This window comes from Streptomyces virginiae, assembly GCF_000720455.1.
Lineage (GTDB): Bacteria > Actinomycetota > Actinomycetes > Streptomycetales > Streptomycetaceae > Streptomyces > Streptomyces virginiae.
Window position 1 is genome coordinate 56,317 of record NZ_JOAK01000013.1, and the last position, 57,109, is coordinate 113,425.

The 57,109-nt window shown below is 72.0% G+C and carries 53 protein-coding genes and 2 tRNA genes (2 of these 55 running past the window's edge); 42 read left to right on the forward strand and 13 right to left on the reverse strand.

The genetic code is table 11. The features are described 5' to 3' along the window. From IG86_RS0120740 to IG86_RS0120750, 3 genes are all read left to right on the forward strand, one after another. On the forward strand, positions 1-1,061 hold the 3' portion of the coding sequence (locus tag IG86_RS0120740) for a chorismate-binding protein (protein ID WP_030898631.1). 22 nt of this gene lie to the left of the window's left edge; the window shows 1,061 of its 1,083 coding nt (coding positions 23-1,083); its start codon lies off the left edge, out of view; it ends in the stop codon at positions 1,059-1,061. Continuing rightward, the gene (locus IG86_RS0120745; RefSeq protein ID WP_030830074.1) at positions 1,058-1,885 is read left to right on the forward strand and encodes an aminotransferase class IV; all 828 of its coding nucleotides are present in this window, start codon (positions 1,058-1,060) and stop codon (positions 1,883-1,885) included. The genes IG86_RS0120740 and IG86_RS0120745 overlap by 4 nt, the downstream gene beginning before the upstream one ends. A gap of 72 nt (positions 1,886-1,957) precedes the next feature. Then, on the forward strand, positions 1,958-2,800 hold the full coding sequence (locus IG86_RS0120750; RefSeq protein WP_030898634.1) for a GNAT family N-acetyltransferase: 843 nt from the start codon (positions 1,958-1,960) through the stop codon (positions 2,798-2,800). 104 nt (positions 2,801-2,904) lie between these two features. Here IG86_RS0120750 and IG86_RS0120755 read toward each other — a convergent pair whose 3' ends face one another. Next, positions 2,905-3,402: a DsbA family protein gene (locus tag IG86_RS0120755; RefSeq protein WP_030830080.1), complete on the reverse strand. Its 498-nt coding sequence runs from the start codon at positions 3,400-3,402 to the stop codon at positions 2,905-2,907. 179 nt (positions 3,403-3,581) lie between these two features. Between IG86_RS0120755 and IG86_RS0120760 the strand changes: the two genes are divergently transcribed. After that, positions 3,582-3,995 carry a hypothetical protein gene (locus tag IG86_RS0120760; RefSeq protein WP_030898637.1) on the forward strand — a complete coding sequence of 138 codons (414 nt, stop codon included), beginning with the start codon at positions 3,582-3,584 and terminating at the stop codon, positions 3,993-3,995. Positions 3,996-4,334: 339 nt separating this feature from the next. On the opposite strand, the gene IG86_RS0120765 is transcribed toward IG86_RS0120760, so the two are convergent. Together IG86_RS0120765 and IG86_RS0120770 are read right to left on the reverse strand one after the other, a co-directional pair. After that, on the reverse strand, positions 4,335-4,955 hold the full coding sequence (locus IG86_RS0120765) for a CGNR zinc finger domain-containing protein (RefSeq protein ID WP_030830085.1): 621 nt from the start codon (positions 4,953-4,955) through the stop codon (positions 4,335-4,337). Positions 4,956-5,153: 198 nt separating this feature from the next. Beyond that, positions 5,154-5,567: an SsgA family sporulation/cell division regulator gene (locus IG86_RS0120770; protein ID WP_030011909.1), complete on the reverse strand. Its 414-nt coding sequence runs from the start codon at positions 5,565-5,567 to the stop codon at positions 5,154-5,156. Positions 5,568-5,743: 176 nt separating this feature from the next. On the opposite strand from IG86_RS0120770, the gene IG86_RS0120775 reads away from it, so the two are divergent. Both IG86_RS0120775 and IG86_RS0120780 read left to right on the forward strand, forming a co-directional pair. Then, on the forward strand, positions 5,744-6,226 hold the full coding sequence (locus IG86_RS0120775) for a TIGR02611 family protein (RefSeq protein WP_030830088.1): 483 nt from the start codon (positions 5,744-5,746) through the stop codon (positions 6,224-6,226). Between the two features lie 46 nt (positions 6,227-6,272). After that, positions 6,273-6,344 (forward strand) — tRNA-Val (locus IG86_RS0120780). A 54-nt stretch (positions 6,345-6,398) separates the two neighbouring features. On the opposite strand, the gene IG86_RS0120785 is transcribed toward IG86_RS0120780, so the two are convergent. Next, a complete protein-coding gene (locus IG86_RS0120785) occupies positions 6,399-8,750 on the reverse strand; it encodes an SCO7613 C-terminal domain-containing membrane protein (protein ID WP_030898641.1) in 2,352 nt (783 codons plus the stop codon). 139 nt (positions 8,751-8,889) lie between these two features. Here IG86_RS0120785 and IG86_RS0120790 point away from each other — a divergent pair. After that, positions 8,890-8,961: transfer RNA gene (locus IG86_RS0120790), tRNA-Val, on the forward strand. A gap of 62 nt (positions 8,962-9,023) precedes the next feature. On the opposite strand, the gene IG86_RS0120795 is transcribed toward IG86_RS0120790, so the two are convergent. Next, the gene (locus tag IG86_RS0120795) at positions 9,024-9,749 is read right to left on the reverse strand and encodes a 3'-5' exonuclease (protein ID WP_030656127.1); all 726 of its coding nucleotides are present in this window, start codon (positions 9,747-9,749) and stop codon (positions 9,024-9,026) included. Between the two features lie 221 nt (positions 9,750-9,970). On the opposite strand from IG86_RS0120795, the gene IG86_RS0120800 reads away from it, so the two are divergent. Both IG86_RS0120800 and IG86_RS0120805 read left to right on the forward strand, forming a co-directional pair. Further along, entirely contained in the window at positions 9,971-10,585 is a 615-nt protein-coding gene (locus IG86_RS0120800; protein ID WP_030830096.1) for a DUF4365 domain-containing protein, read from the forward strand. Beyond that, on the forward strand, positions 10,585-11,820 hold the full coding sequence (locus IG86_RS0120805) for a hypothetical protein (RefSeq protein ID WP_244305970.1): 1,236 nt from the start codon (positions 10,585-10,587) through the stop codon (positions 11,818-11,820). Before IG86_RS0120800 ends, IG86_RS0120805 begins: the two co-directional genes overlap by 1 nt. Here the strand turns inward: IG86_RS0120805 and IG86_RS0120810 are convergent. Next, the gene (locus IG86_RS0120810; RefSeq protein ID WP_051785304.1) at positions 11,762-12,274 is read right to left on the reverse strand and encodes a GNAT family N-acetyltransferase; all 513 of its coding nucleotides are present in this window, start codon (positions 12,272-12,274) and stop codon (positions 11,762-11,764) included. The genes IG86_RS0120805 and IG86_RS0120810 overlap by 59 nt on opposite strands. A gap of 1,092 nt (positions 12,275-13,366) precedes the next feature. Here IG86_RS0120810 and thrS point away from each other — a divergent pair. Both thrS and IG86_RS0120820 read left to right on the forward strand, forming a co-directional pair. Further along, positions 13,367-15,343, forward strand: a complete 1,977-nt coding sequence (gene thrS / locus IG86_RS0120815; protein ID WP_030830114.1) for a threonine--tRNA ligase — start codon at positions 13,367-13,369, stop codon at positions 15,341-15,343. A 69-nt stretch (positions 15,344-15,412) separates the two neighbouring features. After that, on the forward strand, positions 15,413-15,973 hold the full coding sequence (locus IG86_RS0120820; RefSeq protein WP_030830117.1) for an HIT family protein: 561 nt from the start codon (positions 15,413-15,415) through the stop codon (positions 15,971-15,973). A gap of 11 nt (positions 15,974-15,984) precedes the next feature. Here the strand turns inward: IG86_RS0120820 and IG86_RS0120825 are convergent, their stop codons facing one another. The 3 genes from IG86_RS0120825 to IG86_RS0120835 form a co-directional block, all read right to left on the reverse strand. Further along, on the reverse strand, positions 15,985-16,392 hold the full coding sequence (locus IG86_RS0120825) for a DnaJ family domain-containing protein (RefSeq protein WP_030830119.1): 408 nt from the start codon (positions 16,390-16,392) through the stop codon (positions 15,985-15,987). A 92-nt stretch (positions 16,393-16,484) separates the two neighbouring features. Continuing rightward, positions 16,485-18,149 (reverse strand): hypothetical protein, encoded by a 1,665-nt coding sequence (locus IG86_RS0120830; RefSeq protein WP_030830121.1) that lies wholly within the window; start codon positions 18,147-18,149, stop codon positions 16,485-16,487. A 139-nt stretch (positions 18,150-18,288) separates the two neighbouring features. Further along, a complete protein-coding gene (locus tag IG86_RS0120835) occupies positions 18,289-20,484 on the reverse strand; it encodes an elongation factor G-like protein EF-G2 (protein ID WP_030830123.1) in 2,196 nt (731 codons plus the stop codon). A 301-nt stretch (positions 20,485-20,785) separates the two neighbouring features. On the opposite strand from IG86_RS0120835, the gene pgsA reads away from it, so the two are divergent. The 15 genes from pgsA (at position 20,786) to IG86_RS0120910 (ending at position 36,064) form a co-directional block, all read left to right on the forward strand. Next, on the forward strand, positions 20,786-21,451 hold the full coding sequence (gene pgsA, locus IG86_RS0120840; RefSeq protein WP_030830126.1) for a phosphatidylinositol phosphate synthase: 666 nt from the start codon (positions 20,786-20,788) through the stop codon (positions 21,449-21,451). Further along, entirely contained in the window at positions 21,451-22,365 is a 915-nt protein-coding gene (locus IG86_RS0120845) for a phosphatidylinositol mannoside acyltransferase (RefSeq protein WP_030830128.1), read from the forward strand. Before pgsA ends, IG86_RS0120845 begins: the two co-directional genes overlap by 1 nt. Beyond that, on the forward strand, positions 22,362-23,534 hold the full coding sequence (locus IG86_RS0120850) for a glycosyltransferase family 4 protein (protein WP_030830132.1): 1,173 nt from the start codon (positions 22,362-22,364) through the stop codon (positions 23,532-23,534). The genes IG86_RS0120845 and IG86_RS0120850 overlap by 4 nt, the downstream gene beginning before the upstream one ends. 140 nt (positions 23,535-23,674) lie before the next feature. After that, positions 23,675-24,217: a LemA family protein gene (locus IG86_RS0120855; RefSeq protein ID WP_030034543.1), complete on the forward strand. Its 543-nt coding sequence runs from the start codon at positions 23,675-23,677 to the stop codon at positions 24,215-24,217. Between the two features lie 186 nt (positions 24,218-24,403). Next, positions 24,404-25,321 (forward strand): pyridoxal 5'-phosphate synthase lyase subunit PdxS, encoded by a 918-nt coding sequence (pdxS, locus tag IG86_RS0120860; RefSeq protein WP_030656154.1) that lies wholly within the window; start codon positions 24,404-24,406, stop codon positions 25,319-25,321. Between the two features lie 7 nt (positions 25,322-25,328). Beyond that, positions 25,329-25,922, forward strand: coding sequence for a pyridoxal 5'-phosphate synthase glutaminase subunit PdxT (gene pdxT / locus IG86_RS0120865; protein WP_030656157.1), 594 nt, complete (start codon positions 25,329-25,331; stop codon positions 25,920-25,922). Positions 25,923-25,979: 57 nt separating this feature from the next. Next, positions 25,980-26,732 carry a YebC/PmpR family DNA-binding transcriptional regulator gene (locus tag IG86_RS0120870; protein ID WP_030656159.1) on the forward strand — a complete coding sequence of 251 codons (753 nt, stop codon included), beginning with the start codon at positions 25,980-25,982 and terminating at the stop codon, positions 26,730-26,732. A gap of 204 nt (positions 26,733-26,936) precedes the next feature. Continuing rightward, positions 26,937-27,467: a crossover junction endodeoxyribonuclease RuvC gene (ruvC, locus tag IG86_RS0120875; protein WP_030830147.1), complete on the forward strand. Its 531-nt coding sequence runs from the start codon at positions 26,937-26,939 to the stop codon at positions 27,465-27,467. After that, the gene (gene ruvA, locus IG86_RS0120880) at positions 27,464-28,087 is read left to right on the forward strand and encodes a Holliday junction branch migration protein RuvA (RefSeq protein WP_030898652.1); all 624 of its coding nucleotides are present in this window, start codon (positions 27,464-27,466) and stop codon (positions 28,085-28,087) included. Before ruvC ends, ruvA begins: the two co-directional genes overlap by 4 nt. An 88-nt stretch (positions 28,088-28,175) precedes the next feature. Next, a complete protein-coding gene (gene ruvB / locus IG86_RS0120885; RefSeq protein ID WP_030656164.1) occupies positions 28,176-29,237 on the forward strand; it encodes a Holliday junction branch migration DNA helicase RuvB in 1,062 nt (353 codons plus the stop codon). 165 nt (positions 29,238-29,402) lie between these two features. Then, complete coding sequence (gene yajC / locus IG86_RS0120890) at positions 29,403-29,870, forward strand: preprotein translocase subunit YajC (RefSeq protein WP_030830152.1); 468 nt, start codon at positions 29,403-29,405, stop codon at positions 29,868-29,870. Positions 29,871-30,023: 153 nt separating this feature from the next. Next, a complete protein-coding gene (gene secD / locus IG86_RS0120895) occupies positions 30,024-31,805 on the forward strand; it encodes a protein translocase subunit SecD (protein ID WP_030898654.1) in 1,782 nt (593 codons plus the stop codon). A 3-nt stretch (positions 31,806-31,808) separates the two neighbouring features. Further along, a complete protein-coding gene (gene secF, locus IG86_RS0120900) occupies positions 31,809-32,870 on the forward strand; it encodes a protein translocase subunit SecF (protein WP_030830158.1) in 1,062 nt (353 codons plus the stop codon). Continuing rightward, on the forward strand, positions 32,867-33,421 hold the full coding sequence (locus IG86_RS0120905) for an adenine phosphoribosyltransferase (RefSeq protein ID WP_030898656.1): 555 nt from the start codon (positions 32,867-32,869) through the stop codon (positions 33,419-33,421). The genes secF and IG86_RS0120905 overlap by 4 nt, the downstream gene beginning before the upstream one ends. Before the next feature lie 192 nt (positions 33,422-33,613). Then, the gene (locus tag IG86_RS0120910) at positions 33,614-36,064 is read left to right on the forward strand and encodes a RelA/SpoT family protein (RefSeq protein WP_030656175.1); all 2,451 of its coding nucleotides are present in this window, start codon (positions 33,614-33,616) and stop codon (positions 36,062-36,064) included. Between the two features lie 82 nt (positions 36,065-36,146). Here the strand turns inward: IG86_RS0120910 and IG86_RS0120915 are convergent, their stop codons facing one another. Continuing rightward, positions 36,147-37,376, reverse strand: coding sequence for a DUF349 domain-containing protein (locus tag IG86_RS0120915; protein ID WP_030830164.1), 1,230 nt, complete (start codon positions 37,374-37,376; stop codon positions 36,147-36,149). A gap of 188 nt (positions 37,377-37,564) precedes the next feature. Then, the gene (locus tag IG86_RS0120920; RefSeq protein ID WP_030830168.1) at positions 37,565-38,353 is read right to left on the reverse strand and encodes a peptidylprolyl isomerase; all 789 of its coding nucleotides are present in this window, start codon (positions 38,351-38,353) and stop codon (positions 37,565-37,567) included. A 152-nt stretch (positions 38,354-38,505) separates the two neighbouring features. On the opposite strand from IG86_RS0120920, the gene IG86_RS0120925 reads away from it, so the two are divergent. The 5 genes from IG86_RS0120925 (at position 38,506) to IG86_RS0120945 (ending at position 43,480) form a co-directional block, all read left to right on the forward strand. Then, a complete protein-coding gene (locus IG86_RS0120925; RefSeq protein ID WP_030898658.1) occupies positions 38,506-39,219 on the forward strand; it encodes an MBL fold metallo-hydrolase in 714 nt (237 codons plus the stop codon). Between the two features lie 10 nt (positions 39,220-39,229). Continuing rightward, positions 39,230-40,483: a histidine--tRNA ligase gene (gene hisS / locus IG86_RS0120930; protein ID WP_030830174.1), complete on the forward strand. Its 1,254-nt coding sequence runs from the start codon at positions 39,230-39,232 to the stop codon at positions 40,481-40,483. 121 nt (positions 40,484-40,604) lie between these two features. After that, the gene (locus IG86_RS0120935; protein ID WP_030656184.1) at positions 40,605-41,222 is read left to right on the forward strand and encodes a vitamin K epoxide reductase family protein; all 618 of its coding nucleotides are present in this window, start codon (positions 40,605-40,607) and stop codon (positions 41,220-41,222) included. 41 nt (positions 41,223-41,263) lie between these two features. Continuing rightward, complete coding sequence (locus IG86_RS0120940) at positions 41,264-42,622, forward strand: replication-associated recombination protein A (protein ID WP_030830177.1); 1,359 nt, start codon at positions 41,264-41,266, stop codon at positions 42,620-42,622. 132 nt (positions 42,623-42,754) lie between these two features. Continuing rightward, a complete protein-coding gene (locus IG86_RS0120945; RefSeq protein WP_030830180.1) occupies positions 42,755-43,480 on the forward strand; it encodes an HNH endonuclease family protein in 726 nt (241 codons plus the stop codon). Here the strand turns inward: IG86_RS0120945 and IG86_RS0120950 are convergent. Further along, positions 43,474-44,385, reverse strand: coding sequence for a DUF2470 domain-containing protein (locus IG86_RS0120950; protein WP_398261851.1), 912 nt, complete (start codon positions 44,383-44,385; stop codon positions 43,474-43,476). The two genes, IG86_RS0120945 and IG86_RS0120950, sit on opposite strands and share 7 nt — an antisense overlap. Before the next feature lie 55 nt (positions 44,386-44,440). Between IG86_RS0120950 and rpsD the strand changes: the two genes are divergently transcribed. Beyond that, positions 44,441-45,052 (forward strand): 30S ribosomal protein S4, encoded by a 612-nt coding sequence (rpsD, locus tag IG86_RS0120955; RefSeq protein ID WP_030026606.1) that lies wholly within the window; start codon positions 44,441-44,443, stop codon positions 45,050-45,052. A 115-nt stretch (positions 45,053-45,167) separates the two neighbouring features. Here the strand turns inward: rpsD and IG86_RS0120960 are convergent, their stop codons facing one another. Then, positions 45,168-47,402 (reverse strand): ATP-binding protein, encoded by a 2,235-nt coding sequence (locus IG86_RS0120960; protein WP_051785305.1) that lies wholly within the window; start codon positions 47,400-47,402, stop codon positions 45,168-45,170. Positions 47,403-47,563: 161 nt separating this feature from the next. On the opposite strand from IG86_RS0120960, the gene IG86_RS0120965 reads away from it, so the two are divergent. From IG86_RS0120965 to aroB, 10 genes are all read left to right on the forward strand, one after another. Continuing rightward, a complete protein-coding gene (locus IG86_RS0120965; RefSeq protein ID WP_030656194.1) occupies positions 47,564-48,004 on the forward strand; it encodes a DUF948 domain-containing protein in 441 nt (146 codons plus the stop codon). A 7-nt stretch (positions 48,005-48,011) separates the two neighbouring features. Then, on the forward strand, positions 48,012-48,356 hold the full coding sequence (locus IG86_RS0120970; protein WP_030656196.1) for a DUF6167 family protein: 345 nt from the start codon (positions 48,012-48,014) through the stop codon (positions 48,354-48,356). Beyond that, the gene (gene alaS, locus IG86_RS0120975) at positions 48,356-51,025 is read left to right on the forward strand and encodes an alanine--tRNA ligase (protein ID WP_030830192.1); all 2,670 of its coding nucleotides are present in this window, start codon (positions 48,356-48,358) and stop codon (positions 51,023-51,025) included. The genes IG86_RS0120970 and alaS overlap by 1 nt, the downstream gene beginning before the upstream one ends. A gap of 2 nt (positions 51,026-51,027) precedes the next feature. Then, positions 51,028-51,498 carry a Holliday junction resolvase RuvX gene (ruvX, locus tag IG86_RS0120980; protein WP_030830194.1) on the forward strand — a complete coding sequence of 157 codons (471 nt, stop codon included), beginning with the start codon at positions 51,028-51,030 and terminating at the stop codon, positions 51,496-51,498. Positions 51,499-51,627: 129 nt separating this feature from the next. Next, a complete protein-coding gene (gene mltG, locus IG86_RS0120985; RefSeq protein ID WP_030898664.1) occupies positions 51,628-53,376 on the forward strand; it encodes an endolytic transglycosylase MltG in 1,749 nt (582 codons plus the stop codon). 6 nt (positions 53,377-53,382) lie between these two features. Continuing rightward, a complete protein-coding gene (locus tag IG86_RS0120990; protein WP_030898666.1) occupies positions 53,383-54,210 on the forward strand; it encodes a shikimate dehydrogenase in 828 nt (275 codons plus the stop codon). 114 nt (positions 54,211-54,324) lie between these two features. After that, on the forward strand, positions 54,325-54,516 hold the full coding sequence (locus tag IG86_RS0120995; protein ID WP_030830197.1) for a hypothetical protein: 192 nt from the start codon (positions 54,325-54,327) through the stop codon (positions 54,514-54,516). 133 nt (positions 54,517-54,649) lie between these two features. Further along, the gene (gene aroC, locus IG86_RS0121000; protein WP_030898668.1) at positions 54,650-55,834 is read left to right on the forward strand and encodes a chorismate synthase; all 1,185 of its coding nucleotides are present in this window, start codon (positions 54,650-54,652) and stop codon (positions 55,832-55,834) included. Beyond that, positions 55,831-56,349, forward strand: coding sequence for a shikimate kinase (locus IG86_RS0121005; protein ID WP_030656211.1), 519 nt, complete (start codon positions 55,831-55,833; stop codon positions 56,347-56,349). Before aroC ends, IG86_RS0121005 begins: the two co-directional genes overlap by 4 nt. Beyond that, positions 56,346-57,109, forward strand: the 5' portion of a protein-coding gene (gene aroB, locus IG86_RS0121010; protein WP_030830199.1) for a 3-dehydroquinate synthase. It continues 328 nt past the right edge of the window; only the first 764 of its 1,092 coding nucleotides appear in the window; its start codon is at positions 56,346-56,348; the stop codon falls past the right edge of the window. The genes IG86_RS0121005 and aroB overlap by 4 nt, the downstream gene beginning before the upstream one ends.

The window sequence follows — 57,109 nt, forward strand, 5'->3', positions numbered from 1 at the left end:
CCCGCTTCGGCGGCCTCCTCGCGACCGACCTGCGGGATGTCACCAGTGACCCCGCCGCCCTCGACTCCACCGGCTTCTGGGCGGTGGCCGCCGACTTCGAAGGGCGGCTCGTCTGCGCGCGTTTCGGGGACGTCCGACCGGACCCCGTACCCGCGCCCGTGCCCGGTACCTGGCACGGTCCCGACGCCGACCGCTGGACCTCCTCGCTCGACCGCGCCGCGTACGTCGCCGGAGTACGCCGCATCCGCGAGCACATCGCGGCCGGCGAGGTCTACCAGGCCAACCTCTGCCGGGTGATGTCCGCGCCGCTGCCGGACCCGGACCGCGCCGACGTCGACGCCCTCACCGCGCACCTCGCCCGCGGCAACCCCGCACCCTTTGCAGGAACGATTCGCCTCGCCGCCCACGGCGTGGAGATCGCCACCGCCTCCCCCGAGCTCTTCCTGCGCCGCGACGGCCGCCGGGTCGAGTCCGGACCGATCAAGGGCACCGGCCGCACCGTCGACGACCTCCTCCCCAAGGACCACGCCGAGAACGTGATGATCGTGGACCTCGTACGCAACGACCTCGGCCGGGTCTGCGCCACGGGCTCCGTGTCCGTTCCCGAGCTGTGCGCCGTCGAGGAGCACCCCGGCCTCGTCCACCTCGTCTCCACCGTGAGCGGCGAACTGGCCGACGGCGCAGGCTGGCCCGAACTCCTCGACGCGACCTTCCCGCCCGGATCCGTCACGGGCGCGCCCAAGTCGTCCGCCCTGCGGATCATCGAAGCCCTGGAGACCGCCCCGCGCGGCCCCTACTGCGGAGGCATCGGCTGGGTCGACGCGGACCGCGGGGCCGGCGAGCTCGCCGTCGGCATCCGGACCTTCTGGATCGACCGGGCGGCCCCCGGCGGCCCCCGCCTGCTCTTCGGCACCGGGGCCGGCATCACGTGGGGGTCCGACCCCGACCGCGAGTGGGCGGAGACCGAGCTCAAGGCCGCCCGCCTGCTGCGGGTCGCGGCGGGCCGGGAGACCAGCGCGACCCAGGGGGCGAACGGCACCACCGGAAGGACAGCACCATGAGAATCTGGCTCGACGGAGCCCTGCGGGACGTCGACAGCGCGACGGTGTCCGTCCTCGACCACGGGCTCACCGTGGGCGACGGCGTCTTCGAGACGCTCAAGGCCGTCCGCGGCCGGCCCTTCGCGCTCACCCGCCACCTGGAACGGCTGACCCGCTCGGCCCGGGGCCTCGGCCTCCCCGACCCCGACCTCGACGAGGTGCGGCGCGCCTGCGCCGCCGTCCTGGAGGCCGAACCGGTCGAGCACGGACGGCTGCGCCTCACCTACACCGGCGGGGTCGCCCCGCTCGGCTCCGACCGGGGCGACGCCGGGACCACCCTGATCGCCGCCGTCGCCGCGTCCCCGCGCCGCCCGGACACCACCTCCGTCATCACGGTCCCCTGGGTCCGCAACGAGCGCTCCGCCGTGGCCGGCCTGAAGACCACCTCGTACGCGGAGAACGTGGTAGCGCTCGCCGCCGCGCACCGGGCCGGAGCCTCCGAGGCGCTGCTGGCCAACACCGTCGGGCGGCTCTGCGAGGGCACCGGCTCCAACGTGTTCGTCGTGCTCGACGGGGAACTGCACACCCCGCCCCTGGAATCCGGCTGCCTCGCCGGCATCACCCGTGCCCTCGTCGTCGACTGGGCCGGCGCCAAGGAGACCGACCTGCCCTTCGAGGTGCTCGCGGACGCCGAGGAGGTCTTCGTGACCTCCTCGCTGCGCGACGCCCAGGCGGTCGTCCGCCTCGACGGCCGCGAACTCGGAACGGGAGGCGGACCCGGACCCGTCACGGCCGAGGTCATGCGGATCTTCGAGGTGAAGGCCGGCGCGGACCTCGATCCGTGAACACCGGTCCGCACACACCGGTCTGCGACGCACCGGTGACGTGGAGCCGCGGGGCAGGTAGAACTCCAAGTGATGACCACCACCCTGCGGCCCGCGCAGCCGCTCCAGCGAAACAGTGACGGCACCCGGCGGCGGACCTACGAGGTCCGGGTCAACAGCCGTCGGGTCGGCACGCTCGAACTGGCCACCCGGTCCGCCGCCCAGCCCACCGTCGGCGTGATCCGGGGGCTGTGGATCGACGAGGACGACCGCCGGCGCGGACGCGGCACGGTCGCCGCGCTCGCGGCCGAGGAGGTGCTGCGCTCCTGGCGCTGCACCGGGATCGCGGTGTCGGTGCCCGCCGACGCCGGACCGGCGCTGCGGATGGCCGCGTCCCTGGGCTACCGCGAGACCGGCCGGATCATGGTCAAGGAACTGCCGGCGCAGCCGCCGGGCCTCCCGGCGGGCAGCGTCGGCCGGCCGATGACCCGGGCCGAGTTCGATGCCTGGCTCGAGCCGGGCATCGTGGAGTACGGCCGCCGGCTCGTCGCCCCGGGCATGACCGACGAGCAGGGCGTGGCCGCCTCCCGCGCCGAACACGCCAGGATGCTGCCCGACGGCCCGGACACCCCCGGGACGGACTTCCTCCTGCTGGAGTCCACGGCGGGGGAGACCCTGGGCACGGTGTGGACCGGGCAGTGCGAACTGCCCGGCCTCGGCGCCGTCCCGTACGTGTACGACGTCAAGGTCGCGCCCGAACACCGCGGGCAGGGCCACGGGCGGACCCTCATGCTCCTCGCCGAGCGGACCGTGCTGGCCGCCGGAGGCCACCGGCTGGGCCTGCACGTGGTCGAGGGCAACACCCCGGCCCGGCGGCTCTACGAGTCGCTCGGATACCGGGACATCGCGGTGAACGCCTCCAAGGAACTGATCTAGAGCGCCCAGGGCGTGCCCTGCGGCCTAGGTCGTGTCCGCGAAGTCCCGCCTGCGCGGCGGGGTCCGGCACGCGCGCTTGCCGCGTTGTCGTCGGCGGACACTCCCTAGGCCGAGGCGATCAGGCGGTCGACGATCTCCTCGATGCGGGCGCGCAGGCCCTCCTGGCTCTTGCCGCCGTCGAGGCGCTCGCCGTCGATCACGTACGTCGGGGTGCCGGTCACGCCGATCGCCTTGCCCTCGGCCTGGTCGGCGTCGACGATCAGGATGTGCCGTCCGTCGATCAGGGCGGTGTCGAACTCCTCGACGTCCAGACCCAGGCCGCGGGCCACGTCCAGCAGCACGGGCTCGCCCTTGTCGGCCAGCTCCGCCGTACGGGCCAGCAGGGCCTCCGCGTAGGGCCAGCCCTGCCCCTGCTCGGCGGCCTCCTCGGCCGCCTGCGCGGCGGCGAACGCGTGCTTGTGCTTCTCCAGGGGGAAGTGGCGCAGCCGGATGTCCAGCCGGTCGCCGTAGCGGGCCCGCAGGGCGCGGACGTCGTCCAGGGCGCGGTGGCAGTCCGGGCACTGCAGTTCGCACCAGACGTCGAGGATCACGGAATCGGTCATGCGAACAGTCTCCCAGCCCCCGCCCGCCCCACCGACCGGCACCTGCGAAGGACCCCGACCCCGAGATACCCCGGAGATCCGTCCGGCGGAGGCCCAGCGCCTGGCCCCTGCGGCGGCGGGCGGTGCACGATGGACGGACGGGGACAGACCGCCCCGCCGCCGAGAGTCCGGAGGACCGCATGCTTGCCGAGACCATTTGCTCCGCGGTGTCCGCGGCGGGCCTGGGCATCGCCGCAGTGACCGCCTACCGCAGGCGGTTCCTGGCCGCCGCGCGGATCGCCGCGTACGCGCTGGTGCCGGTCGGCCTCGTGATGACGGGTGTCGTGGAGTGGCTGACCGGCATCGTCTTCAACCCGACCGTCTGGATCGGATTCGGGCTGCTGGGGCTGGCCTGGCTGATCCTCGCCACCACCCGCGCGGTGGAGCGGCGCAGCCTGGGCGGTGCCGGTAGGCCCGCGAAGAAGACGAAGGCCGGCCCGTCCCGGGAGGCCGTCGCCCCGGCCGCCTCCAAGCCCTCCCTGAGCACCCCCGCCCCGGCCCCGGCGGACGACTTCTCCGACATCGAGGCCATCCTCAAGAAGCACGGCATCTGACCCCCGCCCCCGCCCCCGGCCGCTGAGCGACAGTGGTCGAGTCCCCGCACAGCCGCCAGGGCGCACCTCAGGGGCACGCGGTGCAGGCGCCGGGCGGCGCGAAGCACGTGGGAGGGGGTCCGGGGGTGCGGAGGGCGGTGCGTCCACGAGATCGAGCGAACTGCCGCGCGAGTGTTGGCGTGTTGAGGCGTGCGGGGCGGTGCGCTGCGCCATCATCGCCCCGACATGTTCGAGACATCGCAGAGTGACCCCGCCGTGCCCGTCGCGGTACCCGACCCTGTCGCCGACGAGCCGCGGGGCTGTCTGTTCGCGCTTTCCCAGCCGCCCCTGATGATCTTCCTAGCGGTGATCGGGATCCTGTTGCTGCTCGCCGCCGTGCACGATCTGTTCCTGCTCTGACGGTCCCGCGTCGGCCTCCTTGCGGCGGGCCCGGTACGCCGCCACGTGCAGCCGGTTCCCGCAGGTCCGGCTGTCGCAGTAACGCCGGGAGCGGTTCCGCGAGAGGTCCACGAAGGCGCGCCGGCAGTCGGGGGCCTCGCAGCGGCGCAGCCGCTCCTCTTCCCCGGAGACCACGATGAAGGCCAGTGCCATGCCGCCGTCGGCCGCCAGGTGGTCGCCCACCGAGGCGCCCGGCGCGAAGTAGTGCACGTGCCAGTCGTAGCCGTCGTGGTCGGTCAGCTGCGGGGTGGTGCCCGCGGTCGCCACGAGCTCGTTGATCAGCACGGACGCGGCGCGGGCGGTCGGCGCCGCGAAGACCTGGGCGAACTTCGAGCGCACGGTCCGCACGCCGGCCAGATCGCGGGCCCCGAGCTCACCGACGTCGCTGATCGAGTACTCCTGGACGAAGCCGCGCAGCGCTCCGATGTCCGAGAGCCCGTCGGGCTGGTCCGGTTCCGCCGCGGTGTTCACCAGCGCGACGACGACGTCGAGCGCGCGACGGGTGTCGTGTGGGATCTGCACGGTGTCTCCCTCGGGGGCCGGGCCTGCGGCGACGGGGGTGCCGCCGTGCCGCCCGACAATAGCCGGTCCCCGAGCAGCACACAGGCGCCGTCCTCGCGGGTGGCTTCCGCGGGAACAGCGCCGGGCGCAGGCGTATGTGGTTGTCCGCTCCGCACCGTCGCCCCGAGTCGGACGGTGTCGAGCGGCTGTGAGCCTGGCTCAGCTTTCGGCCAGGATGTGGGAGAGCTCCTTGTCGAGGTCGAAGTGCCGGTGCTCGGTCCCGGGTGGAACCGCGGCGTCCGTCCGCTTGAGGAACGACTCCAGGGCTCGGGCGGGTGCTTCGAGAAGCGCTTCTCCCTCCGGTGAGCTCAGGGCGATGCAGACGACGCCCTGACCGTGACTGCGGGAGGGCCAGACGCGGACGTCGCCGGTACCGGTGGGCCGGTGGAGGCCCTCCGCGAGGAGGTCGCGGGCGAACACCCATTCGACCGTTTCCTCGGCGCCGGTGTGGAAGGTGGCGTGCACGGCGTAGGGGTCGGCCGTGTCATACCGCAGGCCCGCGGGAACAGGCAGTGAGGACTCGCTCGACACAACGAGGCGCAGGTGCAGCTCGCAGCTGACCGTGGTGTTCATAAGCGCCAGGGCCTTTCGCTCAGTGTGCGCTCGGGGATTCGCACGTCGGCGAAATCGACATGCCACCTACGGTGTCGTTGTAAACCCCTCTGACCGTTTTGCGGACCTCTGGGTCCCTCGGACGGCGGATCCAAACCACCGTTCCCGTGTGCTTCGCGCTCGGGTAGATTCGACCCATGAATACGGGGAGTGACCGCGGAACGAACGAGTCCGCTACCGGCGACGCCGCCACGGAAGCCACCGCACAGGCCGCTGCGGGAACCGCCGAGGAGACCGCGGAGGAAAAGCCGCACGTCTCGAAGGCGCCCGCCTTCATCAAGGCGCGCAAGAGCCTGCACCTCAGCTGGCAGGTCGGAGTCTTCGTCGTCGGACTCGCGGTGATCGCGGCCGGCGTCGCCATGCTCGTCCTGCCCGGCCCCGGCTGGGTCGCGATCTTCGCGGGCCTGGCGATCTGGGCCACCGAGTTCGCCTGGGCCCACCTCGTGCTGCGCTGGACCAAGCGCAAGGTCACCGAGGCCGCCCAGAAGGCGCTCGACCCGAAGGTGCGCCGCCGCAACATCATCCTGACCACCACGGGCCTCGTCATCGCGGGCGCCCTGATCGGCTTCTACCTGTGGAAGTACGGGCTCGTCCTGCCCTGGGACCTCAAGGACCAGTGATGGTCAAAGAGCACCGCTGACATGGGGTAATGTTTGCGGTGCGTCCGGGCGATTAGCTCAGTGGGAGAGCACTTCGTTCACACCGAAGGGGTCACTGGTTCGAACCCAGTATCGCCCACCCGGACCAGAGGCCCGGAGACTTCACCGTCTCCGGGCCTCCGGCGTTCCCGCCCTACCGCAGCCGCCCGATCACGGCCCGCAGCCTGCGGGCGTCGCGCAGCCGCTTCTCGTACGTCGCCCCCACCGCCAGCAGCAGCACGCCCGCCAGGGCCGGCAGCACCCAGCGCGGCAGCGCACCCGCGACCTGCACCACGTACGGGGCCAGCTCGTGCACCGCCACCGCCGCCAGCACCGCGCCGCCCAGCAGGAGCGGGGCCTGCAGCCGCCACCTCGCGCCCGCCAGGGTCACCGCCAGCGCGGCCACCCCCAGCACCAACGGGCGCACCCAGTCCGCGTCGGCCCAGGCCGCCAGCAGGCTCGGCAGCAGCGTCGCCGCCAGCCCCGGTCCGTACGCCGCCCAGGACGAGGCCCGTGCGTCCCGGCGCCGCCGCAGGAACCCCACCGCGAGGGCGGGCACGGTGACCGGCAGCGTGTAGGCCTCCGGCGCCGTCACCCCCGCCTCCGCCAGCCGCACCCACGTCGCCGCCACGAACAGCGCGCCCGCGGCCCAGCCCAGCACCCGCCGCTCCGGCCGCACCGCCGCCCCCGCGCAGACCACCCCGGACAGCGCCAGGACCAGCGCCAGCGTCCCGGGCCGCCCCGCGGACAGGGCCAGGGCCAGGACGCCCGACACGGCCGCCGCGATCTCGGCCGGCAGCCGTACGGCCCCCAGCCGCGGACCCAGCGCCGCCACCAGCGCCGGAACCGCGAGGACCGGCAGCGCCCACCAGACCACCGCCAGGTCCGTCACCGCGGCCGCCGCCACCAGCAGCCCCGTCGCGTAACCGACCGCGCACACGGCCGCCCCCGACCGCACCCACCGCACGGCGGGCCCGTACGCCGCTCCCGCCGCACAGCCGGCACCCAGCAGCCCCCAGACCGCGAAGGTCGCCGCGCGGCCGTCCAGCGCGCCCAGGGACACGTTCACGGCCCCCGCCAGCGCGCACGCGGCCGCGGCGATCCCGGCCCCCCGCCCCGGGGAGCGCAGAGCCAGGAACCCCGCCGCGCCCGTCACCGCGAGCTGTAGCGCGAACACCGCCGCCACCGGGAACCCCAGCAGCACCGGCGCCGCGAACAGACCCGCCCAGCCCAGTACCACCGCCAGCACCCCGGGCTCCGGCCGCGCCGACACCCGCGACAGCCACCGGGCCGCCCCCGCCGTCAGCAGCAGCCCGACCGCCGCCGACGCCCCCGGACCGTACGCATCCGCCGCCGGGGTGGTCGCCGCCCACACCTCCTCCAGCACCCGCAGCCGGGCCACCAGCACCGGAGCCACCGCCGCGCCGGACGCCAGCGCGCCGAGGGCGCCCACCACCGCGCCGGCCCCGACCGCCCCGCGCCGCACCGCCTCAGGCAGCGCGGGCACCCGTACCGCCGCCAGCAGCGGCAGACCCACCAGCAGGTGCGCCACCACCGCCCAGCCCGGTGCGAGCTCCGGCCGGGCCACGCCGGCCACGGCCACCACCGCCGCCACACCGCCCACCAGCGCGGCACCCCAGACCCGCGGCTCCCGCCAGGCGGCGGCCACGCCCAGGGCCGCGCCCGCCAGCAGCAGCGCCGCCGGAGCCAGGGCCTGCGCCGCCGACCCCGCCGACCACGACTGGGCCGCTCCGACCAGCAGCGCTGCCGAGCCCAGCAGCGCCGCCGGGAGGGCGGCCGCCCGCACCCGCAGCGCCAGCGCCGCGTCCAGCGCCGCCGTCACCAGCAGCGCCCAGCCGACCCCCAGCGGCCCCGCCTGCCAGGCCACCGCCGCCAGCGGCAGCGGCAGCTGCGCCGCGACCACCGCCGCCGGCAGCGGGATCCGCAGCGTGCGCAGCGCCGACCCGTACCCGGCCCACACCGCCGCCAGCACCGCGGCCGCGCCGGCCGCGTACCCGGTGCCGTCGGCGTCCGGCATCCCGACCGCGTACAGCGCGTACGCGTCCAGCACCGTCAGCAGCAGCCCCACGGCGGCCACCGACTCCGCCGTCGACCGCAGCCCGCGGCGCAGCAGCACCGCGGGGGCAGCCAGCGCCGCCGCCGTCACCACGGCCAGCACCGCCGAACGCCCGGCGATCCCCATGGAGCCCCAGCTGACCAGAGTGAACGCCAGCGCGGCCACGGCCAGCAGCACCGCGCCCAGGGTGAGCAGCACGTTCTGCGCTCCGGGGGCCGAAGCCTCCTTCGCCGGTCCGGCGGACCAGGCGGGCGCGGCCGGCGAACCGGACGCGGCGGGCCCCCAGCGGACCGCCGCCGCGCCCGACTGCTGGAGCAGGCGCAGCAGCCAGTCCCGGCGGGCCAGCAAGTACAGGCGCCGGGCATCGAGTTGGGCCAGCTCACGGTCGATGAGCGCCAGCTCTTCGGCCGGCGGCAGAGGGGAGTTCATATGCGGAGTGTGGCGCCCGTCACCCGGTCAGGACATGGGCGGGGGTACTCAAGTACGCCCTGAGTACGTCCGGGCCGGGCCCGGACGGGGAAGCGGTTTGAACCAGCCCCGAGGCTTCTGTATTGTTCAGTGCGTTCCCGGGCGATTAGCTCAGCGGGAGAGCACTTCGTTCACACCGAAGGGGTCACTGGTTCGATCCCAGTATCGCCCACCGGGAGAGGCCGGTCCGTCGACGACGGACCGGCCTTCCGCATGTTCGGGCCCCCTGCCCGGCTACGCGGCCGCCGACAGATCCGGCCGCAGCGGCCAGTGCGGGTCCACCGCCTCCGGGGTCCCCTGCCGCGCGAACCACGCCTGCAGACCGCGCGCCTGCGCCGCGTGCCACACCGCCTGGAGCGTGTGCAGTTCGGCCGGCGTCAGCCGCTCCAGCCGCGAGGCGAACCGGCGCCCCACCGCCCGTACCAGCTCCAGCGAGGCCAGCGCGTCCGCCGCCGCGTCGTGCGCGCCCTCCAGCTCGATCCCGTAGTGCGCGCACAGGTCCGTCAGCGTCCGGCGGCCCTTGCGGTACCGGTCCAGGTGCTTGTCCAGCACCCGCGGGTCCAGCACCGTCAGCGGCCGGTTGTCCAGGTACCGCGACAGCGACGACGCCCGGTGCCGGCGCAACTCCCGGTCCAGCAGCGTCAGGTCGAACGGCGCGTTCATCACCACCACCGGCCGGCCCGCGACCTGCTGCTCCCCGAGCGACCGGGCTATCTCCTCCACCACCGGCGCCGGCCAGCGCCCGTGGCGCTGCAGGTGCTCGTCGGTGAGACCGTGCACTTCCGTCGCGCCCGCGGGCACCGGAACGCCGGGGTTGACCAGCCAGCGGGTCGTGCGGACCCGGCCGCCCGCGCACTCCTGAACGATGAGCGCGGCGGACACGATCCGGTCCTGCTCCACGTCCACCCCGGTCGTCTCCGTGTCGAATGCGGCCAGCGGGCCCTCATACCAGCGGTTCATGGCGAACTCCTCGTCCCCGGTCGGCAGTTGGGGTGCAGCCGGGCGCCGCCGCCTCGGAACGTGCCGCCCCTGCCCGAATCGGTGATACCCGGGCTGTTTGTTCCGTACGCCGTTTGCGGCGACCCGGGTGAGGAGACAACACCCTTGGGGGACCGTACACATGACCGGTCGTCACCCACCCACCACCGAAGGCAGAGCCCGGAAGGCACGGGGAGCCGGCCATGGCGCTCGCACAGCCCGAACCGGGCGGGGTGCTGGCGGGGCAGATCGATCCGCGGACCGGTACCGGTACAGGTACACCGGACGGGACGCGGGCCGTACCGCTGCGCGGCACACTCGCCACCACCGCCTGCATGGAGACCCTCCAAGTGGGATACCTGCACGCCGTCGCCGCCGCGGCCGGCTGCTCGCTGTCCCAGCCCTTCCCGGACAACGGCGTGGACTGGCACGTCAGCCACGGGGCTCCCGAACACGTCGTCGACGACGAGGTCACCATCAAGGTGCAGTTGAAGGCGACCTACCAGGTACCGCCCCGGCCGCCCGGCCCCACCTTCGCCTTCACCCTCGACAACGAACACCTGGTGAAGCTGGCCCGCACCCCGGTCGCCGTCCACAAGATCCTCGTCGTGATGCTCGTCCCGCGGGAGCGCGACCAGTGGCTCGCCGCCGGACACGACCGGCTCGACCTGCGGCACTGCTGCTACTGGACCAATCTCGCCGGACACCCCGTGACCGGCCGGCGCCGGACCACCGTACGGATACCGACCGCGCGGATCTTCGACGACCGGGCGCTGTGCGAGATCATGACCCGGGTCGGGTCGGGAGGGACACCCTGATGCACTGGCACCCGTCGAACCTCGAACCACTGCTGCCCCCGGACCACGGCGGCCACGGGCACTTCCCGGACTTCCCGCACTCCGCCGCGCCCGATCCCGCGCAGGTCGACCCCGCCGTGCTCGGCGCGCTGCTGCACCGGCACGGCTGGCTGCGCCGGGGCGGGGCGGCCGGCCGGTACGGGCGCTGGACACCGCCCGGATACGTCGGCACCAGCGTGCTCGTCCCCGAGAACCGGGCCTTCCCCGACTGCGCCGACCTCCTGGAGGAGGCGCTGACCGCGCTCTCGCGCAGCACGCTCCCGTCCGCGCGGGAGGTGCTCTACGGGCTGAGCGTGCCCAGCGACGAGATCCGCTGGGAGCGGGAGGTCCCGCCCGGGGCGTACGGGCTGGAGGGCGAGGCCGCCTGGACCGTGCAGGAGCAGCTGCGCTCGGCCGCCCGGCAGTTGCTGCTCGCCGGGGCGCTCGCCGCGCGGGCGAGGGCCGGCTACTACGGCGCCCGCCACCGGGCCCAGGCCGAACGGGCCCTGGACACCGTCCTGGTGGGGCCGCAGCCCGGCGGGCGGCACCTGAGCGCGTACGTGCCGGTGGACGGCGGGCGGGGCATCGTCACGCGGCTGCACCACGCGCTGCACGCGGCCCGCGAGGCGGCGGACTACCAGCGGGCCACCGGCGGCATGGAGGCCTTCGACGCCGCCGTGGCGGCGGGCGTCAGCCGGGAGCTCGCCGAGGCGCTGATCGCACTGGTGCGGGGCTCGGAGGGAGCCCGTGTCGGGCTGGCCTGGGCACCGGCGGCGGGGGTTCCGGCGGGCTGTGCGGCCCGGCCCGAGCCGGTGGAGTTCTCCCCGGGCGACCTGCCGGTCCTGCGGGAGGCGGCGGCGCGCTACACCCGCGACGAGCCGGCCGTGCCGGTGCGCGTCGCGGGGGCCGTGGTCCGGATGCGGCGCTCGGCGCCGGGCGGCGGGGGCACGGTCCGGCTGCGGGTCCTCGCCGGGGCGGAGGTCCCGTACGTACGCGCCGCGCTCGACGAGGAGGCGTACCGGGTCGCGGGCCACGCGCACCTGGTGGGCCTGCCGATCCGGATCAGCGGAAGGCTGCAGCGCCGGGGCGGCTTCCGCAGGCTCACCGACGCCACGGACGTGAGCCCCGTACCCCTGGACGAGGTCGAGCGGGACCGCCTCATGAAGTCGCTGGACGAGTCCCTCGACCCGGCGGACGTCCTGCCGTCCGACGACTGAAGGACACCATGACCAGGCCCGGAGCGGGGGAGAAGTCGGCGCCGCGTTCGAAGCCGAGCGCCTCGTAGAGGCGGACGGCGGGAGTGTTGGCGGCGCCCGTGGTGACGTGGACGGGGCGGCCGGGGAAGAGCTCGGCCAGGGCGTGGCGCAGCAGCAGGGAGGCGACGCCCCGGCGGAAGAAGGCCGGGGCGACGCAGAGCCGGTCGATGCCGATGGCGCCGTCGGGCCCCTCCTCCCAGGCGAGGAAGCCGGCCAGCTCGCCGCCCTCGGAGACGGCCCCGACCCACCGCAGCGGCTGCGCGCGCATCTCGGGGAGGCTCTCGCGCAGGGCGGGGATCCCGTCGAAGCCGATGATCTCCGCCTCGACGGAGTACGCGGCCCGGCCGATCCGGTGCACGGCGTCGGCGGTGGCGTCGTCGCTCAGGTCGAGCGGGCGTATGTGCGGGCTCGGCATACGGGTCCCTCCGGGGGCTGGGGCGGCCCCCACGCTACCGGCGTCCCCCGGCCGTCCGCCGCGCGCCTGCTGCGCGGGCTGTGCCGGTTTGGGTCGGGCTCGGGTGGGGCGGTGCTTTGTGCTGCGCGGGGCGTGCCGGTTCGGGTCGGGCTTCGGGTGGGTCGGTGCTTTGTGTTGCGCGGGGCGTGCCGGTTCGGGTCGGGCTTCGGGTGGGGCGGTGGCTTGTGTTGCGCGGGGCGTGCCGGTTCGGCTCCGGGTGGGGCGGTGCTTTGTGTTGCGCGGGGCGTGCCGGTTCGGGTCGGGCTTCGGGTGGGGCGGTGCCCCTCCGGGGTGTCTCCTCGGCTCGCGAACCCTGTGCCGGTCCGGCCCGCTGGTCGGGGTTGGGTTCGCTCGGCCTGCGGGGACACCCCGGAGTGTCCCCACCCCACGCCCGGCTTCGCCCGTGGCCCCCGGGCCCACTCCGGGTGGGGTGGGGGCACACCGGGATCTCCCCGCAGGTCGAGCGAACCCACCGCCGACCGTCGGGCCGGTCCGGCCAGGGGTTCGCGAGCCGAGGAGAGGTCCCGGGGGGACCCCGCCCCACCCCCCGCCTGCGGCGGCCCGGAGCCGGGGCTTCGCCCGCACACGGTGCCCGACGTCGGGTCGTCCCGGGGTGCGGCCGGTGCCGCCACACGCCCCGCCTGCGGCTGCCCGGGCTGGGCCGGAGTCCGCGGGCTTGGCTTCGGCCCGGAGCCGGGGCTTCGCCCGCACACGGTGCCCGACGTCGGGTCGTCCCAGGGGCGCGGCCGGTGGCGCTCCACACCCCGCCTGCGGCGGCGCGGAGGCTGGGCTTCGCCCCGCGATGGTCGACGGCGGGTCGTGCCGGGGTGCGGCCGGGGGCGCTCCAGGCCTCGCCTGCGGCTGGCCGCGCCGCTGCGGGCCGGTTCGGGCGGGGGCACGCTCCGCCTGCGGCTGCCATCGGCCGGCGGGAGCCGTACCGGCAGGGGGGCCGGGCCGGGCCCGGGAGGAACCGTTTAGCGGCGCAGCCCCTCCGCTCGGTACGATTCAGGCGCGCAGCGTTCGCTCGCGCACCCCCTGAGTCAGGAGAGACCGGTGTCAGACGTCCGTGTGATCATCCAACGCGATTCCGAGCGGGACGAGCGCGTGGTGGCCACGGGCACTACGGCGGCGGAGCTCTTCGCCGGCGAGCGCACCATCGTCGCCGCCCGCGTCGCGGGCGAGCTCAAGGACCTCACCTACGCGGTGCAGGACGGCGAGACCGTCGAGCCGGTGGAGATCTCCTCCGAGGACGGCCTCGACATCCTGCGCCACTCGACCGCGCACGTCATGGCGCAGGCCGTGCAGGAGCTGTTCCCCGAGGCCAAGCTCGGCATCGGCCCCCCGGTCCAGAACGGCTTCTACTACGACTTCGACGTGGCCCGGCCCTTCACCCCGGAGGACCTCAAGGCCATCGAGAAGAAGATGCAGGAGATCCAGAAGCGCGGCCAGCGCTTCTCGCGCCGCGTCGTCACCGACGAGGCGGCCCGCGAGGAGCTCGCGGACGAGCCGTACAAGCTGGAGCTCATCGGCATCAAGGGCTCCGCGTCCACCGACGACGGTGCGAACGTCGAGGTGGGCGGCGGCGAGCTGACCATCTACGACAACCTGGACGCCAAGACCGGCGAGCTGTGCTGGAAGGACCTCTGCCGCGGTCCCCACCTGCCCACCACCCGCAACATCCCGGCGTTCAAGCTCATGCGCAACGCGGCCGCCTACTGGCGCGGCAGCGAGAAGAACCCGATGCTCCAGCGCATCTACGGCACCGCGTGGCCGTCGAAGGAGGAGCTGAAGGCCCACCTCGACTTCCTCGCCGAGGCCGAGAAGCGCGACCACCGCAAGCTCGGCAACGAGCTCGACCTCTTCTCCGTCCCGGACGAGATCGGCTCCGGCCTCGCCGTCTTCCACCCGCGCGGCGGCATCATCCGCCGCACCATGGAGGACTACTCGCGCCGCCGGCACGAGGAGGAGGGCTACGAGTTCGTCTACTCGCCGCACGCCACCAAGGGCGCGCTCTTCGAGAAGAGCGGCCACCTGGACTGGTACGCGGAGGGCATGTACCCCCCCATGCAGCTCGACGGTGGTACCGACTACTACCTCAAGCCCATGAACTGCCCGATGCACAACCTGATCTTCGACGCGCGCGGCCGCTCCTACCGCGAACTGCCGCTGCGCCTGTTCGAGTTCGGCACCGTGTACCGGTACGAGAAGTCCGGCGTCGTGCACGGCCTGACCCGGGCCCGCGGCTTCACCCAGGACGACGCGCACATCTACTGCACCCGTGAGCAGATGGCGGACGAGCTGGACCGCACGCTCACCTTCGTGCTGAACCTGCTGCGCGACTACGGCCTGACCGACTTCTACCTGGAGCTGTCCACCAAGGACCCGGAGAAGTTCGTCGGCTCGGACGAGGTCTGGGAGGAGGCCACCGCCGTCCTCCAGCAGGTCGCCGAGAAGCAGGGCCTCCCGCTGACCCCCGACCCGGGCGGCGCGGCCTTCTACGGTCCGAAGATCTCCGTGCAGGCGCGCGACGCCATCGGCCGTACCTGGCAGATGTCGACCGTGCAGCTCGACTTCAACCTGCCGGAGCGCTTCAACCTGGAGTACACCGCCCCGGACGGCTCCCGCCAGCGCCCGGTCATGATCCACCGCGCGCTGTTCGGCTCGATCGAGCGGTTCTTCGCCGTGCTGCTGGAGCACTACGCGGGCGCCATGCCGCCGTGGCTGGCCCCGGTCCAGGCCGTCGGCATCCCGATCGGCGACGGTCACGTGGAGTACCTGCAGGAGTTCGCCGCCGAGGCGAAGAAGCAGGGCCTGCGGGTCGAGGTGGACGCCTCCTCCGACCGGATGCAGAAGAAGATCCGCAACCACCAGAAGCTCAAGGTGCCGTTCATGATCATCGTCGGTGACGAGGACATGGCGGCGGGCACGGTCTCCTTCCGCTACCGCGACGGTTCGCAGGAGAACGGCATCCCGAAGGACGAGGCGCTCGCCAAGCTGGCGAAGGTCGTCGCGGACCGCGTCCAGGTCTGATGCGTGACGAGGGCCCCCGGAAAGTGATCACTTTCCGGGGGCCTTCCTCGTCCGCGCGGGCAAGGTCATATGCTGCATGCCATGACGACTGAGCCGGAGCAGCAGATCGGGGTGGGCACGCAGGACGCGTTCCAGCGTCTGTGGACGCCCCACCGGATGGCCTACATCCAAGGGGAGAACAAGCCGACCGGCCCGGAGGCCGGGGACGGCTGTCCCTTCTGCGGTATTCCGGAGATGTCCGACCAGGACGGCCTGGTGGTGGCGCGGGGCAAGCACGTCTACGCCGTGCTGAACCTCTACCCGTACAACGGCGGCCACCTGATGGTCGTGCCGTACCGGCACGTCGCCGACTACACCGAGCTCGACGCCCCGGAGACCGCCGAGCTGGCCGACCTCACGAAGCGTGCGATGGTGGCGCTCCGCAAGGCCTCGGGGGCGCACGGGTTCAACATCGGCATGAACCAGGGCGCGGCCGCCGGCGCCGGCATCGCCGCGCACCTGCACCAGCACATCGTGCCCCGCTGGGGCGGGGACACGAACTTCATGCCGGTGGTCGGCCACACCAAGGTGCTGCCCCAACTCCTCGCCGACACCCGCCAGATGCTCGCCGACGCCTGGCCCGTCGGCTGATCGGGCGCCGGTCAGGCGCTGTCCGGGTGTGACGCGCGCCAGGTGCCGAGCACCGCGTCGACGTCGAACTCGGTCAGGCCCAGGGGCGGCCCCGGCGGCGGCATGCGCAGGGCCGCGCGGATCTTGTCGTTGATCTCCGTGAGGACCGTCCGGGCCTGCCGCTCGGTCCGCGCCGCCAGGGCCGCCTCCAGGGCGTCCTCGGCCTCCTTGCGCAGCGCGAGCGCCGGGGGCAGGACGGCGAAGCCCTCGCGGTGCATCTTCTCCTTGACCCACCACAGGTCGTCGTAGGGTGCGTCGAGCGAGGCCAGGGGCTTGCCGAAGCCCGGCAGCTCCTCGAACTCGCCGCGTGCGGTGGCCTGCCTGATCTGCCGGTCCACGAAAGACTCGAAGTCCACGCCAGGCGGTTTGCGCTCGGTCACGGTCGCCTCCTCCGGTCGTCTCCCCGTCCCTCCACCCTAGCCAGGGCGTGTCCTCGGCCGGCAAGCCGAAAGGCACGCCCTGCGGACACGAGCTAGGCGTCGTACACGTCCGCCTTGCGCGGCGACGGCTCCTGGATGAGACCGCTCATGATCGAGGACCGGTTGGTGAAGCGCTCGGTGTCCACGCCGTTCTCCTCCAGGACCTTGAAGGTCGCCGTGTGGATCGACCTCAGGACCGGGGCCACCGTGCGCAGGGCGTCGTCGGCCATGAACCGGTGGCGCCACATCGAGCTCGCCCAGACGTGGCGCAGGCCGAACGGCTCGGGCAGGACCAGCTTGCCGCCGAAGAAGTCCAGGAGCGGCGGGTACCAGGTCAGCGGTGCCCGTACGGCGAGGCGCACCACCTCCTGGGTGTCCACCAGCGGCAGCGGCTTCTCCACGGTCTCCCAGAAGCGGATGCTCTTGGGCACCTCCACCACCGGGGCCTTGGACTTGGTGGTGAACAGGCCGTGTACGGGGCCCAGGGCGTGCGCGGTGACGTCCACGCGCAGGGTCTTGTAGAGCACGGTGACGGTCACCAGCATGTTGATGATCAGCTGGCCGTCCCAGAGCGGGTACTGGATGCCCAGGTAGTGCCGGTTCCCGGAGTTGAACTGCTGCTCGTTGCAGATCCGGGTGACCTCGTGCGGCTTGACGAGGAAGGCGTCGACGTTCTCCCCGGTGGGGCGGGCCACCTCGGCGGCGCCCTCGCCGACCGGGGTGACGATCCAGTGCTGGATCGCGGCGGGCGGGAAGCCCCCGGTGTGCAACGGGCCCCGCTCCAGCTTGCGCAGCTGGGCGTCGATCGCGCGGATGACGTCCCAGGCCCGGAAGGGATGGATCTCCCTGGCCTCGTCCTTCGGGGCGAGCTCCTCGGCCATCTGCCAGTTGCCCCAGCGGGTGCCCATGCCGAGGATGCCCTTGGGGCCGGCGTAGAAGACCTGGTTGCTGCGGTCCTCCGCGGTGAGCTTGGCCAGCTGGTGGCGCAGGTCCTCACGGGCCTTCTCGTCGGGGTTGCCGGGCACGGCCTCCGGGATCTTGGCGGCGACCCCGCCGCCGGACAGCAGCCCGTCCCAGCGCTCCCGCAGGTCACGGGCGGTCGACTCGCAGGTGCGGCGGGCGAGCAGCCAGCCCAGCGCGGGCGCGATGATCATGCCGCGGGCGTAGAGGCCGAGGAAGCCGGTGAGCGGCAGCCTGAACATCAGGACCGCCACCACGAGGCCGACGCCCACCAGGAGCACGGTGCCCAGCCAGGAGTGCTTGCCCTCCTTCGAGGCCAGGGACTTGCGGATCTGGAAGAGGCCCAGCCACAGCAGCAGCCCGGGCAGGAACAGCACACCGCAGACCAGCATGATCAGCCGGAGCCTGCGGTCGCGCTCCTTGCGGATCCGCGACGCGGCCAGGCAGTGCTCCACGACCGTCTGCGGGTCGGCGCCGAAGGACTGGATGAGCGGCTTGCGGCCGGCCCCCAGGGTGCGCGCCTCGACGGCCCGGCAGAAGGCCTCGCCGAGGCTGGGCTCGAAGAGCGAGAGCTTCGGGGGCTTCACCGTGGCCGGGTGGTTCTCGCTGTTGGCCCCGAGTATCGCGTCGAGCTTGCTGTCCTTGCCGCCGTCACGGTACGCGGCCGAGGCGAGGGCGTTGGTCGCCGCCGTCTGCCCCCCGCCGTTCTGCAGTGGAATCTGCGCGCCGGGCCTGAAGTCGAATCCGTCGTCCGCCACCGCTGCCCCCCTCGCTGTGCGTTCCTGCTCTTTTGGTGCGCCGACGAGCCTATCGGCGGATCCCGCCCCATGGTCATGGGACAGGGAAATGCCGCCCACCGCAAGACGGTTGGGCGGGCGGCACCCCGTGCTACTCCAACTAGGTTCCCTTCTCCGCCTGTTCACGCACCTTCTCCGCGATCTGCGGCGGCATGGGCTCGTGCCGGGCGTAGGCGCGGGCGAAGCGGCCCGTGCCGTGCGAGACGGAGCGCAGCTCGACGGCGTAGCGGCCGATCTCGATCTCCGGGATCTCGGCGCGGACCCGGGTACGCCCGGACCCGGCCTGGTCGGTGCCCACGACCCGTCCGCGGCGGCCGGCGAGATCGCTCATGACGGGCCCGACGTACTCGTCGGGGATCAGGACGTCGAGCTCGGCGACCGGTTCGAGCAGGTCGATGCGGGCCTCGGCGGCGGCCTCGCGCAGGGCGAGGGCGCCGGCGGTCTGGAAGGCGGCGTCCGAGGAGTCCACCGAGTGCGCCTTGCCGTCGAGGAGGGTGATGCGTACGTCGACCAGCGGATAGCCCGCCGCGACCCCGCGGGCGGCCTGGCTGCGCACGCCCTTCTCCACGGACGGGATGAACTGCCGGGGTACGGAACCGCCGACGACCTTGTCGACGAACTCGATGCCGCTGCCGGGCGGGAGCGGCTCCACCTCGATCTCGCAGATGGCGAACTGGCCGTGGCCGCCGGACTGTTTGACGTGCCGGCCGCGGCCGGCCGCCTTGGCGCCGAAGGTCTCGCGCAGGCTCACCTTGTGGGGGACGGGATCGACCTGGACGCCGTAGCGGGTGCGCAGCCGCTCCAGGGCGACGTCCTGATGGGCCTCGCCGAGGCTCCACAGGACGACCTGGTGGGTGTGCGGGTTCTGCTCCAGCCGCATGGTGGGGTCCTCGGCGACGAGCCGGGCCAGCCCCTGCGAGAGCTTGTCCTCGTCGGCCTTGCTGTGCGCCTCGATGGCGAGGGGCAGCAGGGGGTCGGGCATCGTCCAGGGCGCCATGAGGAGCGGGTCGTCCTTGGCGGAGAGGGTGTCGCCGGTCTCCGCCCGGCTCAGTTTGGCCACGCAGGCCAGGTCGCCGGCGATGCACCGGCCGAGGACGCGCTGCTGTTTGCCGAAGGGGGAGGTGAGGGTGCCGATCCGCTCGTCGACGTCGTGGTCCTCGTGCCCGCGGTCGGCGAGGCCGTGCCCGCTGACGTGGACGGTCTCCTCGGGGTTCAGGGTGCCGGAGAAGATGCGCACGAGGGAGACGCGGCCGACGTAGGGGTCGGAGGAGGTCTTGACGACCTCGGCGACCAGGGGCCCGGCGGGATCACAGGTGACCTCGGGGCGGGCGGAGCCGTCGGGACGGGTGACCGCGACGGCGGGGCGCTCCAGGGGCGTCGGGAAGCCGCCGGTGATCAGTTCGAGGAGTTCCACGGTGCCCAGGCCCTGCCGGGCGCCGTCGGCGGCGGGCGCGGCCATCAGGACGGGGTGGAAAGTGCCGCGGGCGACGGCGCGCTCCAGGTCGTCGACGAGGGTCTTCAGGTCGATGTCCTCGCCGCCGAGGTAGCGGTCCATGAGGGTCTCGTCCTCGCTCTCGGCGATGATCCCCTCGATGAGGCGCGAGCGGGCCTCGGCGATGAGGGCCAGCTCGGCAGGGTCCGGGTCGCGCTCCACGCGCTCGCCGGAGGTGTACTCGTACACGCGCTGCGAGAGCAGGCCGAGCAGGCCGGTGACGGGGGAGTGCCCGTCCGGGCCGGCGGGGCCGTGCAGGGGGAGGTACAGGGGGATGACCGCGTCGGGGTCGTCGGCGCCGAAGATCTCGCCGCAGACGGTGGTCATCTGCGTGTAGTCGGAGCGGGCGGCCTCCAGGTGGGTCACGACGATGGCGCGGGGCATGCCGACGGCCTCGCACTCGTCCCAGACCATGCGGGTGGCGCCGTCGATCCCGTCCGAGGCCGAGACGACGAAAAGGGCCGCGTCCGCCGCGCGCAGACCGGCCCTGAGTTCCCCGACGAAGTCGGCGTATCCGGGGGTGTCCAAGATGTTGATCTTGATCCCGTCCCATTCGACGGGGACGAGGGAGAGCTGGATGGAGCGTTGGCGTCGGTGTTCGATCTCGTCGTAGTCGGAGACGGTGCCGCCGTCCTCGACCCGACCTGCCCGGTTGACCGCTCCGGCGGTCAGGGCGAGGGCTTCGACCAGCGTGGTCTTGCCGGATCCGCTGTGGCCGACCAGCACGACGTTCCGTATGGAAGAGGGGCGGTCGGCCGTCAGTGCCCTGCCGGCGGCTCCGGCTTGGTGTGATGTGGCTCCCATGGTGCTCGTGCCTCCCGGTGGTGACGGTGAGGAGGGTGGGTTCCTTGTCCCCGCGCATGAGGAATGCGCGGTTCTACGAGCTTTGCACTGCTGTCACATCGCGTCCATACGTCGTACCGGGGACGTACGGGGGACGTACCGGGGCCGTACCCGTGACGCACGGGCGGCGGTCCACGGCATGAAGAACGCCTTACGGGCGAGAACCGGTGGGTGCGCGGCGTTCCGGCGGCGGCGTGCTGGCTACGATGGGCCAGCCGGTGGCCGTGGTGGCCGTGCGGCCCAGCGACCCTCCGGGAAGGCCATGCTGAACAAGTACGCGCGTGCATTCTTCACGCGTGTTCTCACGCCATTCGCCGCATTTCTGCTCCGGCGGGGGGTGAGCCCGGACGCGGTCACCCTGATCGGCACGGCCGGAGTGGTGGCGGGCGCGCTGGTCTTCTTCCCCCGCGGGGAGTTCTTCTGGGGCACCATCACCATCACCCTCTTCGTCTTCTCCGACCTCGTCGACGGGAACATGGCCCGCCAGGCCGGGATCTCCAGCCGGTGGGGCGCCTTCCTCGACTCCACCCTCGACCGGGTGGCCGACGCGGCGATCTTCGGCGGCCTCGCCCTCTGGTACGCGGGCTCCGGCAACGACAACGCGCTGTGCGCGGTCGCGATCTTCTGCCTGGCCAGCGGCCAGGTGGTGTCGTACACCAAGGCGCGCGGCGAGTCGATCGGGCTGCCGGTGGCCGTCAACGGGCTCATCGAACGCGCCGAGCGCCTGGTGATCTCGCTGGTCGCGGCCGGCCTGTCCGGACTGCAGACCTTCGGGGTGCCGTCCTGGATCGGCGTCCTCCTGCCGATCGCCCTGTGGGTGGTCGCCGCCGGTTCGCTCGTCACGCTGATCCAGCGCGTGGTCACCGTACGGCGCGAGTCCGCCGAGGCCGACGCCGCGGCCGCGGCCGCCGAGGGCGGCGCCGCCTGATGGGTACCGCACAGGACAAGCTGGTCGACGGGCTGTACGGGCTCGGCTGGGCCGGGGTCAAGAAGCTGCCCGAGCCCGCCGCGGTGGCCCTGGGCCGCCGGATCGCGGACTTCGCGTGGAAGCGCCGCGGAAAGAGCGTGCTGCGGCTGGAGTCGAACCTGGCCCGGGTGGTGCCCGACGCAGGTCCGGAGCGGCTGCGCGAGCTGTCCAAGGCCGGCATGCGCTCGTACATGCGGTACTGGATGGAGTCCTTCCGGCTGCCGACCATGGACCCGAAGCGGTTCGGCACGGACGTCGAGTTCCAGGACGAGCACCTCCTGCGCGAGGCCCTCGCCTCGGGGCGCGGGGTCGTCGTCGCCCTGCCGCACCTCGCCAACTGGGACCTCGCCGGGGCCTGGGCCATCGGCCACATCGGGGTGCCGTTCACCACGGTCGCCGAGCGGCTCAAGCCCGAGACCCTCTACGACCGCTTCGTGGCCTACCGGGAGAGCCTGGGCATGGAGGTCCTGCCGCACAGCGGCGGCGCCGCCTTCGGCACCCTCGCCCGGCGGCTGCGCTCCGGCGGCCTGGTCTGCCTGGTGGCGGACCGGGACCTGTCGGCCTCCGGGGTCGAGGTGGACTTCTTCGGCGCGAAGGCGCGCATGCCCGCCGGGCCGGCGCTGCTGGCCCAGCAGACCGGCGCGGTGCTGCTCCCCGCGACCCTGCACTACGGCGACACGCCGAAGATGTACGGCCGGATCCACCCCGAGGTCGAGGTCCCCAGGACCGGGACCCGGACCGAGAAGACCACCGTCATGACCCAGGCGGTGGCGGACGCCTTCGCGTGGGGCATCGCCGAGCACCCGGAGGACTGGCACATGCTGCAGCGGCTCTGGCTGGAAGACCTGGAAGACCAGGGGGAGCGCGCGCAGTGAAGATCGGCATCGTGTGCCCGTACTCGTGGGACGTGCCGGGCGGCGTCCAGTTCCACATCCGGGACCTCGCCGAGCACCTGATCGGCCTCGGCCACGAGGTGTCCGTGCTGGCCCCGGCCGACGACGAGACCCCGCTGCCGCCGTACGTGGTCTCCGCCGGGCGGGCCGTGCCCGTCCCGTACAACGGGTCCGTGGCCCGGCTGAACTTCGGATTCCTGTCAGCCGCCCGGGTCCGGCGCTGGCTGCACGACGGCACCTTCGACGTGATCCACATCCACGAGCCGGCCTCGCCCTCGCTGGGACTGCTGTCCTGCTGGGCGGCGCAGGGGCCGATCGTGGCCACCTTCCACACCTCGAACCCGCGTTCCCGGGCCATGATCGCCGCGTACCCGATCCTGCAGCCCGCGCTGGAGAAGATCAGCGCGCGGATCGCGGTGAGCGAGTACGCGCGGCGCACGCTGGTGGAGCACCTGGGCGGGGACGCGGTCGTGATCCCGAACGGCGTGGACGTGGACTTCTTCGCGAAGGCCGAAACGAACCCCGACTGGAGCGGGCAGACCCTGGGCTTCATCGGCCGCATCGACGAGCCGCGCAAGGGCCTGCCCGTGCTGATGGCCGCCTTCCCCAAGATCGTGGAGGCCTGCCCGGACGTACGGCTGCTGGTCGCGGGCCGCGGCGACGAGGAGGAGGCGGTGGCCTCCCTCCCCGCGGAGCTGCGGGAGCGCGTCGAGTTCCTCGGCATGGTCTCCGACGAGGACAAGGCGAGGCTGCTGCGCAGCGTCGACGTGTACGTGGCCCCGAACACGGGCGGCGAGAGCTTCGGCATCATCCTGGTCGAGGCCCTGTCGGCGGGCGCGGCGGTGCTGGCCTCCGACCTGGACGCCTTCGCGCAGGTCCTGGACCAGGGCGGGGCCGGCGACCTCTTCGCCAACGAGAACCCGGACTCCCTGGCGGCCGGGGCGATCGCCCTGCTGCGGGACCCGGAGCGCCGGGCGCGGCTCAGCGCCAGCGGCTCGGCGCACGTGCGCCGCTTCGACTGGTCGACGGTCGGGGCGGACATCCTGGCGGTCTACGAGACGGTCACGGACGGCGCGGCGGCGGTCGGCGCCGACGAACGCGTCCCGCTCCGCACCCGCCTGGGCTTCTCGAAGGACACCACGGCCTCCTGACCGGCCCCGGCCCCACCGCCCCGCCCCGCCCCGGCGGGGCGGTCCGGTTCTCCCGGTGCGGCCCGTGACGCCGGTGGCGCCACATCCGCGGCGAGGGCCGATGGCAGGCGGGGAGGCCTGGAGCGGTAGGGTCGCGCAGCGTGATCGAAACCCTTGTCTGGATCGCCCTGGCCCTGGCTGTCATCGGCGTCTACCTCAGCTGGACCGCCGGCAGGCTGGACCGGCTGCACTCGCGGATGGACGCCGCGCGGGCCGCGCTCGACGCACAGCTCGTCCGGCGGGCCTCGGTGGCGCTGGAGGTGGCCACCTCCGGGGCGCTCGACCCCGCCTCCTCGCTCGTGCTGTACGAGGCCGCGCACGCGGCCCGGCAGGCCGAGGAGGACCACCGCGAGGTCGCCGAGAGCGAGCTGAGCCAGGCCCTGCGGGCCGTCTTCGCCGACGCGGACCAGGTCGAGGTGCTGAAGGCCGCTCCCGGCGGGGCGCAGGCCACCGAGGAGCTGGCGGCGGCCGTGCGCCGGGTCCCGATGGCCCGGCGCTTCCACAACGACGCCGTACGGGCCGCCCGCGCGCTGCGCCGCCACCGCAAGGTCCGCTGGTTCAGACTGGCCGGACACGCACCGTTCCCGCTGGCCTTCGAAATGGACGACGAGCCCCCGGCGGACCTCGCGGACCGGCCCACGTAGGTCGTGTCTTGTCGATCAGCCCGGCCTGACCGAAAGGCACGGTCTGGGTGCCGGTCGACCCCCACCAGGGCCACGAGGGACAAATGAAAGAGCCACTGGCTCCATATTGGCCCTTGTAGTGGACTGATCCTTTGGGGTTTCCTCTGCGGGAGTAGTACCCGTCTTCCTTTCGAGTGAGGTCAATCCGTGAGCACGCTTCCCACCTCCCCCCAGTCCGCCGAGTCGGCGATCGGCACCTCGCGCGTCAAGCGCGGCATGGCCGAGCAGCTCAAGGGCGGCGTGATCATGGACGTGGTCAACGCCGAGCAGGCGAAGATCGCCGAGGACGCCGGCGCGGTGGCCGTCATGGCCCTGGAGCGGGTTCCGGCCGACATCCGCAAGGACGGCGGCGTCGCGCGCATGTCCGACCCGAACATGATCGAAGAGATCATCGAGGCCGTGTCCATCCCCGTGATGGCCAAGTCCCGCATCGGTCACTTCGTCGAGGCCCAGGTCCTGCAGTCCCTCGGCGTCGACTACATCGACGAGTCCGAGGTCCTGACCCCGGCCGACGAGGTCAACCACTCCGACAAGTGGGCGTTCACCACCCCCTTCGTCTGTGGCGCCACCAACCTGGGCGAGGCCCTGCGCCGCATCGCCGAGGGCGCGGCCATGATCCGCTCGAAGGGCGAGGCCGGCACCGGCAACGTCGTCGAGGCCGTCCGCCACCTGCGCCAGATCAAGAACGAGATCGCCAAGCTGCGCGGCTTCGACAACAACGAGCTGTACGCCGCCGCCAAGGAGCTGCGCGCCCCGTACGAGCTCGTCAAGGAGGTCGCCGAGCTGGGCAAGCTCCCCGTGGTGCTGTTCTCCGCCGGTGGCGTCGCCACCCCGGCCGACGCCGCCCTGATGCGCCAGCTCGGTGCCGAGGGTGTCTTCGTCGGCTCCGGCATCTTCAAGTCGGGCGACCCGGCCAAGCGCGCCGCCGCCATCGTGAAGGCCACCACCTTCTTCGACGACCCGAAGATCATCGCGGACGCCTCCCGCAACCTGGGCGAGGCCATGGTCGGCATCAACTGCGACACCCTCCCCGAGGCCGAGCGCTACGCCAACCGCGGCTGGTAGTCCCGACATGACGAACACCCCCGTGATCGGTGTCCTGGCCCTCCAGGGCGACGTACGGGAGCACCTGATCGCCCTGGCCGCGGCGGACGCCGTGGCCAGGCCGGTCCGGCGCCCCGAGGAGCTGGCCGAGGTCGACGCCCTGGTGATCCCCGGCGGCGAGTCCACGACGATGTCGAAGCTCGCCGTGCTCTTCGGCATGCTGGAGCCGCTGCGCGAGCGCGTGGCGGCGGGCATGCCCGTGTACGGCACGTGCGCCGGCATGATCATGCTGGCGGACAAGCTCCTCGACGGCCGTGAGGACCAGGAGACCCTGGGCGGCATCGACATGATCGTGCGCCGCAACGCCTTCGGCCGTCAGAACGAGTCCTTCGAGGCGAAGATCGACTTCACGGGCATCGAGGGCGGCCCGGTCGAGGGCGTCTTCATCCGCGCCCCGTGGGTCGAGTCCGTCGGCGGCGCCGCCGAGGTGCTCGCCACCTATGACGGCCACACGGTCGCCGTGCGCCAGGGCAACGTGCTGGCGACCTCGTTCCACCCCGAACTGACCGGCGACGACCGCGTCCACGCGTACTTCGTCGACATGGTGCGCGCCGGGCTGTGACGAGCTCCCGGTAGGATCGGGGACGAACACTGTTGGTTACGCGAAGGAGACAGGCGGATGTCCGGCCACTCTAAATGGGCTACGACGAAGCACAAGAAGGCCGTGATCGATGCCAAGCGCGGCAAGCTCTTCGCGAAGCTGATCAAGAACATCGAGGTCGCGGCGCGTATGGGCGGTGCCGACATCGACGGCAACCCGACGCTCTTCGACGCGGTCCAGAAGGCCAAGAAGCAGTCGGTTCCGAACAAGAACATCGACTCCGCGGTCAAGCGCGGCGGCGGCCTCGAGGCCGGCGGCGCCGACTACGAGACGATCATGTACGAGGGCTACGGTCCCAACGGTGTCGCGGTGCTCATCGAGTGCCTCACCGACAACCGCAACCGCGCCGCCTCCGACGTCCGCGTCGCCATGACCCGCAACGGCGGCTCGATGGCCGACCCGGGCTCGGTCTCGTACCTGTTCAACCGCAAGGGCGTCATCATCCTGCCCAAGGCCGAGCTGAGCGAGGACGACGTCCTCGGCGCGGTCCTGGAGGCCGGTGCCGAAGAGGTCAACGACAACGGCGACACCTTCGAGATCATCAGCGAGGCCACCGACCTGGTCGCGGTCCGCACCGCGCTCCAGGAAGCCGGCATCGACTACGACTCGGCGGACTCCAGCTTCGTCCCGACCATGCAGGTCGAACTCGACGAAGAGGGCGCCCGCAAGATCTTCAAGCTGATCGACGCGCTGGAGGACAGCGACGACGTCCAGAACGTCTTCGCCAACTTCGACGTCTCGGACGAGGTCATGGAGAAGGTCGACGCGTAACGCTGCCGCGCACTGAGCGCAACCGGCGGGCCGACAGGACACACCCTGTCGGCCCGCCGTCGCATTGTCAGTGCGGGCGGATAGCCTGACGGCGTCAACCGGGTGTGCGCCCGTCTTCGGACCACAACCATCAATCGAGCAGCCACGACGGTGCTCGGCCACCGCCGCGGGAGCGGCGGCGGTCCAGCCGCAGAAGGGGGCGCGGTGCGGGTACTGGGCGTGGACCCGGGGCTGACACGGTGCGGTGTCGGCGTCGTCGAGGGCGTGGCCGGCCGTCCCCTCACCATGCTCGGGGTGGGGGTCGTACGGACGCCCGCGGACGCGGAGCTGGGAGACCGGCTCGTCGCCGTCGAGCGGGGCATCGAGGAATGGCTCGACACGCACCGGCCGGAGATCGTCGCCGTGGAGCGGGTCTTCAGCCAGCACAACGTCAGCACGGTGATGGGCACCGCCCAGGCGAGCGCCGTCGCCATGCTGTGCGCCGCCCGCCGCGGTATACCGGTCGCCCTGCACACCCCCAGCGAGGTCAAGGCCGCCGTCACCGGCAGCGGCCGCGCCGACAAGGCCCAGGTCGGCGCGATGGTCACCCGCCTGCTGCGGCTGGCCGAACCGCCCAAGCCCGCCGACGCCGCCGACGCCCTCGCCCTCGCCATCTGCCACATCTGGCGGGCCCCCGCCCAGAACCGCCTCCAGCAGGCGGTCGCCCAGCACGCCTCGAAAGGCCGTACCCGATGATCGCCTTCGTCAGCGGCGCGGTCGCCGCGCTCACCCCCACCCTCGCCGTGATCGAGGTCGGGGGAGTGGGCATGGCCGTGCACTGCACGCCGAACACCATCGCCGGCCTGCGGACGGGCGAGCAGGCCCGGCTGGCCACCTCCCTGGTCGTCCGGGAGGACTCGCTGACCCTGTACGGCTTCGCCGACGACGACGAGCGCCAGGTCTTCGAGCTCCTCCAGACCGCGAGCGGCGTCGGACCGCGCGTGGCGCAGGCGATGCTCGGAGTGCACAGCCCGGACGCCCTGCGCACGGCCTTCGCCGCCGGGGACGCCAAGGCGCTGACCGCGGTGCCGGGCATCGGGCCGAAGGGCGCGCAGAAGCTGCTGCTGGAGCTCAAGGGCAAGCTGGGCGCCCCCGCCCCGGTGGTGGGCGCACAGCGCGCGGTCGCGTCGGGGCCCGCACCCTGGACCGAGCAGCTCTCGGCCGCCCTGATCGGCCTCGGCTACGCGTCGCGGGAGGCGGACGAGGCGGTCGAGGCGGTGACCCCGCAGGCGGAGGCGGCCATCGCCGCCGGCGGCTCGGCCCCCGTCCCGCAGCTGCTGCGGGCGGCCCTGCAGTCCCTGAACCGGGCCCGCTGACGCCGCCGACGCCGCGGCGCGGGACCGGTATGGCCGCGGCGGGGCCCGGATCGACCACCGCAACGACGTAGAAGGCAGACTGAACACCGTGAACTGGGACGACGAGAGCGACGACCGGATCGTGGCGGCCGCCGCCGACGGGGAGGACACCGCCGTCGAGGCGGCCCTGCGCCCCAAGGACCTCGGGGAGTTCGTCGGCCAGGAGAAGGTCCGCCAGCAGCTCGACCTGGTCCTGAAGGCGGCCAGGCAGCGCGGGGCCACCGCGGACCACGTCCTGCTGTCCGGCGCGCCCGGACTCGGCAAGACCACCCTCTCCATGATCATCGCGGCCGAGATGGGGGCGCCCATCCGGATCACCTCCGGCCCCGCCATCCAGCACGCCGGCGACCTCGCGGCCATCCTCTCCTCCCTCCAGGAGGGCGAGGTCCTCTTCCTCGACGAGATCCACCGCATGTCCCGGCCCGCCGAGGAGATGCTCTACATGGCCATGGAGGACTTCCGCGTCGACGTGATCGTCGGCAAGGGGCCCGGGGCCACCGCGATCCCGCTGGAGCTGCCGCCCTTCACCCTGGTCGGCGCCACCACCCGGGCCGGACTGCTGCCCCCGCCGCTGCGGGACCGCTTCGGCTTCACCGGCCACATGGAGTTCTACGCGCCCGAGGAGCTGGAGCGCGTCGTCCACCGCTCCGCCCGCCTCCTCGACGTGGAGATCGACACCGACGGCGCCGCCGAGATCGCCGGGCGCTCCCGCGGCACCCCGCGCATCGCCAACCGGCTGCTGCGCCGCGTGCGCGACTACGCACAGGTGCGGGCCGACGGCGTGATCAACCGCGAGGTGGCCGCCACCGCCCTCCAGGTGTACGAGGTGGACGCCCGAGGGCTCGACCGACTGGATCGCGCCGTTCTGGAGGCCCTCCTCAAGCTGTTCGGCGGCGGCCCCGTCGGGCTCTCCACGCTCGCCGTGGCGGTGGGGGAGGAACGGGAGACCGTCGAGGAGGTCGCGGAACCCTTCCTGGTCCGCGAAGGCCTGCTCGCCCGTACCCCCAGGGGGCGGGTCGCGACCCCCGCCGCATGGGCTCACCTGGGGCTTGTCGCGCCGCAGCACGGCGGAAGTGGATCAACGGGGCAACAGGGCTTGTTCGGGGCCTGACGGCGCGGAGGTTCGCCCCCTCAGGAACTGCGGTGCCATGCTGGGCGTTGTTCCATCGGTGCGGACTCGCCTAGACTCCGCCGATGCCGACCCTTCGGGTCGGCGTGCCCACCCCCGTAGAAAAGGCCGCCGTCCGCGTGCGGTCGTGCGAAGGATTTCCGTCCCGTGAATCTCGTGACACTCCTCCCGTTCATCGCGATCATCGCGGCGATGTTCCTGATGACCCGCTCCGCGAAGAAGAAGCAGCAGCAGGCCGCGCAGATGCGCGACCAGATGACGCCCGGCACGGGCGTCCGCACCATCGGCGGCATGTACGCCACGGTGAAGGAGATCGGCGACGACACGGTCACCCTCGAGGTGGCTCCCGGCGTCCACGCGATCTACGCGAAGAACGCCATCGGCGCCGTCCTGGAGGACGCGGAGTACAACCGCATCGTCCACGGCATCGACGACGTGACGACCGACACGCCGGCCGTCCCGGACGACGCGTCCTCCCTCACCGAGGCCCCGAAGACGGACCTCGGCAAGGGCGAGGACGAGGCGCCGAAGCTGGACCTGGGCAAGAAGGACGGGCCCACCGGCGACGACGAGCCCAAGGACGGCAAGAACGACGGCGAGGCCGGCGCGAAGTAGCGCGCGGCCGGGGACCGTGCGGGCGCCTGACCGGCGGTCGGCGCGGTCCCCGTCAGTGACACTTCTGCGGGGGGCAGGGGTCCCCACCACACATTTCGTGGCCGTCCGCGCGCTGACCCGGCGCGGGGCGGTTGGACAGGGAGAAACGACAAGGTGGCAGCACCGAAGAAGGGCCGGCGGCCCACGGGGGCTCAGGGGAGGCCGGGGCGTGCCCTGGCGATCATCCTGATCGCGATGGTGGCGCTCACCGTGGGGATGTTCATCTCCAAGCAGACGACTCCCCGGCTGGGCATCGACCTCGCCGGCGGCACGAGCATCACGCTCAAGGCCAAGAGCGAGCCCGGCAAAGAGAACGCCGTCAACGAGACCAACATGAACACGGCGGTCGGCATCATCGAGCGCCGCGTCAACGGACTCGGCGTCTCCGAGGCCGAGGTCCAGACGCAGGGACGCGACCACATCATCGTCAACATCCCCAAGGGGATGAACGAGAAGCAGGCGCGCGAGCAGGTCGGCACCACCGCCCAGCTCTACTTCCGCCCGGTCATCGCGTTCGCGGACGGCGCCCCCGCCGCTCCCGAGGGCGCCCAGAGCCCGAGCCCCACCGCGAGCGGCTCCGGCGCTCCCAAGGCCCAGGACGGGAACAAGACCAGCCCGTCCGCCACCCCGTCGTCCAGCGCCACTTCCCAGGGCCGCGCGCTCAGCGAGGGCCTCAAGGCCCCGAACGCGCCCACTCCCACGCCGTCGGCGAGCGAGTCGAAGAAGGCAGACGACAAGGCGGCCCCGTCGCCGTCCGCGAGCGCCCCCGCGCCCGACCCGGCCGCCGCGGACCTGCAGGCCAAGTTCGCCGCGCTCGACTGCACCAACGAGGCGCAGCGCGCGAACGTGGGCAAGGGCGTCAAGCCCACCGACCCGACGCTCGCCTGCGGCCAGCGCGGTGAGCAGTGGGGCAAGTGGCTCCTCGGACCCGCCGCGGTCGAGGGCAAGGACGTGAAGAGCGCCAAGGGCGAGATCGACCCGCAGTCGGGTCAGTGGATCGTCACGATGAACTTCAACGACCACGGCGCGGACGCCTTCGCCAAGGTCACCGGCGAGCTGGCGGCCAAGCAGATGCCGCAGAACCAGTTCGCGATCGTCCTCGACGGCGACGTCATCTCCGACCCGTCCGTCAGCACGGCGATCACCGGCGGCAACGCGCAGATCTCCGGCGGCTTCAACCAGCAGTCCGCGCAGGACCTGGGCAACATGCTCTCGTACGGCGCCCTGCCGCTGTCCTTCCAGGAGGACAGCGTCACCACCGTCACCGCCGCGCTCGGCGGCGAGCAGCTGCGGGCCGGCCTGATCGCCGGTGCGATCGGCCTCCTCCTCGTGGTCGTCTACCTGCTGGTCTACTACCGCGGCCTGGCCTTCATCGCGATCGTCAGCCTCCTGGTCTCCGCGATCCTGACCTACACGATCATGGCGCTGCTCGGGAAGGGCATCGGCTTCGCGCTGAACCTGCCGGCCGTCTGCGGTGCGATCGTCGCCATCGGTATCACCGCGGACTCGTTCATCGTGTACTTCGAACGCATCCGCGACGAGATCCGCGAGGGCCGCACCCTGCGTCCGGCCGTCGAGCGCGCCTGGCCGCGCGCCCGCCGCACGATCCTGGTCTCCGACTTCGTGTCGTTCCTCGCCGCCGCGGTGCTGTTCATCGTCACCGTCGGCAAGGTGCAGGGCTTCGCCTTCACCCTGGGTCTGACCACCCTGCTCGACGTGGTCGTGGTGTTCCTCTTCACCAAGCCCGTGATGACGCTGCTGGCGCGTACGAAGTTCTTCTCCAGCGGTCACCCGTGGTCCGGGCTGGACCCGAAGCGGCTGGGCGCCAAGCCCCCGCTGCGCAGCTCCCGCCGTACCGCCGGCGCCCCCGCCCCCGTCGAAGCAAAGGAGGCGTGAGAGATGTCGAAGCTGGGAGATCTCGGCGCCAAGCTGTACCGCGGTGAGGTCGGCTACGACTTCGTCGGCAAGCGCTTTCTCTGGTACGGCGTTTCCATCCTGATCACCATCACGGCGATCGTGGCCCTGGCCGTTCAGGGCCTCAACATGGGCATCGAGTTCAAGGGCGGAGCCGTCTTCACCACCCCGAAGACGACCTCCTCGGTCGCCAAGGTCACGGAGGACGCGGAGAAGGCCTCCGGCCACGACGCGATCGTCCAGGAGCTCGGCACCGGCGGCATGCGCATCCAGATCTCCGGTCTGGACACCGACGCCGCGGCCGACGTGAAGAAGGAACTGGCCACCGACCTCAAGGTCACCGAGGCCGACATCAACGCCGACCTGGTCGGCCCCAGCTGGGGCGAGCAGATCGCGAACAAGGCCTGGACCGGCCTCGGCGTCTTCATGGTCCTCGTGGTGATCTACCTCGCCATCGCCTTCGAGTGGCGCATGGCCGTCGCCGCGCTGATCGCCCTGATCCACGACCTCACCATCACCGTCGGCGTGTACGCGCTCGTCGGCTTCGAGGTCACCCCGGGCACCGTCATCGGTCTGCTGACCATCCTCGGTTACTCCCTCTACGACACCGTCGTCGTCTTCGACGGACTGAAGGAGGGCTCGAAGGACATCACCAAGCAGACCCGCTACACCTTCAGCGAGATCGCCAACCGCAGCATCAACGGCACCCTGGTCCGTTCGATCAACACCACGGTCGTGGCGCTGCTCCCGGTCGCGGCCCTGCTGTTCATCGGCGGCGGCTTCCTGGGCGCCGGCATGCTGAACGACATCTCGCTGTCGCTGTTCGTCGGCCTCGCCGCCGGTGCGTACTCCTCGATCTTCATCGCGACCCCGCTGGTCGTGGACCTCAAGGAGCGCGAGCCGGCCATGAAGGCGCTGAAGAAGCGGGTGCTCGCCAAGCGCGCGTCCGCCGCGGCCAAGGGCGAGTCCGCGGACGACGCCATCGGCTCGGGCGACGAGCCGCAGGTCGTCTCGCAGGGTCGGCAGCAGCCGGGGCGGCGACGTTGACCGCTGCGCTGTCCGACGACGTACGGACCCTCCTGCTCAGCCGCATCAAGGACGTGGCGGACTACCCGAAGCCGGGCGTGATGTTCAAGGACATCACCCCGCTGCTGGCGGACCCCGAGGCGTTCGGCGCCCTGACCGGCGCGCTGGTGGAGCTGGCCGGGCGGTACGGCGCGACGAAGATCGTCGGGCTGGAGGCGCGCGGGTTCATCCTCGCGGCCCCGGTGGCGGTGCAGGCCGGGATCGGCTTCGTGCCGGTCCGCAAGGCCGGCAAGCTGCCGGGCGCGACGCTCGCGCAGTCGTACGAGCTGGAGTACGGCACGGCGGAGATCGAGGTCCACGCCGAGGACCTGACGACCGGTGACCGGGTCATGGTCATCGACGACGTGCTGGCCACCGGCGGCACGGCGGAGGCCTCCCTCTCGCTGATCCGGCGGGCCGGGGCCGAGGTCGCCGGCGTGGCGGTCCTGATGGAGCTGTCGTTCCTGCCGGGCCGGGCCAAGCTGGCCGGGGCCCTGGCAGGGGCCCCGCTGGACGCGCTGATCGTGGTCTGACCGCGACCACCCCGTGCGGCACGGCGGGCATCCGGGACCTCCCGGGTGCCCGCCGTTCGCGTGCGCGGGCCGTTGCGGCAGGCTCGGCGAACGGGGTGAGCCAACCCTCGCTACGATGGGTTATCCGGACCGGACTCGGGCACCGGATCCACCCCCGGACGAAGCCCGGGGGGACCCCCGTGAGGAGCGCTCTTGCCAGACGAGGTCCAGCCAATCTCCGCCGCGCAGCCCGACCCGCAGGCCGAGCAGGCCACGGCGGCCGCCGCCACGCCCCCGCCGGCCCCGCCGGTCAAGCCCGCCCCCAAGCCGGCGCCGGTCAAGCCCGCGCCCGCGAAGTCGGCCGCGTCCTCCAACCGGGTGCGCGCCCGCCTGGCCCGCCTCGGCGTGCAGCGCTCGAACCCGTACAACCCGGTACTGGAGCCCCTGCTCCGCATAGTCCGCAGCAACGACCCGAAGATCGAGACGTCGACGCTGCGCCAGCTGGAACAGGCCTACCAGGTGGCCGAGCGCTGGCACCGCGGCCAGAAGCGCAAGAGCGGCGACCCGTACATCACCCACCCGCTCGCCGTCACCACCATCCTCGCCGAGCTCGGCATGGACCCGGCCACCCTCATGGCCGGCCTGCTGCACGACACCGTCGAGGACACCGAGTACGGCCTGGAGGACCTGCGCCGCGACTTCGGCGACGCCGTGGCCCTGCTCGTCGACGGCGTCACCAAGCTCGACCGGGTGAAGTTCGGCGAGGCGGCCCAGGCGGAGACCGTCCGCAAGATGGTCGTGGCCATGGCCAAGGACCCGCGCGTCCTGGTGATCAAGCTCGCCGACCGGCTGCACAACATGCGCACGATGCGCTACCTCAAGCGGGAGAAGCAGGAGAAGAAGGCCCGCGAGACCCTCGAGATCTACGCCCCGCTGGCGCACCGGCTGGGCATGAACACGATCAAGTGGGAGCTGGAGGACCTCTCCTTCGCGATCCTCTACCCCAAGATGTACGACGAGATCGTGCGCCTGGTCGCCGAGCGCGCGCCCAAGCGCGACGAGTACCTCGCCGTCGTCACGGACGAGGTCCAGGTGGACCTCAGAGCCGCCCGGATCAAGGCCACCGTGACGGGCCGCCCCAAGCACTACTACAGCGTCTACCAGAAGATGATCGTCCGCGGCCGTGACTTCGCGGAGATCTACGACCTGGTGGGCATCCGCGTCCTCGTCGACACCGTCCGCGACTGCTACGCGGCCCTCGGCACGGTGCACGCGCGGTGGAACCCGGTCCCGGGCCGGTTCAAGGACTACATCGCGATGCCCAAGTTCAACATGTACCAGTCGCTCCACACGACGGTCATCGGGCCCAGCGGCAAGCCCGTCGAACTGCAGATCCGCACCTTCGACATGCACCGCCGCGCCGAGTACGGCATCGCCGCGCACTGGAAGTACAAGCAGCAGACCGTCGCGGGCACCTCCAAGGTCCGCACCGACGTCCCGCAGGCCGCCAAGGGCAGCGCCGGCCAGGACACCGTCAACGACATGGCGTGGCTGCGCCAGCTGCTGGACTGGCAGAAGGAGACCGAGGACCCGGGCGAGTTCCTCGACTCGCTGCGCTTCGACCTCTCGCGCAACGAGGTCTTCGTCTTCACCCCCAAGGGCGACGTCATCGCGCTGCCCGCCGGCGCCACCCCGGTGGACTTCGCGTACGCCGTCCACACCGAGGTCGGCCACCGGACGATAGGGGCCCGCGTCAACGGCCGCCTGGTCCCGCTGGAGTCGACGCTCGACAACGGCGACCTGGTCGAGGTCTTCACCTCGAAGGCCGAGGGAGCCGGACCGTCCCGCGACTGGCTGGGCTTCGTCAAGTCCCCGCGGGCCCGGAACAAGATCCGCGCCTGGTTCTCCAAGGAGCGCCGCGACGAGGCCATCGAGCACGGCAAGGACGCCATCGCGCGGGCCATGCGCAAGCAGAACCTGCCGATCCAGCGGATCCTGACCGGCGACTCGCTCGTGACCCTCGCGCACGAGATGCGCTACCCGGACATCTCCTCCCTGTACGCGGCGATCGGCGAGGGCCACGTGGCCGCGCAGGGCGTCGTGCAGAAGCTGGTGGCGGCCCTCGGCGGCGAGGAGGCCGCCAACGAGGACATCGAGGAATCGATCCCGCCGGCGCGGGCCCGCGGCAAGCGGCGCAGCAACGCCGACCCGGGCGTCGTCGTCAAGGGCGTCGACGACGTGTGGGTCAAGCTGGCCCGCTGCTGCACCCCGGTGCCGGGCGACCCGATCATCGGGTTCGTCACGCGCGGCAGTGGCGTATCGGTTCACCGAGCGGACTGCGTCAACGTCGACTCCCTCTCCCAGCAGCCCGAAAGGATGCTGGAGGTCGAGTGGGCGCCCACCCAGTCCTCGGTCTTCCTGGTCGCCATCCAGGTCGAGGCGCTGGACCGGTCCCGGCTGCTGTCGGACGTCACCCGGGTCCTGTCCGACCAGCACGTCAACATCCTGTCGGCGGCCGTGCAGACCTCCCGCGACCGGGTGGCCACCTCGCGGTTCACCTTCGAGATGGGCGACCCCAAGCACCTGGGGCACGTCCTGAAGGCCGTCCGGGGCGTGGAGGGCGTCTACGACGTCTACCGCGTGACCTCGGCCCGCCGGCCGTAGGGGACACCCCCGGGCCGCGGCCCGCACGACGGAGGGCCCCGGTACGCGCGGCGCGTACCGGGGCCCTCCGTCAGTGGCAGGGTCAGCCGCCGAACTCCTCCAGGCCCTTCAGCGCCTGGTCCAGCAGGGCCTGGCGGCCCTCCAGCTCACGCGAGAGCTTGTCGGCCTTCGCGTTGTTGCCCGCCGCGCGCGCCGCGTCGATCTGCTCGCGCAGCTTGTCGACCGCCGCCTGGAGCTGACCGGTCAGACCGGCCGCACGGGCCCGCGCCTCCGGGTTCGTACGGCGCCACTCGCCCTCCTCGGCCTCCTGGATGGCGCGCTCCACCGCGTGCATCCGGCCCTCGACCTTCGGCCGGGCGTCGCGCGGCACGTGGCCGATGCCCTCCCAGCGCTCGTTGAGGGAGCGGAACGCGGCACGGGCCGCCTTCAGGTCCGTGATCGGAACGAGCTTCTCGGCCTCGTCGGCCAGCTCCTCCTTGAGCTTCAGGTTCTCGGTCTGCTCGGCGTCACGCTCCGCGAACACCTCGCTGCGGGCCGCGAAGAACACGTCCTGCGCACCGCGGAAACGGTTCCACAGGTCGTCCTCGGCCTCGCGCTGAGCCCGGCCCGCCGCCTTCCAGTCCGCCATCAGCTCGCGGTAGCGGGCGGCCGTCGGACCCCAGTCGGTCGACTTCGACAGCGACTCGGCCTCCGAGACCAGCTTCTCCTTGACCTTGCGGGCGTCCTCGCGCTGCGCGTCCAGCGAGGCGAAGTGCGCCTTGCGGCGCTTGGAGAAGGCGGAACGGGCGTGCGAGAACCGGTGCCACAGCTCGTCGTCCGACTTGCGGTCCAGGCGCGGCAGGCCCTTCCAGATGTCCACCAGGGCGCGCAGGCGCTCGCCGGCGCTGCGCCACTGGTCGCTCTGCGCCAGCTGCTCGGCCTCGGCGACCAGCGCGTCCTTGGCCGCCCGGGCCTCGTCCGCCTGCTTGGCCTTGGCGACCTTGCGCTCCTCGCGCCGGGACTCCACGGTCTCGACCAGCTTGTCCAGCCGCACGCGCAGGGCGTCCAGGTCGCCCACGGCGTGGTGCTCGTCGACCTGCGTACGCAGGTGGTCGATCGCCGTCTGGGCGTCCTTGGCGGACAGATCAGTGGTCCGCACCCGCTTTTCGAGGAGGCCGATCTCGACCACCAGGCCCTCGTACTTGCGCTCGAAGTAGGCCAGGGCCTCCTCAGGGGTGCCCGCCTGCCACGAACCGACGACCTGCTCGCCATCGGAAGTACGCACGTACACGGTGCCCGTCTCGTCGACTCGGCCCCACGGGTCGCTGCTCACAGCGCCTCCTCCACCTGATGCCTGCGAGGGGTTCACCCCCTGGGCATCGTCCACAGTTTCCTGGGGCGGGCAGCGCCCGCCCTGCACAACGCCAACATAGGCGACCGCCGGGCCGGCTGTCCGCATCCCGCACGACGGAATATCGGCGCAGGGGGCGGGCCGGCCGGCCCGTGGGTCGCGTCACCCCGTCAGTTCTGGGTGACCGTGCCCTTCTCGATCTTGACATCGTTCTTCGGCGCACCGTCCTGGCCGCCGTCGACCGTGCCGGCCTTGGCGATCTCCTCCAGGACCTTCAGGCCCGCCGCGTCGATCTTGCCGAACGGCGTGTACGTCGGCGTCAGCGGGCTGTCCTTGTAGACCAGGAAGAACTGGCTGCCGCCCGAGCCGGGCTGGCCGGTGTTGGCCATCGCCACGGTGCCGGCCGGGTAGACGACCTGGCCCTGCTCGTTGGCCTTGCCCAGCGAGTCCAGGTTCTCGTCCGGGATGTTGTAGCCCGGGCCGCCGCGGCCGGTGCCCTCGGGGTCGCCGCACTGGAGCACGAAGATCCCCCCGGCCGTCAGCCGGTGGCACTTGGTGTTGTCGAAGTATCCCTTGTCGGCGAGCGCCTTGAAGGAGTTCACGGTCTGCGGGGTCTTCGCCGCGTCCATCGCGAAGTTGATGTCTCCCGCGCTGGTCTTCAGCGCGAAGGTGTACTTCCCCTTCTGGTCGATCGCCATCTCCGGCGAAGGGGACTGCTTCGGCTCGGGCGCGGTCGACGCCGACGGGTTCGCCGACGGGTCCGCGGCCTGGTCCTTCTTGTCCTTGTCGAAGACACCGCCCACGATCAGGCCCACCAGCGTCGCGATCACCACGGCGACCACCGCGCCGATCACCGCCGCCCGCTGGCGCGTCTTCTTCCGGGCCTCGGCGCGGCGCTTCTGCTGGCGCTCGTACTTCTCCCTGGCGAGCTGTCGCCGCCGCTGATCGCTCGTGACCACCGGGTCGTCTCCTTGTACGTGTCTGATACTGCTGTCCGGGCTGGGATAGGCCGTACCGTATATGGGTTCGCTGTGTAATGAGCGGCGCCGGTAGGCTCTGAGCAGCAGGATTGCCGACCTGCACCTCCCGCCGACGACGATTGAGGACGAACGTGCTGATTGCCGGGTTCCCCGCAGGCGCCTGGGGCACCAACTGCTACGTGGTCGCCCCCGCCGCCGGCGAGGAGTGCGTCATCATCGACCCGGGCCACCAGGCCGCCCAGGGTGTCGAGGAGACGCTGAAGAAGCATCGGCTCAAGCCCGTCGCGGTCGTCCTGACCCACGGCCACATCGATCATGTGGCCTCGGTGGTCCCGGTGTGCGGAGCACACGACGTACCGGCCTGGATCCACCCCGAGGACCGCTACATGATGAGCGACCCGGAGAAGGCCCTCGGCCGCTCCATCGGGATGCCGCTCATGGGCGAGCTGACCGTGGGGGAGCCCGACGACGTCCGCGAACTGGCCGACGGCGCCGCCCTGAAATTGGCCGGAATGGACTTCTCCGTGGCGCACGCGCCGGGCCATACCAAGGGGTCGGTGACCTTCCGGATGCCCGAGCTGGCCGACGTCCCGCCGGTCTTCTTCTCGGGCGACCTGCTCTTCGCCGGCTCCATCGGACGAACCGACCTGCCGGGCGGCTCCCACGCCGAGATGCTCGAATCGCTGGCCCGCGTGTGCCTGCCGCTCGACGACTCGACCGTGGTGCTGTCCGGCCACGGTCCCCAGACCACCATCGGCCGCGAGCGCGTGACCAACCCGTACCTGCGGGAGGTCGCCGCCGGCCTGGCAGCGGACCCGACGGCCGCTCCACGACGAGGAATGTGACGAGAGCTTCGTGGCTACTTTTCAGGCCCCCAAGGGCACGTACGACCTGATCCCGCCGGTCTCCGTGAAGTACCTGGCGGTACGCGAGGCCATCGCGGCCCCGCTGCGCAACTCCGGCTACGGCTACATCGAGACCCCCGGCTTCGAGGACGTGGGCCTCTTCGCCCGCGGCGTCGGCGAGTCCACCGACATCGTCTCCAAAGAGATGTACGCCTTCGAGACCAAGGGCGGCGACCAGCTCGCCCTGCGCCCCGAGGGCACGGCCTCGGTGCTGCGCGCGGCGCTGGAGGCGAGCCTGCACAAGAAGGGCAACCTGCCGGTCAAGCTCTGGTACTCGGGCTCCTACTACCGCTACGAGAAGCCGCAGGCGGGCCGCTACCGCCACTTCTCGCAGGTCGGCGCCGAGGCGATCGGCGCCGAGGACCCCGCGCTGGACGCCGAGCTGATCATCCTGGCCGACCAGGCGTACCGCTCGCTCGGCCTGAGCGACTTCCGGATCCTGCTGAACTCGCTGGGCGACAAGGAGTGCCGCCCGGTGTACCGGGAGGCCCTGCAGTCCTTCCTGCGGGGCCTCGACCTCGACGCGGAGACCATGCGCCGCGCCGAGATCAACCCGCTGCGCGTCCTCGACGACAAGCGGGCCGACGTACAGAAGCAGCTCGTCGGCGCCCCGGTGCTGCGCGACTACCTGTGCGACGCGTGCAAGGCGTACCACGAGCAGGTCCGGGTCCTGGTGACCGCGGCCGGCGTCGCCTTCGAGGACGACGACAAGCTGGTGCGCGGCCTGGACTACTACACCCGCACCACCTTCGAGTTCGTCCACGAGGGCCTGGGCATCGCGGTCGGCGGCGGCGGCCGCTACGACGGCCTGTCCGAGATGATCGGCGGACCGGCGCTGCCGTCGGTGGGCTGGGCGCTCGGCGTGGACCGCACGGTCCTCGCGCTGGAGAAGGAGGGCGTCGAGCTCGACATCCCCGCGTCGACCTCGGTGTTCGCCGTGGCGCTGGGCGAGGCCAAGGCGACCGTGTTCGGCCTCGTGACGCAGCTGCGCAAGGCGGGCGTCGCGGCGGACATGTCGTACGGCGGCAAGGGCCTCAAGGGCGCCATGAAGGACGCGAACCGCAGCGGTGCCCGCTTCGCGATCGTCGCGGGCGACCGCGACCTCGCCGAGGGCGTCGTCCAGCTCAAGGACATGGAGTCCGGGGAGCAGACGGCCGTGCCCGTCGGCGAGCTGACCGACACGGTCAAGGCCCGCCTCGCCTGACGGCGACGGCGGCGAACGCCCGATGACGGGGCCGGGGATCTTTCCCCGGCCCCGTCCGTTCACAGGCTCGTACGGCACAATGGCCCGTGCTTGATCACCTGGCAGATGTGGAGCGGGCGGTATGACGACACGGGACACGGACACGGAGACCGCCCGGGGGACGACCTTCGGGGCGAGCCGGGCACTGGCCCTGCTGCTGGTGATCACGGGGGCCGCGGGCCTGCTCGCCGCCTGGGTGATCACGATCGACAAGTTCAAGCTGCTGGAGGACCCGAACTTCACACCGGGCTGCAGCCTCAACCCGGTCGTCTCCTGCGGCAACATCATGAAGAGCGACCAGGCGGCCGTCTTCGGCTTCCCGAACCCCATGCTCGGCCTGGTCGCCTACGGCATCGTGATCTGCGTCGGCATGAGCATCCTGGCCGGCGCCCGCTTCCGCGCCTGGTACTGGCTCACCTTCAACGCCGGCACGCTCTTCGGCGTCGTCTTCTGCGCCTGGCTCACCTACCAGTCGCTCTACAACATCAACGCGCTGTGCCTGTGGTGCTCCCTGGCCTGGGTCGCCACGATCCTGATGTTCTGGTACGTCACCTCCCACAACGTCCGCGCCGGGCTGCTGCCGGCCCCGGGCTGGCTCAAGAGCTTCTTCGAGGAGTTCACCTGGGTGCTGCCGGTGCTGCACATCGGGATCATCGGCATGCTGATCCTGACCCGCTGGTGGGACTTCTGGACCTCCTGACGGCGGGCGGCCCTGTCGGTGGACTCGCTTAGGCTTCCCATGTGGAACCAGACCTGTTCACCGCCGCCGCCGAAGAGCGCCAGGAGAAGGACCCCGCGAGCTCGCCGCTCGCCGTCCGGATGCGCCCGCGCACCCTGGACGAGGTCGTGGGCCAGCAGCACCTGCTGAAGCCCGGATCACCGCTGCGGCGGCTGGTCGGGGAAGGGGCCGGAGGCCCGGCCGGTGCCTCCTCGGTGATCCTCTGGGGCCCGCCCGGCATCGGGAAGACGACCCTCGCCTACGTGGTCAGCCAGGCCACGCAGAAGCGCTTCGTGGAGCTCTCCGCCATCACGGCGGGCGTCAAAGAGGTACGGGCCGTCATCGAGGGCGCGCGCCGTGCGGCCGGTGGGTACGGCAAGGAGACCGTCCTCTTCCTCGACGAGATCCACCGCTTCAGCAAGGCCCAGCAGGACTCCCTGCTGCCGGCCGTCGAGAACCGCTGGGTGACGCTGATCGCGGCCACCACGGAGAACCCGTACTTCTCGATCATCTCCCCGCTGCTGTCGCGATCGCTGCTGCTGACGCTGGAACCGCTGACCGACGACGACCTGAGCGGGCTGATGCGGCGCGCGCTCACGGAGGAGCGGGGCCTGGCCGGGGCGGTGACCCTGCCGCAGGACGCGGAGGCGCACCTGCTGCGGATCGCCGGCGGAGACGCCAGGCGCGCGCTGACCGCGCTGGAGGCGGGAGCCGGCTCGGCCATCGCCAAGGGCGAGGACGAGATCACCCTCCAGACGCTGGAGGAGGCGGTCGACCGGGCGGCGGTCCGCTACGACAAGGACGGCGACCAGCACTACGACGTGGCGAGCGCGCTGATCAAGTCGATCCGCGGCTCCGACGTGGACGCCGCGCTGCACTACCTGGCGCGGATGATCGAGGCCGGGGAGGACCCCCGGTTCATCGCGCGCCGCCTGATGATCTCCGCGAGCGAGGACATCGGCCTCGCGGACCCGACGGCGCTGCCGATCGCGGTGGCCGCGGCCCAGGCCGTGGCGATGATCGGCTTCCCGGAGGCCGCGCTGACCCTCTCGCACGCCACGATCGCCCTGGCCCTGGCCCCCAAGTCGAACACCGCGACGACCGCGATCGGCGCGGCGCTGGCCGACGTACGGGCGGGCCTCGCCGGATCCGTCCCGACGCACCTGCGCGACGGGCACTACAAGGGCGCGGCCAAGCTCGGGCACGCCGTCGGGTACGTGTACCCGCACGACGTGCCGGGGGCCATCGCCAGCCAGCAGTACGCCCCGGACGAGATCCACGGCAAGCGGTACTACGAACCGACCCGCTACGGCGCCGAGGCCCGCTACGCGGACGTGGTGGAAAAGGTCCGCGAACGCCTCCGCGGCACAGACCGCCCCTAGGGGGTGTCCGCACAGTAGCGTCGGCCGCCCGCCGCGCAGGCGGGACTTTGCGGACACGACCCAGGGCGTGAACACGCGCCGGCCTCGGCGTGGCCCCGGCGGGGCGGTGGTGGCGGAGCCTAGGCTCCCCGCATGGGTCCGTCCCGGCCGTTCGCCCTCGCCGTCGTCGCCCTCTCCCTCGCCGGGCCCGCCGCGGCCGGATGCCATCACGACGACACCGCCACGGCCAGGGCCAGCGCCGCCGCGCTGGTGGCGCAGGTGCCGCTCAACGGGCCCGGATTCCCGCCGGACGCCGCCACGGCGAAGACCCGGCTGGCCGGCCTGAAGGTCGAGCGGGGCAGGAACTGGCAGACGTACCGGCGGGAGGAGTTCGGCAGGTACTGGTCCGACGAGACCGATGCCGTCGGCGGGCGCAACGGCTGCGACACCCGGGACGACGTCCTGCGCCGGGACCTGACGGAGCTGCGCGAGGGGGACCGCAACCAGTGCGTGGTGCTGTCCGGGGTGCTGCTCGACCCGTACACCGGCGAGCGGCTCCCGTACACCTACCGGCGCGCCTCGCAGATCCAGACCGACCACGTCGTGGCCCTCGGCGCCGCCTGGCGGGCCGGCGCGTACGCCTGGACCCCGCAGCGCAGGCTGGAGTACGCCAACGACCTGGACGTGCTGCTCGCGGTGGACAAGCAGACCAACCAGGACAAGGGGAGCAGGACCGCCGACAAGTGGCGGCCGCCGCGGCGTGGGTTCTGGTGCGAGTACGCCCGCCGCTACACCGGCGTCAAGGCGAAGTACGGGCTGTCCGTGACCGCGCCGGAGAAGCGGGCGCTCCAGGACATGCTCGCCGCCTGCCCTCAGTGAGAGGCGGCCGAGAAGAGGGTGCGCATCGCCCGGCGCAGGCCGCAGATGTCCGCCACCGGCTCCGGGAAGTCGAAGCGGGCGTCGAAGGAGCCTCCGCAGGCGCCGCCGGTGAAGCGGACGCGCAGGCCGGCGCGGTCGAGGGCGAGCGGGACGGCGGTCATGCCCCGCGCCCCGCGGTCGCCGAGCAGCCCGCACAGCTCGCCGATCCGGTCGCCGTGGGCGGAGTGCAGGTGCTGGAGGAGTTCCGCCTCGTGCGGGGACACCGGGTCGGGCTCCGCCGCGGCCAGATCGTCGGGGTCCACGTGCTCGGCGCCCCACAGGTCGTCCACCGTGATCTCGCCGACCTCCAGGCGCAGCATCATCCAGGCCGGCCGCCCGGTGTGCGGCGCGTCGAGGGACTCGCCCAGGCCCAGCAGCTCGCCCACCGGATGCCGCTCCGCGAGCAGCGCGGCGCAGGTCCCGCGGTCGTCCCCGCGCACCGGCGTCAGCCACCCGGCCAGCCACGCACGGCCTCGGATACGATGTGGAACGGACACCGGCGCCACATCCGTGATCTCGATCACGGCGGTGAGGTCGTCGTCCTGGGCGTGAGCGGCTGCCCTGGCAGCCGTGGATTCCCCTGAAACAAGGAGAATCACGTCCCCGTCCGGGGTGACGGTCCGCGCGACCGGCATTCCCGTCCCGAACTCCTCGGGCCCGTGACTGTCACGAGCACCGATCAGGGTGAGGGATACTGAGGCGTTGGACTCTACGAGGGTTCGTACGCGTTCGGCTCCGGTGAGCTGCCGAACGCCTTCCCTGGGACGCGGCTGACCTTGCTTATCGTCGGCGCAAGCGGATTCTGTTTCGTCTGAATCCGAACTGCGTTGCGCACTGGGCAGGGGGATCCCATGTGGTCGAGACATTACGTCCTCCTCGCTAAGGTAAGCCTCACCTAACTTACATGGAGGTAGGTTCCCCGTGAACCAGAAGCGACCCAAGGTCAAGAAGTCTCGCGCCCTCGGCATCGCCCTGACGCCGAAGGCCGTCAAGTACTTCGAGGCCCGCCCCTACCCGCCGGGCGAGCACGGCCGTGGCCGCAAGCAGAACTCGGACTACAAGGTCCGTCTGCTGGAGAAGCAGCGTCTGCGCGCTCAGTACGACATCTCCGAGCGCCAGATGGCCCGCGCGTACGACCGCGCCAAGAAGGCCGAGGGCAAGACGGGCGAGGCGCTGGTCGTCGAGCTCGAGCGTCGTCTCGACGCCCTGGTCCTGCGTTCGGGCATCGCCCGCACGATCTACCAGGCCCGCCAGATGGTCGTTCACGGCCACATCGAGGTCAACGGCGCCAAGGTCGACAAGCCGTCGTTCCGTGTCCGCCCGGACGACGTCATCACCGTGCGCGAGCGCAGCCGCGAGAAGGTTCCGTTCCAGGTCGCCCGTGAGGGTGGCTACGCAGGCGAGGGCGAGACCCCGCGCTACCTGCAGGTCAACCTGAAGGCCCTGGCCTTCCGCCTGGACCGTGACCCGAACCGCAAGGAAATCCCGGTCATCTGCGACGAGCAGCTCGTCGTCGAGTACTACGCCCGCTGATCTTCCGGCAGGCGTAGCCCTCACAGGCTGGTGGAAACCCGCCGCTCCCTCCATGGGGCGGCGGGTTTTCCGCATTCCGGACGGTCTTCCGCATCCCGGATTCCGGGCGCAGGACCTACGGCTGATCCGCCGGCGCCGTGCTGCGCGCGACCCGCGGACCGGGCACCCCGCCCCGCTCGGCGGCCGGCCGCGGCACCCGCGCCGCCCCCCGCAGCGCCCGCACCACCAGTGCCTCCCGGCCCAGCTCCCGGCCCTCGGCCGCGTACGCCGCGTACCGCTCGGCGCCCAGCAGCTCGCCCGCCCGCTCCCGGCACATCAGCCGCGGGGCGTTGAAGTACCCCGAGCCGAACAGCTGCAGCCCCACCCCGCCCCACATCGGCTCCGCCGCGCCCTGCAGCACCGCTGCCTCGGCCGGATCCCCCTCCGCGACCGTGACCAGCGCGAGCAGCTCCAGCGCCAGCACCAGCCCGACCAGGTCGTGGAACGCGTGATTGATCTCCACGCACTCGCTCAGCAGCCGCCGGGCCTCCTGCGTGCCGCCCCCCTCCAGGGCCGCGTACGCCAGCACGTAGAGCGCGTAGGCCCTCGTCCAGCGCTCCCCGCGCTCCTCGCAGATCTCGCGGACCTCCCCGCACAGCGCGAGCGCGCCCGGCAGGTCCCCGAGGAAGGCCAGCGCCATCCCCAGCTCCACCTGGCACATCAGCACGTTGCTGTTCAGCTCCCCGGCCGCCCGGTACTGCTCCAGCGCCTCGCCGAGCAGCTCCCGGGCCCGGGCCATGTCGTCCGAGACCAGGGCCAGGCAGCCCAGCCGGTGCACCGCGTACGCCGCCGCCACCCGGTTCCCGCTGCGCGCCGCCCCGTCCCGGCACTCGTACAGCGCGCACATCGAGGCCGTCGCGTCGCCCTGCAGGGCCGCGACGTAACCCAGCACCCACAGGGCCTTCAGCCGCGAGCTCTCGTACTCCGTCACCGCCCCGCCCGGCGGATCCAGCGTCCGGTCCAGCCAGTGCCGGCCCTCGGTCAGACGCCCGCAGCCCGCCCAGTAGAACCACAGGGTGCCCGCCAGGTACTGGCCCAGGTGCAGCTCGTCCGGCTCGTCCAGGCAGCACTCCAGGGCGAGCCGGAGGTTCGGCAGCTCCGCCTCCACCAGCGCTGCCACCTCGTGCTGGCGCGGGCTGAACCAGTCCAGCTCGCACCAGGTCGCCAGCCCCATGTACCAGTCCCGGTGCCGCCGCCGCAGCCGCGCCGCGTCACCCAGCGACTCCAGCCAGCCCGCCCCGTACAGCCGTACGGTCTCCAGCATCCGGAAGCGCACCCCCGCGGCCGTCTCCTCCCGGACCAGCAGCGACTGGGCGAGGAGCTCACCCACCAGGTCGAGCACGCCCTCCACCGGCATGTCGGGACCGGCGCACACGTATTCGGCGGCGTCGAGGTCGAACTGCCCCGCGAACACCGACAGCCGCGCCCACAGCAGCCGCTCCGCCGGAGTGCACAGCTCATGGCTCCAGCCGATGGCCGTCCGCAGCGCCCGGTGCCTCGGCAGGCCCCCGCGCGCACCGCCCGTCAGCAGTCCGAAGCGGTCCTCCAGCCGGGCGAGCACCTGGGCCGGGGACAGCGTCCGCAGCCGGCCCGCCGCCAGTTCCAGGGCGAGCGGGATCCCGTCGAGGCGCGCGCACACCTCCACGAGCTCGGCCCGGTTCGCCCCGGTCACCGCGAAGTCCGGGTCGGCGGCGGACGCCCGCGCCGCCAGCAGCGCCAGCGCCTCCTCCGGGACCGGCGGGGCGAGCGGGAAGGTCCGCTCCCCGTCCACCTCCAGCCGGCGCCGGCCCGCCGCGAGCACCCGCAGGCCGGGGGAGTGCAGCAGCAGCTCCCGTACCAGCCCGGCCGTCTCGTCCACCAGGTGCTCGAAGCCGTCCAGGACCAGCAGCAGCCGCTTGCCGGCCAGGTGTTCGGCCAGTACGGTCCGGGGCGGCCGGGTGGTGTGGTCGGTCAGACCGAGTGCCTCGGAGAGGGTCAGCTCCAGCAGCGCCGGATCCCGTACGCAGGCCAGCTCGGCCAGCCAGACGCCGTCGCAGTAGCGTTCCTGCCCCGGCGCATGCGCCTCCTGCGCCCCTTCCGCCTCCTGCGCTCCTCGCTGGTCCGGCGCCTCCCGCGCCCCTCCGGCCGCCGACCGGGCCGCCGCGAGCACCAGCCGGGACTTGCCCACTCCGCCCACGCCGGTCACGGTCACCAGCCGCGAGGTCTCCAGGAGCCGCCCCACCTCGGCGAGTTCGGCACCCCGCCCGATGAACCCGCTCAGCTCCGAGGGAAGATTGCCCCGGGCGGTGTGTCGAAGGGGTCTCTGTCGCATGGGACACGGAGCGTACTGGTCCGGATGCGCTGCGTCCAAGACGCGTCGTCCCGACCCCGAATTCGGGTACGGCCGGGTATCCCCGGCGCGATAGGGTCGGAGGACCATTTGTAGGAATCGCTGCCGCCGGCGGTTCGGGTACAGACAGAGAGCGGTGTGACGTGTCCGGTGTAGAGGTGGCCGGGATCATCGTGGCCGTCTTCTGGGCCATCCTGATCTCCTTCCTCGCCGTCGCCCTGGTGCGGCTGGCGCAGGTGCTCAGGGCGACCACCAAGCTGGTGTCCGAAGTGACCGACCAGGCCGTACCGCTCCTGGCCGACGCCTCCAGCACCGTCCGCTCCGCGCGCACCCAGCTCGACCGGGTCGACGCCATCGCGAGCGACGTCCAGGAGGTCACCTCCAACGCCTCCGCACTGTCCTCCACCGTCGCCACCGCCTTCGGGGGACCGCTCGTGAAGGTCGCGGCCTTCGGCTACGGCGTCCGCAAGGCGCTGGGCAAGGGGGACGCCGCCCCGGGCGGCGTGCCGCCGAGGGCATCCCGCCGTACTGTGATCGTTGGCCGAACGGTGCCGGCCGCCCGGCGCCGGAAGCAGAAGGACTGAGACGCCGATGTTCCGCCGAGCCTTCTGGTTCACCGCAGGCGCAGCCGCCGGCGTGTGGGCCACCACCAAGGTCAACCGTCAGCTCAAGAAGCTGACGCCGGAGAGCCTCGCGGCCCAGGCCGCCGACAAGGCCGTCGAGGCGGGTCACCGCCTCAAGGACTTCGCCCTCGACGTCAAAGCGGGAATGACGCAGCGCGAGGACGAGCTGAACGATGCACTGGGGCTCCACCAGGACCCCGACCGGCCCGACAACGTCACCGCCCTCCCCGGGCCGCGGCGGCTGCGGGCCATCGAGAACGACCAGATCAACCACCGACCAAAGCTTTCGTACAACCGGAATGAGGACCACTGATGGAGTCGGCTGAAATCCGCCGCCGCTGGCTGAGCTTCTTCGAGGAGCGCGGTCACGCCGTTGTCCCTTCGGCGTCGCTCATCGCGGACGACCCGACTCTGCTGCTGGTGCCCGCGGGCATGGTGCCGTTCAAGCCCTACTTCCTGGGTGAGACCAAGCCGCCGGCCCCCACGCTCACCAGCGTCCAGAAGTGCGTCCGTACGCCGGACATCGAAGAGGTCGGCAAGACCACCCGCCACGGCACGTTCTTCCAGATGTGCGGCAACTTCTCCTTCGGCGACTACTTCAAGGAAGGCGCCATCAAGTACGCCTGGGAGCTGCTCACCAGCTCCGTGGCGGACGGCGGCTACGGCCTGGAGCCGGAGAAGCTCTGGATCACCGTCTACCTCGACGACGACGAGGCCGAGCAGATCTGGCGCGACAAGATCGGCGTCCCGGCCGAGCGCATCCAGCGCCTGGGCAAGAAGGACAACTTCTGGTCCATGGGCGTCCCGGGCCCCTGCGGCCCCTGCTCCGAGATCAACTACGACCGCGGCCCCGAGTTCGGCGTCGAGGGCGGCCCGGCCGTCAACGACGAGCGCTACGTGGAGATCTGGAACCTGGTCTTCATGCAGTACGAGCGCGGCGCCGGCGACGGGAAGGAAGACTTCCCGATCCTCGGTGACCTGCCGTCGAAGAACATCGACACGGGTCTCGGCCTCGAACGCCTCGCGATGATCCTGCAGGGCGTGCAGAACATGTACGAGACCGACACCCTGCGCGTGGTCATGGACAAGGCCACGGAGCTGACCGGCGTCCGGTACGGCGCCGCCCAGAACACGGACGTCTCGCTGCGCGTGGTCGCCGACCACATCCGCACCTCGACCATGCTCATCGGCGACGGCGTCACCCCCGGCAACGAGGGCCGCGGCTACGTGCTGCGCCGCATCATGCGCCGCGCCATCCGCAACATGCGCCTCATGGGCGCCACCGGTCCCGTCGTCCAGGACCTGATCAACGTCGTGATCGAGACGATGGGCCAGCAGTACCCGGAGCTCATCACCGACCGCAAGCGCATCGAGACCGTCGCGCTCGCCGAGGAAGCCGCCTTCCTGAAGGCCATCAAGGGCGGCACCAACATCCTCGACACCGCCGTGACCGAGACCAAGGCCGCCGGTGGCACGGTCCTCTCCGGCGACAAGGCGTTCCTGCTCCACGACACCTGGGGCTTCCCGATCGACCTCACCCTGGAGATGGCCGCCGAGCAGGGCCTCTCCGTGGACGAGCCCGGCTTCCGCCGCCTGATGCAGGAGCAGCGCGACCGGGCCAAGGCCGACGCCAAGGCCAAGAAGACCGGCCACGCGGACATGTCCGCCTACCGGGAGATCGCCGACGGCGCCGGCGCCACCGAGTTCACCGGCTACGCCACCAACCAGGGCGAGTCCACCATCGTCGGCCTGCTGGTCAACGGCGTCTCCGCGCCCGCCGCCTCCGAGGGCGACGACGTCGAGGTCGTCCTCGACCGCACCCCCTTCTACGCCGAGGGCGGCGGCCAGCTCGCCGACCAGGGCCGGATCAAGCTCGACTCGGGCGCCGTCATCGTCGTCCGCGACGTGCAGCAGCCGGTGCCGGGCGTCTCCGTGCACAAGGGCTCCGTCCAGGTCGGCGAGGTGACGGTGGGCGCTTCCGCGTACGCCGCCATCGACGTCAACCGCCGCCGGGCCATCGCCCGCGCCCACTCGGCCACGCACCTGACCCACCAGGCGCTGCGCGACGCCCTCGGCCCCACGGCCGCCCAGGCCGGCTCCGAGAACAGCCCCGGCCGCTTCCGCTTCGACTTCGGCTCCCCGAACGCCGTCCCCGGCTCGGTCCTCACCGACGTCGAGCAGAAGATCAACGACGTGCTCTCGCGGGAGCTCGACGTCACCGCCGAGATCATGAGCATCGACGAGGCGAAGAAGCAGGGCGCCATCGCCGAGTTCGGCGAGAAGTACGGCGAGCGCGTGCGCGTCGTGACCATCGGCGACTTCTCCAAGGAGCTGTGCGGCGGCACGCACGTCGGCAACACCTCCCAGCTGGGCCTGGTGAAGCTGCTCGGCGAGTCCTCCATCGGCTCCGGCGTGCGCCGCGTCGAGGCCCTCGTCGGCGTGGACGCGTACAACTTCCTCGCCAAGGAGCACACGGTCGTCGCCCAGCTCCAGGAGCTGGTCAAGGGCCGTCCGGAGGAGCTGCCGGAGAAGATCGCCTCCATGCTCGGCAAGCTGAAGGACGCCGAGAAGGAGATCGAGAAGTTCCGCGCGGAGAAGGTCCTCCAGGCCGCCGCCGGTCTCGCCCAGAACGCCCAGAACATCAACGGCGTGGCCCTCGTCGTCGGCCAGGTCCCGGACGGCACCGGCGCCGACGACCTGCGCAAGCTGGTCCTCGACGTCCGCGGCCGCATCCCGGGCGACCGCCCGGCCGTCGTGGCCCTGTTCACCGTGGCGAACGACCGCCCGCTGACCGTCATCGCCACCAACGAGGCGGCCCGCGAGCGCGGCTTCAAGGCCGGCGACCTGGTCCGTACGGCTGCCAAGACCCTCGGTGGCGGCGGTGGCGGCAAGCCGGACGTCGCCCAGGGCGGCGGCCAGAACGCGGCTGCCGTGCCGGAGGCCATCAGCGCCGTCGAGCGCCTCGTCGTCGAGACGGCCTGACGATGACACTGCGCCGCGGCCGCCGACTGGCCATCGACGTCGGGGACGCCCGGATCGGGGTCGCGTCCTGCGACCCCGATGGGGTGTTGGCCACACCGGTGGAAACCGTTCCGGGCCGGGACGTCCCCTTCGCCCACCGGCGGCTGCGGCAGCTCGTCGAGGAGTACGAGCCCCTCGAAGTCGTGGTCGGCCTCCCCCGCTCGCTCAGCGGGCGGGAGGGGCCGGCCGCGGCCAAGGTGCGCGCCTTCGCGGGCGAACTCGCCAAGGGCATCAAGCCGGTGACGGTCCGTCTGGTGGACGAGCGGATGACCACGGTCACCGCCGCCCAGGGACTGCGCGCCTCCGGCAGGAACGCGAAGAAGGGCCGGTCGGTCATCGACCAGGCCGCCGCTGTGGTGATCCTTCAGAACGCTCTTGAGACCGAACGGGTATCAGGTAATCCGCCTGGTGAGTGCGTCGAAGTGGTTGTCTGATCGCGATACGGTAACGTTCCGCGCGATGAGACGGCATTCGAACAGCCGTCGCCCACCGTCAAAGAGGCGGAACCGGGTGCCACGGACGACGGAGTCCGTGGCCCTGCGTCTCGCGGCTCTAGGGGACCGATGACTGAGTATGGCCGGGGCCGTGGCCCCGAACCCTGGCACCCTGAGGACCCCCTGTACGGGGACCAGGGGTGGACCGGGCACCAGACCCAGCAGGGCCAGGTGCCGTACGCCGGTGCCCCGCAGCAGGAGTATCAGGACCCCCAGTACCAGCAGCAGCAGTACCCCCAGCAGCCTCAGTACCAGGAGTACCAGCAGTACCCCGAGTACCAGCAGCAGCAGTACGCGCAGCAGCAGTACGCCCAGCCTCAGCAGGGGTACGCCCCGCCGCAGCAGGCTCAGCACCCCCAGCAGCCGCAGCAGTACGCCCAGCAGCAGGGGCAGCCCCAGCAGCCGGTGTACGACAGCCAGGGCTGGGACACCGGCCAGGGCCAGTACACGGCCGCGGTGCAGACCGACCCGTACGCGGGCGCGGACTACGCCCAGCACCCGTCCGCCGGCTACCCCGGCGAGACCCCCGACCTCTACGGCACGGCCGAGGCCTACCCGCCGCCGCAGCCCCCGGGCCGGCGCCACCTGGAGCCGGAACCGGTCGAGCAGGAGGAGGAGCCCGAGAGCGACCTCCCCGTCGGCGGTGCGGGCGGTCGCGACGGCGAGGACGACGGTGACGGCGACGAGCCCGCGGGCCGCCGCGGCGGCCGGACGCCGAAGGGCGGCAAGAAGCAGCGCAGCGGCACGGCCTGCCTGCTCGCCGCCGTGGTCATCCTCGGCGTGGTCGGCGGTGGCGGCTACTACGGCTACAGCTACATCAAGGCGAGGTTCGCTCCCGCCGAGGACTTCGCCGGCGAGGGCGCCGGCGAAGTCGTCGACGTGGAGATCCCCAAGGGCGCGGGCCTGGGGCAGATGGGCCGCATCCTCAAGGAGGCCGGCGTCGTCGCCAGTGCCCAGGCCTTCGTCGACGCGGCGAACGCCAACCCCAGGGGCAAGTCCATCCAGCCCGGTGTCTACCCGATGAGCAAGAAGATGTCGGGTGCGGCCGCCGTCGCGCTGATGATCGACCCCACCAAGCTGAACGTCATCACCGTCACCGAGGGCATGCGCAACTCCAAGGTGTACGAGGCGATCGACAAGAAGCTGAGCAAGCCGGAGGGCACCACCCGGGAGATCGCCCTGCGCGACGCCAAGAACCTGGGCCTGCCGGCCTGGGCCGGGAACAACCCGAAGCTCATGGACCCGCTCGAAGGCTTCCTGTTCCCGACGCGCTACGACCTCAGCAAGGACAGCACTCCCGAGTCGCTGCTCAAGCAGATGGTCAAGAACGCCACCGACAAGTACGCGGAACTGGGTGTCGAGGCCAAGGCCAAGGAACTGGGGCTGGAGAACCCGCTCCAGGTCGTCACGGTCGCCAGCCTCGTCAACGCCGAGGGCAAGAACCACGACGACTTCCGCAAGATGTCCGAGGTCGTCTACAACCGCATGAAGAAGACCAACGACGTCACGAACCAGAAGATCGAGTTCGACTCGACGTACAACTACGCCAAGAACCAGAGCGAGATCAACTTCAACCTCAAGGAAGCCCAGGCGTTCAACAACCCGTACAACACCCACTTCATCAAGGGTCTGCCCGTCGGCCCCATCGGGAACCCGGGCATGGACGCCCTTACCGCTACGCTCAACCCGGACCACGGCGGCTGGATGTTCTTCGTGTCGGTCGACGGCAACACGACGACCTTCACCAAGACCTACGACGAGCACCTCAAGCTCGTCGCCGAGTTCCAGGAACGGCAGAAGCAGAAGAACGGCGGGTAGCAGGACATGACACGGATACGGGCCGCGGTGCTGGGTTCGCCCATCGAGCACTCGCTCTCACCGGTGCTCCACCGTGCCGCCTATCGGGAGCTCGGCCTCGACGACTGGTCGTACGACCGCTTCGGGGTCGACGAAGCCGCGCTCCCCGGGTTCGTCGCCGGACTCGGCCCCGAGTGGGCCGGGCTGTCGCTGACCATGCCGCTCAAGCGGGCGATCATCCCGCTGCTGGACGGCGTCAGCGACACGGCGGCCTCCGTCGAGGCCGTCAACACGGTCGTCCTCACGCGGGACGGCCGGCGCCTGGGCGACAACACCGACATCCCCGGCATCGTCGCGGCGCTCCACGAGCGCGGCGTCGAGAAGGTTCCCTCGGCCGCCATCCTCGGCGCCGGGGCCACCGCCTCCTCGGCACTGGCCGCGCTCTCGCGGATCTGCACCGGCGAGGTCACGGCGTACGTCCGCTCCTCGGCGCGCGCCGACGAGATGCGGCAGTGGGGCGAGCGGCTCGGCGTCGCCGTCCGCACGGCCGACTGGTCCGAGGCGGCCGCGGCGCTCCAGGCGCCCCTGGTCATCGCGACCACCCCGGCCGGAGCCACCGACGAACTGACCGCGGCGGTCCCGGCCGGCCCCGGCACCCTCTTCGACGTCCTCTACGACCCGTGGCCGACCGCCCTCGCCGCCGCCTGGTCGCAGCGCGGGGGCACGCTCCTGGGCGGCCTGGACCTGCTGGTGCACCAGGCCGTCCTCCAGGTCGAGCAGATGACCGGCCGCTCCCCGGCGCCGCTCGAAGTGATGCGGCGCGCGGGCCTCGCGGCCCTCTCCGGAGCCCACTGAGGCTCCGGCGCGGCCGGGCGGCCGGGCCTGCGAAACGGTCTTGGCGGGAATGTGACTACTCGCCGGTAATGTCGCCCGTTACCCTGTTCACCTGCACTTTTACAGGGGGATGGGATGGACGGGACGGACACGGAGCAGGTACTGGCGTCGAAGTGGGATCTCCCCCTGGCGCTGTTCAGCCTGATCAGGGTGGCCTTCGGAGACCTGCCGGTCTGGGCCAAGGCCGTCGTCTTCGGACTCATCGGTTCCGTGGGCGTGTGGACGGCGATCAGCTGGCTCCGCGGCCGCCGCAGCCCCGCCCGCTGACCACCAAGGCGTCCGACAGCTGGACCGGGGCCCAAGAAACCACTCCGGACGTGGGAGGATTCGGGTGAGGCGGGTCCGGGCCGCGCACCCGATCGCGCCGTCGCAGTACCAGGCGCGAGCATGAGGAGCATCGTTGAGCAGGTTGCGTTGGCTGACCGCAGGAGAGTCGCACGGACCGGCACTGGTCGCGACGCTGGAGGGTCTTCCCGCCGGCGTCCCGGTCACCACCGAGCTGGTGGCCGATCACCTGGCCCGTCGCCGGCTCGGCTATGGCCGCGGTGCCCGGATGAAGTTCGAACAGGACGAGATCACCTTCCTCGGCGGCGTCCGCCACGGCCTGTCCCAGGGCTCCCCGATCGCGGTCATGATCGGCAACACCGAGTGGCCCAAGTGGGAGACCGTCATGTCGGCCGACCCGGTCGACCCCTCGCTCCTCAAGGACACCGGCCGCAACGCGCCGCTGACCCGTCCGCGCCCCGGCCACGCCGACCTCGCGGGCATGCAGAAGTACGGCTTCGACGAGGCCCGGCCGATCCTGGAGCGCGCCAGCGCCCGTGAGACCGCCGCCCGCGTCGCCCTCGGCGCCGTCGCCCGTTCCTTCATCAAGGAGGTCGCGGGCATCGAGATCGTCTCCCACGTGGTCGAACTGGCCGCGGCCAGGGCCCCGTACGGCGTCCTCCCCACCCCCGCCGACGTCGACAAGCTCGACGCCGACCCCGTGCGCTGCCTCGACGCCGACGCCAGCAAGGCGATGGTCGCGGAGATCGACCAGGCCCACAAGGACGGCGACACCCTCGGCGGCGTCGTCGAGGTGCTGGCCTACGGCGTCCCGGTCGGACTCGGCTCGCACGTCCACTGGGACCGCCGGCTCGACGCCCGCCTCGCCGGAGCCCTCATGGGCATCCAGGCCATCAAGGGCGTCGAGGTCGGCGACGGCTTCGAGCTCGCCCGCGTGCCCGGCTCCAAGGCGCACGACGAGATCGTCTCCACCCCCGAGGGCATCAAGCGCACCTCCGGCCGCTCCGGCGGCACCGAAGGCGGCCTGACCACCGGCGAACTGCTCCGCGTCCGCGCCGCGATGAAGCCCATCGCGACCGTTCCGCGCGCCCTGGCCACCGTCGACGTCGCCACCGGTGAGGCGACCGTGGCCCACCACCAGCGCTCCGACGTGTGCGCCGTGCCGGCCGCCGGCATCGTCGCCGAGGCGATGGTCGCCCTCGTGCTGGCCGACGCCGTCGTCGAGAAGTTCGGCGGCGACTCGGTCCCCGAGACCCGCCGCAACGTCCGGGCCTACCTCGACAACCTGCAGATCCGGTGACGGCCGGACCGCTCGTCGTCCTCGTCGGGCCCATGGGGTCCGGCAAGTCCACGGTGGGGGCGCTGCTCGCCGAGCGGCTCGGCGTCCCCTACCGGGACACCGACGCGGACATCGTCACGGCCCAGGACCGGCCGATCTCCGACATCTTCGTCGACGAGGGCGAGCCGTACTTCCGGGAGCTGGAACGGCAGGCCGTCGCGGCCGCCGTCTCCGAGCACACCGGGGTCCTCGCCCTCGGCGGCGGCGCCGTCCTCGACGAGGGCACCCGCGAGCTGCTGACCGGCCTGCCCGTCGCCTATCTCTCGATGGACGTCGAAGAAGCCGTACGGCGCGTGGGCCTCGGCGCCGCGCGCCCGCTGCTCGCCGTCAACCCGCGCCGCCAGTGGCGCGAGCTGATGGAGGCCAGGCGCCCCCTGTACACCGAAGTCGCGCGCGTCGTCGTGGCCACCGACGACCGCACCCCCGAAGAGGTCGCCCAGGCGGTCCTCGACGCTCTGGAGTTGAAGGACGTATGACAGACCAGGTGACGCGGATCCAGGTCGGCGCGAGCGCCGGACACGACGCGTACGACGTGCTGGTCGGGCAGCAGCTGCTCGGCGAGCTCGGCTCCCTGATCGGTACGAAGGCCCAGCGGGTCGCCGTCATCCACCCCGAGGCGCTGGCCTCGACGGGTGAGGCGCTGCGCGACGACCTCGCCGACCAGGGCTACGAGGCGATCGCCATCCAGGTGCCGAACGCCGAAGAGGCCAAGACGGTCGAGGTCGCCGCGTACTGCTGGAAGGCGCTGGGCCAGTCCGGCTTCACCCGCACCGACGTCATCGTCGGCGTCGGCGGCGGAGCCACCACCGACCTCGCGGGCTTCGTCGCGGCCAGCTGGCTGCGCGGCGTGCGCTGGGTCGCCGTACCGACCACCGTCCTGGCGATGGTGGACGCGGCCGTAGGCGGCAAGACCGGCATCAACACCGCCGAGGGCAAGAACCTCGTGGGCGCCTTCCACCCGCCGGCCGGCGTGCTCTGCGACCTGGCGGCGCTGGAGTCGCTGCCGGTCAACGACTACGTCAGCGGCCTCGCCGAGATCATCAAGGCCGGATTCATCTCCGACCCGGTGATCCTCGACCTGATCGAGGAGGACCCGCAGGCGGCCCGTACGCCCGCCGGTCCGCACACCGCCGAACTGATCGTGCGCTCCATCCAGGTCAAGGCCGACGTCGTCTCCAGCGACCTCAAGGAGTCGGGACTCCGCGAGATCCTCAACTACGGCCACACCCTCGCGCA

Coding starts and splice junctions, on each gene's coding strand:
- IG86_RS0120745 (WP_030830074.1), top strand. CDS start 1,058: ATGAGAATCTGGCTCGACGGAGCCCTGCGGGACGTCGACAGCGCGACG.
- IG86_RS0120750 (WP_030898634.1), top strand. CDS start 1,958: ATGACCACCACCCTGCGGCCCGCGCAGCCGCTCCAGCGAAACAGTGAC.
- IG86_RS0120755 (WP_030830080.1), bottom strand. CDS start 3,402: ATGACCGATTCCGTGATCCTCGACGTCTGGTGCGAACTGCAGTGCCCG.
- IG86_RS0120760 (WP_030898637.1), top strand. CDS start 3,582: ATGCTTGCCGAGACCATTTGCTCCGCGGTGTCCGCGGCGGGCCTGGGC.
- IG86_RS0120770 (WP_030011909.1), bottom strand. CDS start 5,567: ATGAACACCACGGTCAGCTGCGAGCTGCACCTGCGCCTCGTTGTGTCG.
- IG86_RS0120775 (WP_030830088.1), top strand. CDS start 5,744: ATGAATACGGGGAGTGACCGCGGAACGAACGAGTCCGCTACCGGCGAC.
- IG86_RS0120785 (WP_030898641.1), bottom strand. CDS start 8,750: ATGAACTCCCCTCTGCCGCCGGCCGAAGAGCTGGCGCTCATCGACCGT.
- IG86_RS0120795 (WP_030656127.1), bottom strand. CDS start 9,749: ATGAACCGCTGGTATGAGGGCCCGCTGGCCGCATTCGACACGGAGACG.
- IG86_RS0120800 (WP_030830096.1), top strand. CDS start 9,971: ATGGCGCTCGCACAGCCCGAACCGGGCGGGGTGCTGGCGGGGCAGATC.
- IG86_RS0120805 (WP_244305970.1), top strand. CDS start 10,585: ATGCACTGGCACCCGTCGAACCTCGAACCACTGCTGCCCCCGGACCAC.
- IG86_RS0120810 (WP_051785304.1), bottom strand. CDS start 12,274: ATGCCGAGCCCGCACATACGCCCGCTCGACCTGAGCGACGACGCCACC.
- IG86_RS0120820 (WP_030830117.1), top strand. CDS start 15,413: ATGCTGCATGCCATGACGACTGAGCCGGAGCAGCAGATCGGGGTGGGC.
- IG86_RS0120835 (WP_030830123.1), bottom strand. CDS start 20,484: ATGGGAGCCACATCACACCAAGCCGGAGCCGCCGGCAGGGCACTGACG.
- pgsA (WP_030830126.1), top strand. CDS start 20,786: ATGCTGAACAAGTACGCGCGTGCATTCTTCACGCGTGTTCTCACGCCA.
- IG86_RS0120845 (WP_030830128.1), top strand. CDS start 21,451: ATGGGTACCGCACAGGACAAGCTGGTCGACGGGCTGTACGGGCTCGGC.
- pdxT (WP_030656157.1), top strand. CDS start 25,329: ATGACGAACACCCCCGTGATCGGTGTCCTGGCCCTCCAGGGCGACGTA.
- IG86_RS0120870 (WP_030656159.1), top strand. CDS start 25,980: ATGTCCGGCCACTCTAAATGGGCTACGACGAAGCACAAGAAGGCCGTG.
- ruvA (WP_030898652.1), top strand. CDS start 27,464: ATGATCGCCTTCGTCAGCGGCGCGGTCGCCGCGCTCACCCCCACCCTC.
- secF (WP_030830158.1), top strand. CDS start 31,809: ATGTCGAAGCTGGGAGATCTCGGCGCCAAGCTGTACCGCGGTGAGGTC.
- IG86_RS0120935 (WP_030656184.1), top strand. CDS start 40,605: ATGACGACACGGGACACGGACACGGAGACCGCCCGGGGGACGACCTTC.
- IG86_RS0120945 (WP_030830180.1), top strand. CDS start 42,755: ATGGGTCCGTCCCGGCCGTTCGCCCTCGCCGTCGTCGCCCTCTCCCTC.
- IG86_RS0120950 (WP_398261851.1), bottom strand. CDS start 44,385: ATGTCTCGACCACATGGGATCCCCCTGCCCAGTGCGCAACGCAGTTCG.
- IG86_RS0120960 (WP_051785305.1), bottom strand. CDS start 47,402: ATGCGACAGAGACCCCTTCGACACACCGCCCGGGGCAATCTTCCCTCG.
- IG86_RS0120970 (WP_030656196.1), top strand. CDS start 48,012: ATGTTCCGCCGAGCCTTCTGGTTCACCGCAGGCGCAGCCGCCGGCGTG.
- alaS (WP_030830192.1), top strand. CDS start 48,356: ATGGAGTCGGCTGAAATCCGCCGCCGCTGGCTGAGCTTCTTCGAGGAG.
- ruvX (WP_030830194.1), top strand. CDS start 51,028: ATGACACTGCGCCGCGGCCGCCGACTGGCCATCGACGTCGGGGACGCC.
- mltG (WP_030898664.1), top strand. CDS start 51,628: ATGACTGAGTATGGCCGGGGCCGTGGCCCCGAACCCTGGCACCCTGAG.
- IG86_RS0120990 (WP_030898666.1), top strand. CDS start 53,383: ATGACACGGATACGGGCCGCGGTGCTGGGTTCGCCCATCGAGCACTCG.
- IG86_RS0120995 (WP_030830197.1), top strand. CDS start 54,325: ATGGACGGGACGGACACGGAGCAGGTACTGGCGTCGAAGTGGGATCTC.